We start from the raw sequence: 57671 nt of genomic DNA, 5'->3' as shown, positions 1-57671 counted from the left end.
CAGTCGCCCTGGCCGTCCAACCGTACTGGGACAACCGAGTCGACAGCGCGGATAAGACACTCGACCCGGTGAATTACCCCGGCGCCCGCGCCATCCAAGGCGCGCAGGTGCCGGATATGAAACCGCAGCCGGACCCGAACCTCATCGCCGGCATGTTCCCACCCATCGGGCTCGACGACTGCATGATCTTCCTCCCCGAAGCCCCCGACGCCATGCCCGGCCCGGACTGCACCTACGGCGACCTAGAGGCGGACACGACAATCGTGCTCGCCGGCGGCTCCCACATCGAGCCGTTCATTGTCCCCCTGGACAAGCTGGGCAAGGAGCACCACTTCAAGGTCGCCACCTTCGTGCGACAGGAGTGCCCGCTAGTGGTCGGCGGCCCACTAGACCCCGCCAACGACATCGTCTCCCCCGAGTGCGCCGAATGGGGCGAAAACGCGATGCAGGAAATCATCAACCTGCAGCCCGACATGCTCATCTCCACCTCCACCCGCCCCGCAGGCCACGCCGGCGACGGCCGCGTCTCCGCCGACTACGTGCCTAACGCCTACGCCAACCTATGGCAGCGCCTGGCAGAGCTGGGCATCCCCTTCGTGGGCTTGCGCGACAACCCGTGGATGTTCACCCCCACCGGCGAGCCGATGGACCCGAACCTGTGCATTGTGGCGGGCTACTCCGAGCACGCCTGCTCGATGGCGGCGGACATGGTCTACGCTCCCGAGGACCCGGCCGCGTACTTCCTCGACGACGCCTACGCGCAGTGGGAAATCGACACCGCCGGCTGGTACTGCGTCGACGGCCTGTGCCCGCCCCAGATCGGCAACGTGTACATCTACCGCGACCAGAACCACATCTCCAACGCCTACGCCGAGTCCCTGACGCCGGTGCTGTGGGAGCGCCTCGCGCCGATCTTCGAGGAGCTTTCGCTTCTCGACGCCCCTCCGGCCACCCCGTAGCCCCACCCGTTGGCGCCGGGCCGGGCGCCGGGCCACCCCGTAGGCGCTCCCCTTTGACCGCCCCATTCCGCGGATCCAGCTAGTAGGGGCTCGTTATTCGCCATTTTTCGGCTAATAGCTGGGTCCTACTAGCTGGATCCGTGCCGAAGACCTTACCGGAACGCCGGGCCCCGGCCCGCCCCACAGAACCAGAGCGAGAAACCCCTAGTACGGCCGAAAACTGGCCATACTAGGGGTCCTCCGCTCGGGGTCCGCGGGAGAGTGCCGCCGGTTGGCAGGCCCTCCGGAGCAGCGCACCGCGCCGCCGGCTAGAAGAACTTGCCCTTCTGCATGCGCTTCATCGCCTCGTTGAAGTCGAGGTTATTCAGATCCATGCCCTGCATGCCTGCCGGCAGCTGTTCCTGGAGCTTCTCCAGCTCCTTCGGGTCCGGCATGCCGCCCATGCCAGGCATCCCCGGCATCTTGGGCATGCCGCCTCCGCGCTTCGGCGGCTTGCGCTTGCCGTTTTTGCCCTTGCGTCCCTTCGGCTTCTTCTTCGTGGCGGAGCGGCCGCCACCCATGCCCGGCATCCCCGGCAGGCCGAACTGGCTGGCCATCTGCCCCATCATCTTCTTGGCTTCGAAAAAGCGGTCGACGAGTTGGTTGACGTCGGAGACTTTCACACCGGAGCCGTTGGCGATGCGCTTGCGTCGAGAGGCGTTGAGGATCTTCGGGTCCTGGCGCTCCTCGGGCGTCATGCCGCGGATGATGGCCTGGATGCGGTCGAGTTGCTTCTCGTCGACCATGTCGGCCATCTGGTTCATCTGCTTGCCGCCCGGCATCATCTTCAGCAGGTTGCCGATGGGCCCCATGCGGCGGATCATCAGCAACTGGTCCAGGAAGTCCTCAAGGGTCAGCTCGCCGGAGGTGAGCTTGTTGGCGGCAGCCTCAGCGTCCTGCTCGTTGTAGGTCGCCTCGGCCTGCTCGATCAGGGAGAGCAAATCGCCCATGCCGAGGATGCGGCTGGACATGCGCTCCGGGTGGAAGACGTCGAAGTCTTCGAGCTTCTCGCCTGTCGACGCGTACAGGATCGGCTTGCCGGTGACCTCACGGATGGACAGTGCCGCACCGCCGCGGGCGTCGCCGTCGAGCTTGGTCAGCACCACGCCGGTGAAGTCCACGCCCTGGGCGAACGCCTCGGCGGTCTTCACCGCGTCCTGGCCGATCATGGCGTCGATGACAAAGAGGACCTCGTCGGGGTTGACTGCGTCGCGGATATTGCGCGCCTGGGTCATCAGCGTCTCGTCGATGCCGAGGCGACCGGCGGTATCGATGATGACCACGTCGTTCTTCTGGTGCTTGGCGTGCTCGATGCCCTGCTGCGCCACGGCAACCGGGTCGCCGTGGGAGGTGCCCATCTCGTGCTCGTAGGAGTCCAGCGACGTGCCCGGGTCCGGGGCGAAGGTGGGCACGCCGGCGCGCTCGCCAACGATCTGCAGCTGCTGCACCGCGCCGGGGCGCTGCAGGTCGCAGGCCACCAGCATCGGGGTGTGGCCCTGCTTGGCCAGATGGTGTGCCAGCTTGCCGGCGAGCGTGGTCTTACCGGCACCTTGCAGGCCGGCGAGCATGATCACGGTCGGCGGGTTTTTCGCCATGTTCAGCCGGCGCGTTTCGCCGCCGAGGATGTTGGTCAGCTCCTCGTCGACGATCTTGATCACCTGCTGTGCAGGGTTCAGCGCCGCGGACACATCTGCGCCGAGCGCACGCTCCTTGACGCGCTTGATAAACGCGCGCACGACGGTGAGCGAGACGTCCGCCTCAAGCAGGGCGAGACGGATCTCGCGCGCGGTGGCGTTGATGTCTTCCTCGGTGAGCTTGCCCTTGCCGCGCAGGCCGCCGAGGGCTGATTGGAGGCGGTCGGACAGTGACTCGAACACGGTGTGCACGCTCCCTTGTGCTGCTAGCGGAAAATAATCCCCACAAGACTAGCGCGCGCCCCGGGCAATGGGCACATCACTGTGTCATCGCCGGGGCGCGTGCGCGTCGATAGGCAAATGCTTAGCCGAGCAACGCGTCGACGAAGCTTTCCACCTCAAACGGCGCAAGATCGTCTGCGCCCTCACCCAGGCCGACGAGCTTTACCGGCACACCGAGCTCCTCCTGCACCTGGAAAACGATGCCGCCCTTCGCGGTGCCGTCCAGCTTGGTCAGCACCACGCCGGTGATGTCCACGACCTCGCGGAACACGCGCGCCTGCATGATGCCGTTTTGGCCGACGGTGGCATCCAGCACGAGCAGGACCTCGTCGACGTTGCTCTTCTTCTCCACCACGCGCTTGACCTTGCCCAGCTGGTCCATCAGTCCGGTGGAGGTGTGCAGGCGGCCGGCGGTGTCCACGAGCACAACGTCCGCGCCCTCGGCGACACCGGTGGCCACGGCGTCGAAGGCGACGGACGCCGGGTCCGCGCCCTCCTTGCCGCGCACGGTGGAAGCGCCGACGCGCTTGCCCCAGGTCTCCAGCTGGTCCGCGGCGGCCGCGCGGAAGGTATCCGCCGCGCCGAGGACCACGGAGTGGCCCATGGACACCAGCACGCGCGCGAGCTTGCCGGTGGTGGTGGTCTTGCCGGTGCCGTTGACGCCGACGACCAGGATCACGGCGGGTTTGCCGTCGTTCGGCATGGCCTTGATCGAGCGGTCCATCTCGGGGCGCGCGGCCTCGATGAGCGTTTCGCGCAGCATCGCGCGGGCCTGGTCCTCGGTCTCCACGCCGCGCTCGGCGATCTTCTCGCGCAGCGAGTCGGTGACCTTCATGGTCAGCTCGGCGCCGAGGTCCGCCATGATCAGCGTGTCCTCGATTTCCTCCCAGGCGTCCTCGTCCAGGTCGCCCGCGGTGAGGATGCCCAACAGGCCCTGGCCGATCGCGTTCTGAGAGCGCGACAGGCGCCCGCGCAGCTTACCCATGCGCCCTGCGGCCGGTGCGATGTCGTCGATCGGCTCCTCTGTTGGCGCCTCAACCACGACGGCGTCGTCGGAGACCTCGGCGCCCTCCTGACGCGCTTCATCGGCGCTAGTCTGCGCTGCAGCAGCAGCCGCGGCAGCCTCCTCCGCCTCGGCTTCCGCGGATGCAGCCTCTGAAGTGGCCTCCGGCTCGACCGGGTCAGGTTCCGTGACAACGTCCTCCGCAACCGGGAGCTCTTCCTCCTGGACTCGCAGCTCCTCTTCGACGGCGGCCTTCTCGGGGGCCGGTTGCTTCTCGACGGGCTCCGCCGGGACATCCGCAACCGGTTGCTGCTCGGCGGGCCGCTCCGGCTCCACGGGTTCGTCAGCCGGCTCCACCGGTTCGTCAGCGGCAGGCTCTGCCTGCGCTGATTGGGAAGTCTCGGTGGGGACCTGTGGTTCGTCGTCACGCGAAATTGCGCGCTCGACCACGGTCTCCCCTTCCTCGTGCTTCGGTGGGACAAAGGCCGCGGCTGCCTCCGGCGCGGGCTTGTCGCGACGAACCGGCTCCGGCTGCTTCGGCTGCGCGTCCGCCTGCGCGAAGTTGAAGCCGCCCTTGGCCTGGTAGTTGCCTGACTTCTCCTGCTGGGTCAGCTCCTTGGGCTCTTCGACCTTGTCGAAGGAGATGGTCTTCGATTCCCTGCGCTTCTTTCCGGCGACAACAACGCCGATGAGGATCAGCGCGATGACGATTACTGCGAGGACAATCCAAAACGCAGTGCTGTTGACTAAAGCATTGAGATCCATGCGCTCTAGTGTGCCAGCACCGCCGACATCACGCGGGGGCGGGCATCAAGAAGGCCCTAGTGGCTCTTTTGGTAGAGCTCTCCGTCGCCGAGTCCGATCCGCAAATCCCCCTCATCCGTTTGAGTGACCGGCAACCGTGTTTCCGAGCCATCCGCGGTGAAAATGAGGTTATCCTCATCGACGGTGCACGCCTCGTCAGCCTCAACATTTTCGGGCTCGGCGACGTGGTGCAGCGTGCAGTCTCCCCCGTCGATGGTGAGAGTACTGGTCAGTTTCTCCTCACCAGCTGATTCAACCTTGGTGTAGGTGCCGTCCAAATCCGCTGAGGTGGAGCATCCGCCAACAAAGAGAGCCAGCGCGAAAACACCCACAACCGCCGAGCTACGCGATACAGACATATTCATCCTTTCTCCAACTTTTGGATGATACTACATGGCGGGCGCAGCCCCGGCAGGCTGCATACGCTGCGAAAGCACGCGGGTGACACCGTCGCCGCGCATGGTCACGCCGTAGAGCACGTTCGCCACGTCCATGGTGGGCTTCTGGTGGGTGATCACGATGAGCTGGGAGTCCTGCCGCAGTTCCTCGAGCAGGGCGATGAGGCGGCGGAGGTTGACGTCGTCAAGCGCTGCCTCCACCTCGTCCAGCACGTAGAACGGGCTGGGGCGCGCGCGGAAGATGGCCACCAGGAAGGCAAGCGCGGTCAGGGACTTTTCACCGCCGGAAAGCAAGGACAAACGCTTGACTCGCTTGCCCGGCGGGCGGGCCTCGATCTCGATGCCGGTGGCGAGCATGTCCTCCGGCTCGGTGAGCACAAGCCGCGCCTCGCCGCCCGGGAACAGTGTTTGGAACACGCGCGGGAACTCGGCCTCCACGTCCGCCCAGGCGTCGGTGAACAGCTGCAGGATCTGCGCGTCCACGTCCTCGATCACGTTCGTGAGGTCCTTGCGGGCCTGGATCACGTCGTCGAGCTGCGTGCTCAAAAACGTGTAGCGCTCCTCCAACGCCTTGAATTCCTCCAGCGCCAGCGGGTTGACCTTGCCCAGGGCGCGCAGGTCCTTCTCCGCCTGCTTGAGGCGCTTCTGCTCGGCGTCGCGGTCGAAGTCCTCGCCTGGGGTGTAGTCCGCCAGCAGGTCGGCGACGGCGATGCCCAGCGACGCGGTGATGTTGGCCTCCGCCTCATCGATGCGCACCTGCGCCTGCGAGCGCGCGATGTCGGACTGGTGCGCGTTGTCCGTCAACCGCGCGAGCTGCTGGCGGGTGGCGCCCACCTGCTGGCGCGCCTGCTGCACCTTGCCCTGCAAAGAATTGACCTGCGCGTTCAAATCATCGCGCTGGGCGGTAGCGCGGGCGAGCGCGTCCTCGATGCGGGCGGCGAGATCACGCGCGTGCTTCTCGACAGCACCGGCCAGCTCCCCTTCCGCCCTCCGGCGAGCCATCGCCGCTTCATGGCGGGCCTTCGCCTGCCGCTCCTGCTCCGCCTGCCGTCGCAACGCATCGCCCTTGCCCGCCTCGGCCTCGGCCCGTTGCTGCGCGGTGCGCGAGGCGAGCGTGGCCTCCATTTCCAGCGATTTGGCGTGGTTGAGCGCGTTTCTGGCCTGGTCACGCTGCTCCGTCGACGGCTCCTCCGGCGACTCCGCCACGTCCGTGTCCACGCGAGTGAGGCGGTCGCGCGTCTCCTCCAACTCGCTGCGGCGTTGGGCCAGGCGCGCGTCCGCCTCGTTCGCACGCGCTGCCGCGCGCTCGTGCTCGGACTTGTTCGCCTCGGCCTGCTTGACCAGGCGTGCCAGGTCGCGGCGCCAGGATTCCACTTCGGTGTCGTGCTCGCGCAGCGCCGCCTTGGCGGACGCGGCGCTCACGCGAGCCTCGTCGGCGGCGACGGTCGCGCCTTCCAGGGTGCCGGCGAGTTCCTCGAGCAGCTGTTGCGCTTCGGCCAACTCGGACTTCGCTGCCTCGATGCGGGCCGAGACCTCCACCGTGGAGGTCTGCCCCGTGCCGGCGGCGACCCACCCCTCGCCCACCAGCACGCCCGCAGGCGTGACGGCGCGCAGGCGCGGGTCCTGCTGCACCACGCCACGGGCGGCCGCGAGGTCGCCCGCCACCACCACGTCCGCGAGCAGGCGCGTGACCGGGCCAACCACCGTTGGGTCCAGCTCCACGTGGTCGAGCAACCAGTCCACCTCGCCGTCGGTGTCTAAGCGCCACGACGACCCGCCGCGCGCATCCACCACCACGGTGCGGGCGGCCGACTCCAGCGCGCCGACCGCGTCGTCGGAAACCTCGCCCGCCAGCGCCTCAGCGTGCTCGCCGAGCGCCGCAGCGAGCGCGCGGTCCAGCCCGGGCTCCACCGTGACTAAGCCAGCAAGCGCCGTAAACCCGGAGAGCACGTCTTCCGCCGAACGCTTCGGCGCCTGCTCTGCCAGCGTGTCAATGCGCGACTGCAGGGTTGCCACCGCCCGCTCGTGCTCGCGCTGCTTCGCCCGCAGCTGGTCCAGGCGCTTGTCCGCGGCGTCGGACTCGGTGTGGGCGCGGGCGAAGGCGTCGTCGAGAGGCGAGCGCTCCGCTGCAAAGCCCGCGATGCGCTCCTCGACGGACGCGACCTCCGCATCGGCCTCGCGGGCGCGCTGCTTCGTCTCCGCGAGCGTCTCCTCCAGGCGGCGCACCTCTTCCTCGGCAGCTTCGACGGCCGCTGCCTGGGATTCCTCCTGCGCGATCAGGCGCACGACACCCTCGCGGCGGTCCGCGATCGCGCGCACCTGCGCCATGTGTTCGCGCTCGGCGGCGTCGAAGGCCTCCTGGCGCTCGGCGACCTCCTCGCGGATGGTCTCGAGCTTCTCCGCGGCTTCTTCGGCGGCTTCGAGGGCTTCGGCGTAGCGCTCGTCCGCAAGCTGCGCCCGCGCCTCCAGGTCCTCCGGATCCTGCCCTGCAAACGGCGCGAACGAGTTGGAGCTGCGGGAGCGCTCCGAGGCGATGCGCTGGGTGGCGCTGACGCGCTCAGCCAGGGTGGACAGCGCAAACCACAGCTGCTGCGCCTCCTGCGCCTGCGGCTGCAGCTCCTGCTGGCGAGCCTCGACGGCCTCCTGCTCCTCCACCGCGGTCTCCAACGTCGCGGTGACGGTCTCCACCTGCTCCGCCAGCATCTCGGCGGCGCGCTCGGCGTCTGCGTACTTCGCGCGCAGCCGTACCACCTGATCGCCGGCGAGCTTAAGCTTCGCATCGCGCAACTCCGCCTGCACCGCCGCGCCCCGCTTGGCGGCCTCCGCCTGGCGGGCCAGGGGTTTGAGCTGCTTGCCTAGCTCGTCGGTGAGGTCGGTCAGGCGGTCCAGGTTCGCCTGCATGCCGGTGAGCTTGCGCTGCGCCTTCTCCTTGCGGCGGCGGTGCTTGAGCACACCCGCAGCCTCTTCGATGAACGCGCGGCGCTCCTCCGGGCGCGAATCCAGGATCTCGGAGAGCTTGCCCTGGCCGACGATGATGTGCATCTCCCGGCCGATACCGGAATCGGACAGCAGCTCCTGGATGTCCATCAGACGCGCCTTGGAGCCGTTGATCTCGTACTCGCTCGCGCCGTCGCGGAACATGCGGCGGGTAATGGCCACATCTGTGTAGTCGATGGGCAGGCGCTTGTCCGTGTTGTCGAAGGTGAGCGTGACCTCCGCGCGCCCCAGCGGCTTGCGGCCGCCCGCGCCAGCGAAGATGACATCTTCCATCTTCCCGCCGCGCAAGTTTTTCGCGCCCTGCTCGCCCATCACCCACGCGAGCGCATCCACCACGTTGGATTTGCCGGAGCCGTTGGGTCCCACCACGGCGCAGATGCCGGGCTCGAATTTCATCGTCGTCGCCGACGCGAAGGACTTGAATCCTTTGAGCGTCAGCGATTTCAGGTGCATTGGGGCAGTGTAACCCAGCGCTTCCTAATAAAGACTGCGCGGTGTCGGACACCCGCGCTACCTTTATTTCAGAACAAGGGAGGGTGGATGACTTACAAGCGCCAGATCCGTTGGTTCGCGCCGGGCGGCGATTCCGTCCCTGTGAGCAAGCGGGAGTTCGAGAGTCTGGATCTCCAAGGGCGTGCTGCCCTCGCCAAAAAGTTGGACAGGCTGCGAAGAGCTGAAATTGGGCTCCGAGACCTGAGGCACCTGCGAGACAACATCTATGAAGTAAGGGTTCGCGTTGGTTCGAATCAGTACCGTGCCACGCTCATCCAAGACCCCCCGTCCACTTCATCATTTTGTCGTGCTTCGTCAAAAAGAGTGCAAAGACCCCAAAACAAGAGCTGGACAAGGCAATCGAGCGAAGCAAGACATGGGAACAGGGGAAATCCAGTTGACATCCCCCACCACACCAGTAATATCGGACATAACCGATATTTGAGGGAGGGTGGCAATGAACTACACGGATGACAACTCCATGGAAGTCGATTTTGAGGGCCTTCTGGACGATCCCGAATTCGCGGATGCATTTGAAGATGCCTCCGTCCGTTCCGCTCTCGCAGAAACCCTGCGACAGATCAGAAAGACGTCTGGCCAAACCCAACGCCAAGTAGCAAGCACCATGGGCACTACTCAATCAGCGATTTCCGAGCTGGAACGCGGTGAAGCAGATCCGCAGCTGTCAACAGTTCAGCGCTACGCACGAGCAGTCGGCGCTAAAGTCCGTTTCGCTGTGGACGCTCCCGACCGTGTCACTTCCCTGGTCTCTCCGTACCGCCAGGTTTCCGCCACTACCTCGCCGCGAAATCCCGCCCATTCGGACATCCCGAGGCCCAACTTCACCTACAAGCAGATAAAGGTGGTGTAACAGGTGGCAGCCGAAAACCACGAAGAACTCCGCGTTCTAGCTGGACGCGTTGCAGGCCAGTCGAATCTTCGCGATATCCGCCTGACAAGCTCCCAGCTCGAGCTGATGTCAGTTCCTGAGCCTGGGGCACCACTCGAGGTCGCACTCGACGTCTCCCCCGAGGCACAGATTTCGTCGGGCACTGCCCCCGATCCCCACCTTATTCTCGTCAATTGCAGCTTCGACGTGTCCATCAGCCGCGAAGATTCCAGTGATTCCGTCCAGGTAGCGAATATTCGTTCTTCGTTCACCGCCGCATTCACTGCTGACTCCGACAACGATTTTTCGGACGAGGAACTCCAAGCATTCGCGAACTCCACTGGAGTCTTTGCTATTTACCCCTACGCGAGGGAATACGTCTCAGACTGCACCCGCCGTCTCGGCTTGCCCACTTTGGTGCTCGACCTGTTCAAACAGTGAGCTCATCGCTCCTCAAACCCCTCCGCGCCCTTCGGCTCCCCGAACTGCGCCTGAACGTGCTCCACATTGCCCGGGCGCTTCGCCGTCGAAGGCTGCTCTTCAAGAAGGGCTTTTAGCTTCTTGACGTCACCTTCGGCCCCCTCCGCAACCACCTCCACCCTGCCGTCAGCAAGGTTCTTCGCGTAGCCGGCCAATCCCAGCTCGAGGGCGCGGGAGCGAGTCCACCAGCGAAACCCCACCCCCTGGACGTTGCCGCGGACGTGGGCGGTCATGCGTGTGTCTGCCATGCCGCCCAAGCGTAGCCGTGATTAACGCCCGTCGTTGCCCTGGCGGATGGTGATGCGGTCCTCTTCGCTGCGACGGGTCACCGGGTCCGAACCGTCCCAGTACTCCAAGTTCTTCAGCTCCGGGAGCATGTCACGGTGGAACACCGGGTCGATGCCCTTGCGGCGCTGGTCGTTGAAGTTCTTCAGCAGCTTCAGCACCACGCCGCCGAGCGGGATGATGGCGATGATGTTGAAGATGGCTAACAGGCCAGCCATGGTGTCGCCGAGCGCCCACACGAGTGGGACGGAACCGAACGCGCCGAAGATGACAAACCCGATGACAACGATGCGGAAGATGTTGAGCGCAGATTTGGATTCGGTGAGGTACTCCAGGTTGGTCTGCGCGAGGTAGTAGTTGCCAATCACGGAGGAGAACGCCAGGAAGAACAGGATGGCCGTGATGGCGTGGGCGCTCCAGTCGCCCAGGGAATCAGCCAGCGCGGACTGGGTCAGGGAGACACCCTGCACATCGTCCATGCCGTAGGACACGGCCGGGCCGAGCAGCACGATAAAGGCGGTGATGGTGCACACGAGCAGCGTGTCAAAGTACACGCCGAGGGTTTGCACCAGGCCCTGCTTGACCGGGTGGGACACGGTTGCAGATGCGGCTGCGTTCGGGGCGGAGCCCATGCCGGCCTCGTTGGAGAACAGACCGCGGCGCATGCCTTGGGTAAACGCGAGCCAGACTCCGGCGCCGGCAACTTCCTTCAGGCCGAACGCATGGCTGACAATCAGCTCGAACATGGCGGGGATCTCGCGCCAGTTCACCACGAGTACCACCACGCCCATGATGATGTAGGCACCGGCCATAAACGGCACGATCACCTGCGTCCACGATGCGATGCGCGTCACGCCGCCGAAGATGACCAGTGCGGTGAGGATCGCCAGCACACCGGCGACTGCGGATTTGACCAGCACGGAGTCGTTGCCCACGGAGGTTTCAATCGCGGCGGTGATGGAGTTGGTCTGGATGGCGTTGTAGACAAAGCCGTAGGTCAGCGCCAAAAAGGCGGAGAACAGCACGGCCAGCGGCCTCCAGCCCAGACCGCGCGTCATGTAGTAAGCGGGCCCGCCGTGGTAGTTGCCTTCCGCGTCCTTGGTCTTCCACAGCTGCGCCAGCGTGGACTCCACAAACGCGGTGGCGCCGCCGAGGAGTGCAAGCAGCCACATCCAGAACACCGAACCCGGCCCGCCGATGGAGATCGCCAGCGCCACGCCGGCGATGTTGCCGGTGCCGACGCGCGAGGCGGCGGAGATGGTAAACGCCTTGAACGCGGATACGCCACCGTACTCTTCGTCCAGGTCGCGGCCTTCGCGGTCCTTGCCCTTGGGCGTCTCGGCGACGGCCTTGAGCATGTCGGGGACCATGCGGATTTGGACGAATAGGGTGCGGAATCCGAAGTAGACGCCGGCGGCGATGAGGAACACCGGGACGATGTTCCACAGCACGCCGTTGAGCGAATCTTCGACGAAGGTGGTGGCTGTTTCCATGGCGGGCAGTGTATCCGCAGGTTGCCCACATCACACAACTAGCGGCTCTTGATCTCCCCCTCCACCGCACTCCGCTCCCACAAACCCAGAGGAAGCATCCCCTATTACGGCCCAAATCCGGGCAAATTCACCCTTTCGTTCTCAGGGTTTGCGCAGCAGGGACGCGGCCTACCCCTCCACCGCCGGGGTGCACACCTCGCCGGGGTGAATCGCGCCGTGGGTGCCAAACTCGCGCTGCCAGTACAGCAGCGGGCAGTTGGTGTTCACGTCGGTTGCGGTGACGTCGACAAGCACGAGCACATGGTCTCCGGCCTCGATCATCTGCGAGACTCGCCCGGCCGCCCAGGTGTGGTTGCCGGCGAGCTGCGGCGCGCCGTCGGCCATCGCCCACTCCGCCCCCGCGAAGCGGTCCACCCCCTTGGTGGCGAAGCGCCGCGCAAGCACGTTCTGCTCTGTGGAGAGCACATTAATGCCTATCGACGCCCCTTCGGCCAACAACGCCAACAGCGACGACCTTTGATCCAGCGACACCAGCACCATCGGCGGATCCAGCGACAAGGACATAAAGGCGCTGACGGTGGTGCCGTGCGGGTCCGTCGCAGAACCGGTGGTCACGATCGCCACCGCGGCAGCCAGCTGGCTCATTGCGTCTTTGAATGCTGACTGATCAACCATGTCGCACCACCGTACTCTCGCGCTACAGCACCTGGCATGCGGGGCAGAAGTAGCTGGAGCGCCCGCCGACCACAACGCGTTCGATCGGGGTGCCGCAGCGGGCGCAGGGTTTGCCCGCCTGCCCGTAGGCGTTGAGCGAGCGGGAGAAGTACCCGGATGCGCCGTTGACGTTGACGTACAGCGCATCGAAGCTGGTGCCACCCTGCTCCAGAGAGCGGGCCATCACCTCGCGCGAGGCGTCGAGCACCGCCTCCGCGTCGCGCTGGCGCATGGTCTTCGCGCTGCGCCAGGGCTTCAGGCACGCGGCCCACATCGCCTCGTCGGCGTAGATGGATCCGATTCCGCTGACCACCTCTTGGTTGAGCAGCACATTTTTCAACGGTGATTTCCTCCGCCGCATCGCACGGGCAGTCTCCCGGACGTCGAAGTCGGGCTCGAACGGGTCGGGGGCGATGTGGAGGGCGGGTTCCGGAACGCCGCCCACAAGCTGCGTGTACTGCCAGAACCCGAAAGTGCGCTGGTCCACAAAATCCAGCTCCACCTCCCCCACGTCCGCGCGGATACGCAGGTGCGGCGAGGTCACGGTGTCATGGTTCGCCACAAGCATCTGCCCGCTCATGCGCAGATGCACGAGCAGCGCCGCGCCGTCGCTGAGCGTGAACCACATGTATTTGCCGCGCCGGCCCGTGCCGGTAATCGTGAGCCCAGGCAGCGTGGCCTCCAAGTCCACCGTGTTGCCGCGCGCGGCGCGGGGGTGCAGCACCTCAACCCGCTGAAACGTGCAACCGACTACGTGCTGGTCCAGCCCGCGGCGCACCACCTCAACTTCGGGCAGCTCAGGCATCGCCGCGAACGGCCTCCGCCGCGTGGTCGCGCAGGTACAGCACCGCCTGGTGGGCCGCCTCCTGCTCCGCCAGCTTCTTGTTCGGTCCGGTGCCGGTACCGCGGGAAGTTCCAGCGACGAGCGCATGAGCAGTAAAGGTCTGGTTGTGCTCGGGGCCTTCCGCCTCGGAGACGTACTCGGCCACCGGAAGCTTCAGCTCGGCAAGGCGCACCTGCAGGTCCGTCTTCCAGTCGTGGTGCTTCTTGTTCACGGTGGCGGTGCGCAGCTTCTCGTCGAAAAGCTTGAGAATCACATCGCGCGCCGGCTCGAAGCCGTGCTGCAGGTAGATCGCGCCGAAGATCGCCTCGGTGGTGTCCGCGAGGATCGACTCCTTCTCGCGGCCGCCGGTGAGTTCCTCACCCTTGCCGATGAGCACGTGCTTGCCCAGATCGATCTCGCGGGCGATGTCCGCGAGGCCGTAGCGCGAGACGATGGCCGCGCGCATCGGCGACAGGTCCGACTCCGGACGCGAGGGGTAGAGCTCGAACAGCTTGGTGGCCACGGACAGGCCCAGCACGGCATCGCCGACGAACTCTAAGCGCTCGTTGTTGGGAAGGTGCCCGTGCTCGTTGGCGAAGGAGCGGTGGGTCAGCGCGAGCTTCAGGCTCTCGCGCTCGATGTCCACACCGAGGTGCTCCAGCAGCGGGGCGTGGTCAACGCTGCTAAACGCCTGCTCCCACAGCTCGTTCGCGTTGCCCTTGTTCTTCTTCGAGCGGCTCACAGGAATTTCTCCAGGCCGGCCCAACGCGGGTCGACCAGGTTGTTCTCTTCGCCCTCAACCGCGTCCGGGGCCGGCACGTCGGTGTCGCCCTCGCACTCCGGCTCGCAGGTGGGGTTGAACGGCCAGTTCATACCGGCCTCGTCCACGAACGCCTGCTCCAGGTCCACGGTGCCGTCGACAACCTTGCGAATCTCGTCGCCGGAGCCCTGGTCCTCGGCTTCCTCGCTGTCGCCGGTGATGAAGTCGTCGGAGGCGGAAAACACCTCGGAGATACGCAGCGTCTCGGTCGGGGTGAGCTCCTTTAAGCAGCGCACGCACTGGCCCTCCAGCTGCGCGGTCGCGGTGGCATCCACCATCACGCCGGAGCCCAGCGGGACCAGGGTCGCCTCGATTTCAACCTCGCGCCCTTCGGGGATCGCGATCATTTCGGGGCCGATGCGCGACGGGGACGGGCCCGTCTGCGTCACAGTTTCTGGTGTGCCGTCGCCGCCAAGGACGTCGCTGACGTCAAATACAAAAGGGTTGGTAGACATAACGGCAACAGACTACCCGTTAGAACTCGTCGCGGCGGCCGCGCGCCGCAGCGCCAGCGGCACCCGCGCCGCGACGCAGCGCAGAGCGGTCGGAGGAGACGGTCTGCAGCACGTTGCGCAGGCCTTCCTCGAACTCGGCGAGCTTGGAATCGACGTAGTCGTCGCACTCGGAGCGCAGGCGGTTGGACTCTGCGGTCGCCTCGTCCACCAGGCGGTGTGCTTCCTCGTCGGCGCGGCGCATGACCTCGGACTCGGAGATGAGGCGCTCCTGCTCCGCCACACCCTTATCCACGGTGCGCTGGTACTCGGCGTTGCCGGACTCGACGATGTTGTCGGCCTCGCGCTGCGCGTTGTTCACCGTCATCTCGGCCACGTTCTGCGCCTGGGTGACCATCATGTTGGACTCTTCCTCCGCGTCAGTGACCAGGTTGGTCGCGCGGGCCTGGGCGTCGGAGAGCATGGACTCGGACTCGGAGTGGGCGTCGGAGACAATGCGGCGGGCATCCTCTTCCGCGTCGCCGACGAGCATGTCGGCGCGGTCCTGCGCCCCGCGCAGGATCTCGTCCTGCTTGTCCAGCACGTCCTGCGCGTCGTCCAAGTCGACGGGCAGGGCGTTGCGGAGGTCGTCGAGAAGCCCAAGCATCTCGTTGCGGGGAACCATGCAATTGGCGGTCATGGGCACGCCGTAGGCCTGCTCCAGGGTCTGAACTAGCTCATCCAGGGCTTCAAAAACGCGGTACATAGTGCCTAAGCGTACCCGCTGAAGCGTTAAATCACGCCCTGGGCGAGCATCGCGTCGGCAACCTTTTTAAAACCGGCGATATTTGCGCCGATGACGTAGTCGCCCGCGTGGTCGTATTCCTCGGCGGTGTTCTTGGTCACCTTGAAGATGTTGGACATGATCTGGTGCAGGCGGTCATCCGTGTAGTCGAAGGACCAGGAGTCGCGCGAGGCGTTCTGCTGCATCTCCAGCGCGGAGGTGGCCACGCCGCCGGCGTTAGCGGCCTTACCTGGGCCGAAGCACACGCCGCGGTCACGGAAGACCTCGATCGCCTCGGCGGTGGACGGCATGTTCGCACCCTCCGCGACGTAGCGCACGCCATTGTCCACGAGTACGCGGGCGTGGTCGCCGCCCAGCTCGTTCTGCGTCGCGCACGGCAGGGCTACGTCCGCCTTGAGGTCCCAGATCGAGCCGTCGGCGTGGAACGTCGCGCCGGTGGCCTCCTCCACGTACTCGGACACGCGCCCGCGGCGGTTTTCCTTGATTTCGCGGACAAGCTCGATGTCTACACCGTTCGGGGTCTCCACCCAGCCGGAGGAATCGGAGAAGCCGACCACGGTCGCGCCGAGCTCCTGCGCTTTCTGCATGGCGTAGATGGCCACGTTGCCGGAGCCGGAGACGATGACCTTCGCGCCGTCGATGGAGTCGCCGTTGGCCTTCATCATCTCGTTGGTGAAGTACACGCTGCCGTAGCCGGTGGCCTCCTTGCGCACCAGGGAGCCGCCCCAGGTCAGGCCCTTGCCGGTGAGCACGCCGGACTCGTGCTGGTCCACCAGGCGGCGGTACTGGCCAAACAGGTAGCCGATTTCGCGGCCGCCGACGCCGATGTCGCCGGCGGGCACGTCGCGGTACTCGCCGATGTGGCGCCACAGCTCCGTCATGAAGGACTGGCAAAAGCGCATGATCTCCCCGTCGGAGCGGCCCTTCGGGTCGAAGTCGGAGCCGCCCTTGCCGCCGCCGATGGGCAAGCCGGTCAGGGAGTTTTTGAAGATCTGCTCGAAGCCGAGGAACTTGATGATGCCCAGGTTCACGCTCGGGTGGAAGCGCAGCCCGCCCTTGTAGGGGCCGAGCGCGGAGTTGAACTGGACGCGGAAGCCGCGGTTGACGCGCACGTTGTTGTCGTCGTCCAGCCAGGGCACGCGGAAAATGATCTGGCGCTCCGGCTCACAAAGACGCTCGATCAGCCCGTAGTCCGCGTAATGCGGGTCTTTGCCCAGCACGATCTTCAGCGAATCCAGCACCTCGGCCACCGCCTGGTGGAACTCCGGCTCGCCCGCGTTGCGCTCCAAAAGCTTCTGGTAGTAGCCGGCAACTTCCTGATCAATCGCGCTCATTGGGCGTAGCCTCCGATATCTATAGCTATGCAGATTTAAGTACCGGACAAACTTTACAACACCATTCGTCCCCGCGTGAGCGGCAGCTAAACTCTCCCCCATGGTTTCTCCCCTCGACGCAGTTCCGTCGCCCAAAATCGTTGTCGCGCCGGACTCCTTCAAGTCCACCGCTACCGCCGCCGAGGCCGCAGAATGGCTCGCCGAAGGCGTGCGCTCCGTCATCCGCGACGCGCAGATCGTGCTCACCCCCATGGCGGACGGCGGCGAAGGTACCTCGTCGCTGTTCGAGGGCGAGCTCATTTGCTTGCCGACGACTACCGCGGCCGGCCGCCTCACCGAAGCGGAGTACACCTTCCACGCCCCGAGCAAGACCGCCTACATCGACGTCGCCGCCGCCTCCGGCCTGCCCGCGGTGGACGAGCCGGTGCTCCTGACCGGCGACACCTACGGCACCGGCGTGCTCATCGCGGACGCCGAGACGCGCGGCGCCGAGCGGATCGTGCTGGGCCTCGGCGGCACCGCAACGATCGACGGCGGCACCGGCATCCTCGTCGCCCTCGGCGTCAACCCCTTGGACCAGGCCGGCTACCAGCTGAAACCCGGTGGCGGCGCGTTGGAGCAGCTGGCGAACTTCGACACCGCGAAGGTGAACGTCCCCGCCGGCGCGGTGGAGTGGGTGCTTTTGACCGACACCACCGCGCCCGCCACCGGTCCCCAGGGTGCGGCGCACGTGTTCGGCCCGCAGAAGGGCGCGACGGAAGACGACATCGAGGTGCTCGACCGGGGTCTGGCGCATCTGTGCGAGGTCGCGGACGTGGACCCGGCCACCCCGGGCTTAGGCGCTGCGGGAGGCGTGGGCATCGGCATCACGTGGCTGTCCACCATGCTGCACGGGGATTCGTCCCACGTGCACATCCTGCCCGGCGCTCGCGTGGTGGCGGATTCCAACGGGCTCGCAGAGCAGGTCGAGGGCGCGGCGCTCGTGATCACCGGCGAGGGCCGCTTCGACGGACAAACCGGCACCGGCAAGGTCGCCTCCGTCGTCGGCGAACTGGCCCGCGGGGCCGGCGCGGCGTTCGCGGTGGCTGCAGGGCGTTTCGACGAGCAGCCGGACGAGGGCACCATCGCGGTGACGCTGTCGGAGACGAACAACGTGCGCGAGCAGCTCACCCAGGCCGGCGCTGAGATCGCCGTGGCCTACCTGAACACTTCCACGGTCCAGGGGTAGATCGAGGGCGATTCGAACCGGTCCTGGTCTTCCAGCAGCACCGGGTCGCGCGGCAGGTCCGCCTTCGGGGTGAGGATGCGCGACAGGCCCATGGCCAGGCGGTTGAGGCTGTCTGCCCCCTCGGGCGTGATGCGGTAGCGGAACACCTCGGCGTCCGCGGGGTCTTCGCCCCGGTCCCGCTCGTAGGTTTCGGCCAGTTGCGTGCGCACGGAGCCGTCGATAAGCACCTGCTCCATTTCCACCGTGCCCGAGGTGAGCATCTCCCGGTGCACGAGGATGTCGAGTGCGCGCTGGAAGACCTCTTTGACCTCGCCGGCGACGGTGGGTGGGACGAGGACGTCGAATTGGATCACAGACATGTGCTCAAGGCTAACCGGTATGGTTGCGTGCATGTCTAACCCCGCCATGAACCCAGCGCACTCGTACCACGTTGCGCTGCGGACCATGGCGGACGGGACTTTAAAGCAGGTCAATCCGTTCTCCGGCACGGAGGTGTGGACGGTTCCAGGCCGCGGCAACAGGCCCCTTACCGCCACAGGCGCCCCGCCGGAGCCGTTGATGCCCGGCGCGCTCACGGACACCTGCAATTTCTGCGAAGCGCGCAAACTGCGCACCCCGCCGGAGAAGTCGCGGCTGGTGGCCGACGGCGAGGGGTTTGCCATCCTGCGCGATGCCATGCCCGACGAGTTAGACAACACAGTCGCGGAGTTTCGGCGGGTGCCCAACCTGTTCGAGATTGTCAGCTACGACTACTGGCAGAAAAACTACGGCTACGAAATGCCGGTCGCGCGCCGCAGCCACATGGAGCGCTACCTGGCGGACCCCGCCGGGCGCGAACATGTGCTTGAGATTGTGCGGACGCGGCTGGCAGCAGCCGGCCAGGACCCGGATCGGCCCGAGGATGAGCTGCTCGAGCTGGCCCCGGCCTACTTCGGCGGCGGCCACGACGTGATCATCGGCCGGCGCCACTTTGAAGACGGGGCGGAGAACACAGCGCAGCTCGCCGGCTCCGGGTCGCTGACCCCGGAGGAGCACTACCGCTTCATCGCGTTCACCGTGGATTCGCTGCGCGACCTAGTGGAGCAGCACACCTACGCCCGCTACGTGGTGGTGTTCCAAAACTGGCTCTCACCCGCCGGCGCCTCGTTCGAGCACCTGCACAAGCAGCTGGTGGCCATCGACGAGCGCGGCGTCAACGCCGAGACCGAAACGGCGAAGCTGCGTCAGAATTTGAACCTGTACAACGACTGGGGCGTCAACCACGCGTTCTACCAAAACCTGGTGATCGCGGAGAACGACCACGCCATCCTCACCGCCGGCGTGGGCCACCGCTACCCCACCATGACGGTGTACTCGAAGTCCCGCGTCAGCGAGCCGTGGGAGCACACGGACGAGGAGGTTCGCGCGGTCTCCGACCTGCTGCACGCAGCCCACGCCGCCACCGGCGGGCAGGTAGCCACAAACGAGGAGTGGCACTACCGCCCCGTGGACCTGGACGTGCCCATGCCGTGGCGCATCAACGTGAAATGGCGCATTTCCACCCTCGCCGGCTTCGAGGGCGGCACGCAGATTTACGTGAACACGCTCTCGCCGTTTGACATGCGCGATCGCGCCACGGCTGCACTTCGCACTTTGCGTAGCGACGGCCACGTGTCTGCGTCGTTGCGTATCGCCGAGGAATGCACCCCCGCGCCAAACCTATTGCGATATAACCCAAATTTGGAGAGATGAATTTTGAGTAATATTTCCGAGATTTTGCACTCCTACTCCGTAGACGAGGTGTGGCAGCGCCGCCTCTACGAACTACTGCACGCCAACCCGGAGCTGTCCATGCAGGAGGAGGAGACCTACAGCCGTCTGATGATGGAGCTGTCGCGGTTCGACTGCGAGGTCATCGCCCCCATCGGCAAGTTCGGCATCTGCGCCGTCTTCGAAAATGGCGAAGGCCCGACCGTGATGCACCGCGCGGACTTCGACGGCTTGCCGGTGACCGAGCAGACCGGCGCACCGTATGCCTCTCACAAGGTGGCCAAAACCGCCGACGGGCAGACCGTGGGCACCATGCACGCCTGCGGCCACGACATCCACACCACCGCGCTGCTGAGCATGTGCGATTTTTTGGACAACACCCGCGAGCAGTGGTCCGGCACCTTTATCGCTTTGTTCCAGCCTGGCGAGGAGATCGGCGCCGGCGCCCAGGACATGGCCGACGGCGGCCTGACCGAGAAGGTGCCTACCCCGGACGTGGTCTTCGGCCAGCATGTCATGCCGGGCCGCGCCGGTTTAGTGATGTCCAAGCCGGGCCCGCAGTTCGCCGCCTGTGATTCCATCCGCATCAAAATTCCGGGCCGCGCCGCTCACGGCTCCATGCCGCACAACGCCATCGACCCCACCTACACCGCGGCGATGATCATTGCCCGCCTGCAGGCGATCGTGGGCCGCGAGGTGGACCCGGCGGACTTCGCCGTGGTCACCGTGGCCAGCATGCACGCCGGCACCACCAACAACATCATCCCGGGCGAGGCCGAGCTCGTGCTCAATTGCCGCTTCTACTCCGACCGGGTCAAGGCGAAGGTGTACTCCGCCATCAAGCGCGTGGTCCACGCCGAGGTGCTGGCCTCCGGCTCGCTGGACCAGGCCATGATCTCCTTTTTCGCCCACGGCGAGCTGCTGGACAACGACGAGGAAGTGTTTGACCGCGTGCGCGAGCAGTTCGACGGCGTCTTCGGCGACGCGTCTGTCACCGCCGACCCGAAGACCGTCTCCGAGGACTTCCCCGTCATCGGCCAGGCCTACGGCGCGCCGTACTTCTTCTGGCTCGTCGGCTGCACACCCCACGACGTGTGGGACAAGGCCGTGGAGGAAGACCGCGTCGGCGAGGACGTCCCGGTCAACCACATGTCCACCTTCCTGCCGGAGTACGAACCCACCATCGACGCCTCCACCCGCGCGGGCCTGACCGCCGCACTGACCTACTTGGCTAAGTAGCTCACCTGCACACGCCCCGGCGCGCCGGTACGCTCGGGTCACATGACTGCATCTCAGCCAGCATTCGAGCAGACCGTCGAGGGCCACGTCCGTAGCTTCTCCGGCCGCGCGCCGCAAGACTCCACGGTGAAGAAGTTCTGGACGGGGCTTTCCGCCGCCACTGTCGAGCAGATCGCCGACAACTGGGCGAAAACCCGCAACACCTACAAGGCCAGCCGCCGTGCGGCGTACTTCTCGGCGGAGTTCCTGGAGGGTCGGGCGTTGCTGAATAACCTGACCAACCTTGGGCTCGTCGATAAGGCGAAGGCTATCGCCGAGGAGAATGGCTTCGAGCTTTCGGACGTGCTGGAGGCTGAGCACGATGCCGCCCTGGGCAACGGCGGCCTGGGGCGCCTGGCCGCCTGCTTCCTTGATTCCGCAGCTGAGCAGGACTTCCCGCTGACCGGCTACGGCCTGCTGTATCGCTACGGCCTGTTCCGCCAGGAGTTCGAGGACGGCTTCCAGCGCGAGCACCCGGACGCGTGGAAGGAATCGTTCTACCCCTTCATCATCCGCCGCGGCTCCGAGCAGCGCATTGTGAAGTTCGACGACATGCACGTGCGCGCCATCCCGTACGACATGCCGATCACCGGCTACGGCACGGACAACGTGGGCACCCTGCGCCTGTGGGACGCATCCCCGATCGCCGAGTTCGACTACGACGCGTTCAACTCCCAGCGCTTCGCCGACGCGATCCTTGAGCGCGAGGCGGTCCACGACATCACGCGCGTGCTCTACCCCAACGACTCCACCTACGCCGGCAAGCTGCTTCGCGTTCGCCAGCAGTACTTTTTCTGCTCCGCATCGCTGCAGGAGCTTATCGACGACTACATCGCCGCCCACGGCGACGACCTGCGCGAGTTCCACAAGTACAACTCCATCCAGCTCAACGACACCCACCCGGTGCTGGGCATTCCGGAGCTGATGCGCCTGCTCATGGACGAGCACGGCCTGGGCTGGGACGAAGCCTGGGAGGTGACCACTCACACATTCGCCTACACCAACCACACGGTGCTGCAGGAGGCGCTGGAGACGTGGGAGGAATCCATCTTCAAGCAACTGTTCTGGCGCATCTGGGAGATCGTGGAGGAGATCGACCGCCGCTACCGCCTGGACATGGAGTCCCGCGGCGTGGACGCGGAGACGGCGCACCACTACTCCCCGGTGCACGACGGGCGCGTGCACATGGCGTGGATCGCCTGCTACGCCTCCTACTCCGTCAACGGCGTGGCGGCGCTGCACACCGAGATCATCAAACGCGACACGCTCGGCTTCTGGCACGGCCTGTACCCGGAGCGCTTCAACAACAAAACCAACGGTGTCACCCCGCGCCGCTGGCTGCGCATGTGTAACCCGCGCCTGTCCGCCCTGCTGGACCGCCTCGCCGGCTCCGACGAGTGGGTCACCGACCTGGACAAACTCAAGGAGCTTCGCCCGCTTATGGACGACCCAAAGGTGCTCAACGAACTCCGCGACATCAAGTCGGCGAACAAGCGCGACTTCGCGGAGTGGATCGCTGCCCGCCAGGGTGTGGAGATCGACCCGGACTCCATCTTTGATACGCAGATCAAGCGCTTGCACGAGTACAAGCGCCAGCTCATGAACGCGCTGTACATCCTGGATTTGTACTTCCGCATCACGGTCGACGGCGAGCGCGACGTGCCGAAGCGCACGTTCATCTTCGGCGCGAAGGCGGCCCCCGGCTACGTCACCGCCAAGGGCATCATCAAGCTCATCAACACCATCGCGGAGCTGGTGAACAACGACCCGGAGGCCTCGAAGTACATCCACGTGGTGTTCGTGGAGAACTACAACGTCTCGCCTGCCGAGCAGATCATCCCGGCCACGGACGTCTCCGAGCAGATCTCCACCGCCGGCAAGGAGGCCTCGGGCACGTCGAACATGAAGTTCATGATGAACGGCGCGCTCACACTCGGCACCATGGACGGCGCGAACGTGGAGATCGTGGACGCGGTCGGCGAGGAGAACGCCTACATCTTCGGCGCCCGCGAGGAGGAGCTGCCGGAACTGAAGGCGCACTACAACCCGCGCCAGGTGGCCGAGCAGACCCCGGGGCTCATGCGCGCCCTCGACGCGCTCGTCGACGGCACCCTGGACGACCGCGGCACCGGCGCCTTCCACGACATCCGCGCCTCGCTTCTGGAGGACAACGGTTACGGCGAGCAGGATGTCTACTACGTGCTTGGCGATTTCGCCGCCTACCGCGAGGCCCGCGACCGCATGGCCGCGGACTACTACGCTGACCCGGACGAGTGGGCCCGCAAGTGCTGGATCAACATCTGCGAGTCCGGCCGCTTCTCCTCCGACCGCACGATCCGCGACTACGCCGAGGACGTGTGGAAGATCGAGCCCACCCCGATCAACTAGCTAGTCGCGCACCATGCGCTTCAAGGTGACGTCGTCGCCCGCGTGGTGCGTTTCTTCCCCGTCGAAGGTGAACCCGTGCTTGTGGTAGAACGCCTGGGCGCGTTCGTTGAAGTCCGCGACCCATAGGAACGCGGGTTCTCCCGGAGGCACCACTGCGTCCATGAGTTTCGGTGCAACCCCGGTGCCCGCCGCCGTTTCCAGCAGGTAGAGGTTGCACAGTTCAGTGCGCTCGCCGGGCACGCCGTAGGCCATGCCCACCGCCTCGCCGTCCACCTCCGCGAGGTAGACGCGGCCGTCCGGCGAGTCGAAGTACTCGGCCCACTTTCGCTCGAGCGGTGCGAAGTTATTCAGCACCTCGTCGGCGATATGCCCGCGGAAGGCCCGTGCGCGGGAGCGGTTGTGCACGGCGGCGACAGTGGCGGCGTCTTCGGCGCGAGCTGGCCGGATTGTGGCGTCCATGCAGTTAAACGCTATACGATTTCGGCACAATGATTCTGCTCGTTGACAATTACGACTCATATACATTCAACCTCGCCCACCTGGTCGCGCAGGCCGCCGGCCGCGAGCCCCTCGTAGTCCCCGCGGGCGAGGCCGCTGATCTTCCTCAGCGGGTGCGCGCCGGCGAGTTCAGCCACGTGGTCATCTCCCCGGGCCCCGGAACCCCGGAGCGCGAGGAGGATTTCGGAGCGTCCCGGCGCGTCATCGAGGCAGCCGCGGATGCCGGCGTCCCGCTGCTCGGCGTGTGCCTGGGCCACCAGGGGTTGGCGATGCTCGCCGGGGCCAGGGTCACCCGCGCGCCCGAGCCGCGCCACGGGTTCGTCTCCACCGTCACCCACTCCGGCGAGGGCATCTTCACCGGCATCCCGCAGGGTTTTGAGGTGGTGCGCTACCACTCGCTTCACGTTGACGAGCTCCCCGGCATCACGGTGCACGCCCGCAGCGAGGACGGCGTAATCCAGGCGCTCAAAGTCGACGGGTTGAATCACTGGGGCGTGCAATTCCACCCCGAATCGGTGCTCACCCAGCACGGCGCGGCGATCATGCGCAACTTCCTCGGCGGCTGGCGCCTGATCCACCGCGAAATCCCCGGCGCGCTCGACTGCCAACGCGTCTTCAACGCGATCACGCGCGACGGTAACGACGCATTCTTCCTCGACTCCGCCGACACGCGCGGGCATTTCTCCATCCTCGGCGACACCGCGGGAACGCTTTCGCGCTCCATGAGCTATTCGCTTGACGACGGCAACGTGCTCGACACCCTCAGCACCGAACTGTCCACCCCAGTTCTCGATGCACCCGACCTGCCGTTTACCGGCGGATGGATCGGGTACTTGGGCTACGAGTGCGCCGAGCTGACCATGCGGATCACGCTGCGCCACCGCTCGCCCTACCCGGACGCGTATTTTGTGCGTCCGCAGTCGTTCATCGTCTACGACCACGACACCGAAACCGCGCACCTATGCGCCCTGGCGGGTGACGGCGCTACCGATCTGCTCGACCGGTTGGAGCAGGCGTTGCAGGGGGCGGAGGGGGCCGGAGGGACGTCGATAGGCGAAGGCTCCTGGAGCAACCCGGACTACCTCGCCAGCATTGAAAAGGCGCAGGAGTTGCTGCGCGCGGGTGAGAGTTACGAGGTGTGCTTGACCGACACTTTCACCGCCGAAGCGACGGGCGATATCTATCGCAAGCTGCGCGAACACAACCCCGCGCCGTACGCCGCGCACCTGATCTTCGACGGCGTGGAGGTCGCCAGCGCCTCGCCCGAGCGATTCCTCACCGTGCGCGGCCGTAACGTGGAGGCGAAACCGATCAAGGGCACCATCGCCGCCGACGAAGACCCCGCGCTGCTTGACGACGACAAAACCCGCGCCGAAAACCTCATGATCGTGGACCTGTTGCGCAACGACCTCTCCCGCGTCTGCGAACCTGGTACCGTGCGCGTGCCCGGGCTGATGCAGGTGGAGTCGTACGCGACGGTGCACCAGCTGGTTTCCACCATCACCGGCCGCCTGCGCGAGGGTCACACTGCCATCGACGCGGTGCGCGCGACGTTCCCGCCTGGCTCCATGACCGGCGCGCCGAAACTGCGCACCTGCGAGATCATCGATCGGCTGGAGACCTCCCCGCGCGGCGTTTACTCCGGCGCGCTGGGCTACTTCGGCTTCGACGGCCAGGCCGACCTGTCCGTGGTGATCCGCACCGCCGTGCGCGCGGGCGACACCGTCACCGTGGGCGCAGGCGGCGCGATCGTGCTCGCCTCCGACCCCGAGTCCGAACTCGCCGAGCGCAACCTCAAGGCCCAGTCCGTGCTGGGAGCGTTCGATGCGTAGATACGCCTGGCGCGGTGCATTCGTGGAGTGCGACGTCCCCGACGGCCCTCTCGATGTGGCCGACTCCTGGCGCCACTCGAACGGCCGCACCAACGGCCTCGACCTGCACCTTCAGCGGTTTTCGCGCGCTGCGGGCCCGCTGCCGGACGGGTTCGTCGATAGGCTCATGCCACTGCTGCGAGACGGCGAGCTGTTTCCCCGCATCGTGTTGTCGCAGGGGCTTTTGCTTCTCGACGTCCGCTCCGCCCCTCCCCCGCGCTCGTCTACTGCGTTGACGTACACGCAGGCTCCCGACCCGCGCACCCGACCCGAGGTTAAGGGCCCTGACTTCGCCGCTTTTCGCACATACCGTTCGCGGTACCAGGTGGAGGGGACGGACGACACGGTGATCGCGGATAAGCGAGGCGCCATGATGGAGACCACCACCGGCGCGCTGGTGATGTGGGACGGCGACACCTTGTGCATCCCCGACGGAGTGTGGCTGCCGAGCGTGACATTGCACCAGGCTGTTGCACGGGCTGAAGAAAAGGGGCTGCCCGTTCGACGTCGCCGCATCACGCCCGAGTTCGCCGCCGAACGCCCCCTGTGGTTCCTCAACTCCCTGCACGGCATCAGCCCGGTCAGCGAACTGCACGCCGGCGACACCGTGATCACTCCCCCGGCACACCCTTGTTTCGACGAGTGGCGCGACTGGTGGTGGGGCGGCTTCACGGTCGAGTGGCAGAATGCTGAGCGTGACTAACCGCAAGAAAAACAAAAAGTCAGTCGCCCGTTCGCGCGCCAACTTCGACCGCGCTTCCCTTCCAGACGATCCAGCGGTGCTGAAGCGAATGATCAAGCAAAAACGCGAGGAAGAAGCTGTAAAGGACGCCATGATCAGCGTGCTGATGGGTTACCGCGGGCCGGGCGGCCGGAACGACTAACTTGTGTAACCCCGGCCGCATGAGCAGCCAACTGCCAACCACCATCCCAGCTACTTCGCATCTGGCAAGAGCGGTAACCCGGAATCCAGCACGCGAATTGATCCGATCCGCGCTTCGTTCGACTATGCAGCTGCATAGCGGACGACGGTGTCGGGACTATGCCGTCGCATAGTTGATGACCGTGCCTGGACTATGCCGCTGCATAGCGAATCCACCCCCCGAAACTATGCCGCTGCATAGTGGAATCGGTCTGCAAGACTATGCCGCTGCATAGTGGACGACGGTGTCGAGGCTATGCAGCCGCATAGTGGAATCGGTGCGCAAGACTATGCCGCTGCATAGTCAACAGTTCCGAACCAATCTCCCCTGACGCGGATCAGCCATCGCGAAAACTATGCCGCTGCATAGCAATCCCGGCCGACGAGACTATGCCGCTGCATAGTGATTCGAGCCGCTTGCCCGCTCGCTTTTGTACGAATTTACATGCGACAATACTTATAAGATTCTAACCTGCACCTTTAAACCTGAACAACCGTCCCAATTGTCGACTTTTGCATGTTTCGTTTAGGGAACCTATCTAACAAAACTTAGACAACGGCGGTTCCGCGGCTATGCAGCTGCATAGTCCCCCACAGCGATCTACGCCGACCGCTCGGCGAGCACCTTCCCGGTCGCGGTGTCGCGCTCGGCCAGCTCCGCCGGGGTGCCGGTGGCGACGATCTGCCCGCCGTCGGCGCCGGCGCCGGGGCCCATCTCGATCACGCGGTCGGCTTGGGCAATGACAGACAGGTCGTGCTCGACCACGATCACGGTCTGGCCCGCGTCGACCAGGCTGTTGAGTTCTTGGACAAGCAGAGCAACGTCGGCGGGGTGGAGGCCGGTGGTGGGCTCGTCCAGCAAATACACGGTGTGGCCCCGGCGCGAGTTGCGGGAGCGCTGCAGCTCGGTGGCCAGCTTGATGCGCTGCGCCTCGCCGCCGGAAAGCTCCGGCGCACCCTGGCCGAGGCGCAGGTAGCCCAGCCCCACCGCTTGCAGGGTTTCCACAGCGCGCAGGATCTTGGGCTCGTCGGCGAACACGTCCGCGGCTTCGTCGACAGTCAGCTCCAGCACCTCCGCGATGGTCAGGCCCTCCCAGGTCACCTCGAGGGTCTCGTCGTTGTAGCGCGCGCCGCCGCAGTCCGGGCAGGTCGTGTACGAGCCGGGCAGGAACACCAGCTCCACCTCGATTTTTCCGGCACCGCCGCAGGTTGGGCACTGCCCCTGCTTCACGTTGTAGGAAAAGCGCGACACGGTCCACTTGCGCCGCTTCGCCTCGTCGGTGCTGGCGAACAGCTTCCGCACGCCGTCGAACAGCCCGGTGTAGGTCGCCAGCGTCGAGCGCGGGGTGCGCCCGATGGGCTTCTGGGTGATCTGCACGACCCGGCTCACTGCGTCGAAGCCTTCTTGCCTATCGACGGACCATCCGGCCTCCCCCACCCCGGCACCATCAGCGGCCTCGTCTTCCTCATCGACGACGGTGGACGCCGCCTCGCGCAGCACCCCGGCGAGCACGGTGCTCACCAGGGTCGACTTGCCCGAGCCGGACACGCCGGCCACGGCGGTGAACTGGCCCATCCCGAAGGACACGTCCAGCCCCTCAATCGAGCGGGCCGAAACCCCAGACAAAACCAGTTCGCCGATGGCGGGCCTTGGGTCGTCGTTAAGCAATGGTGCCCGGTTCGCCAACGCCTTCGCAGTGGGCGCGTCGCCGGTGTAGTCGCTGGTGGGGCCGGCATACACCACCTCACCGCCGCGCTCGCCGGCGAGCGGGCCGACGTCCACGAGCCAGTCGGTCTGGGCGACGAGCTCCATGTCGTGTTCGACCAGCAGAACGGAGTTGCCAGCGTCGATGAAGCGGCGGCAGATGTCCAGCACCGCTCCGCGCTCGGCGGGGTGCAGGCCGGCGGACGGCTCGTCCAGCACGTACGCCACGCCGAACAAGCCCGAGCGCAGCTGGGCGGACAGGCGGATGCGCTGCAGCTCACCGGCGGACAGCGTCGGCGCGGGGCGGTCCAGGCTTAGGTGCGCAAGCCCCAAGTCCAGCGCGGACTGCAGCGCTGGCAGGATCTGCTTGAGTAGCAGGTCCTCGGCCGAGCCCTCGGCAGGTTCCTGCGCGGCCAGCACCTCGTGGACCTGGTCGAGCGGCAGGGCGCCGAGCTCGTCGATAGGCATCCCCGCGTAGGTGACCTTGAGCGCTTCCGGGTTGAGGCGGCGGCCGTGGCAGGTCTCGCACACGCGCGACTCCATGTAGGACAGCACGCGTTTGCGCAGGGTGTCGGACTGGGTCTCCGCGAGCGTATTGGTCAAATACGACGCCACCGAGCGCCACGTGCCCTTGTAGTTGCGCTGGATCTGATCCTCGCCGCGAAGTGGCTTGACGGTGACCACCGGGCGCTCCTCGGTGAACAGGATCCACTCGCGGTCTTCCTTGGGCAGGTCCTGCCAGGGCGAATCCAGGTCGTAGCCCAGCGTGGCCAGGATGTCGTGGAAGTTCTTGCCCGCCCAGGCGCCCGGCCAGGCCTGAATTGCGCCGTCCTCGATGGACAGCGTCGGGTCCGGCACCATGGATTCCTCGGTGGGCTCGTGCACCACGCCGGTGCCCTGGCACGTCGGGCACATGCCTTCGGGTGTGTTCGGGGAAAACGAGTCGGAGTACAGCCCCTTCGGGTTGTCGCCCGCGCGCGAGTACAGCAGACGGATGCTGTTGGACAGCGCGGAGACGGTGCCCACGGTCGAGCGCGCGCCGCCGCCGGAGGTGGACTGCTCCAGCGCCACCGTGGGTGGCAGCCCCTCCACCGAGCCGACCTGCGGGTCCACCGCGGAGCCGATCAGGCGGCGGGCAAAGGGCGCGACCGATTCGAGGTAGCGGCGCTGGCCCTCGCCGTGGATGGTGCCGAACGCGAGCGAGGACTTGCCGGAGCCGGACACACCGGTCACCGCAACAAGTGTGCCGCGCGGGATGTCCACATCCACGTTGCGGAGATTGTGCAGGTGGGCGTCGCGAACTTCGATTCCAGGCATGCCCACCAGCGTAACCACTTAGGGGTTGCGCGTGTCCTCGCCGAGCTGGTGGACGTGGATGGTGTTGGTCGTCCCCGCAACACCCGGCGGGGTGCCTGCGACAACAACCATGGTGTCGCCCTCGTTGTACTGCTCCATGGCCAACAGCTGGCGGTCCACCACCTTGATCATGTCGTCGGTGCTGTGGACCTGCTCGCACAGGAACGTCTCCGCGCCCCACGTCATGGCCAGCTGCGAGCGCACTTGCTGCACCGGTGTGAACACCAGAAGCGGCAGGTCCGGGTGCAGGCGCGCCACGCGGCGTGCGGTGTCGCCCGAGGTGGTGAACGTGACAATCGCGCGCGCGTTGAGGCGGTCGGCGATGTCGTTCGCGGAGTAGGACACCACGCCGCGCTTCGTGCGCGGGATGTGGTTCAGTGGCGGCACGCTGCCCATGGTTTCGGCGGAGCGCACGATGCGGCTCATGGTGCGCACCACGTTGTGCGGATCCACGCCCACGGATGTCTCGCCGGAGAGCATGACGCCGTCTGCGCCGTCGAGCACCGCGTTGGCCACGTCGGAGGCCTCGGCACGCGTCGGGCGTGAGTTCTCAATCATGGAGTCGAGCATTTGCGTTGCGACGATCACCGGCTTGGCATTCTCACGCGCAATCTGGATCACGCGCTTCTGCACGGCCGGGACCTGCTCCAGCGGGATTTCCACGCCCAGGTCGCCGCGCGCGACCATCACTGCGTCGAACGCGAGGATGATGGATTCCAGCGCGTCCACAGCCTCGGGCTTTTCAAGCTTTGCGACGACAGGCACACGCCGGCCGACCTCATCCATGATCTCGTGGACCTGCTCCACATCGGCCGGAGAACGCACGAACGACAGGGCGATAATGTCCACGCCGAGCTCCAGCGCGAAGCGCAGATCAGCCTTGTCCTTCTCGCTCAGCGCCGGCACGGAGATGTCCATGCCCGGAAGCGAGACACCCTTGTTGTTCGACACCGGGCCGCCCTCGGTGACGCGGCAGACCACGTCGTTGCCGTCGACCTCGGTGCAGACCAAACCGACCTTGCCGTCGTCCACGAGCAGGCGGTCGCCCGGCTTCGCGTCCTGGGCGAGCTGCTTGTAGGTGGTGGACACGCGGTCGTGCGTGCCTTCGATGTCGTCGACGGTGATGCGGACGGTCTCGCCGGTTTCCCAGTAGGTCTTGCCGTCGCCTTCGAAGCGGCCGAGGCGGATCTTCGGGCCCTGCAGGTCGGCCAAGATGCCCACGGCGTGGCCGGTCTCGTCGGTGGCCTCACGGACCCAGCGGTAGTTCTGCTCGTGGTCCGGGTAGTCGCCGTGCGAGAAGTTCAGGCGCGCCACGTCCATGCCGTCGCGCACCAGCCCCAAAATCGCATCCTTGCTTGCCACAGCCGGGCCGAGGGTGCAGACGATCTTTGTCCTTCTATCCACGTGTACCAACCTCACCTTCGTAGGTGCCATTCGTGTTTTCCAGCGCCCCACGGTACTCCCGATCCTGGGAGTCTGCCGTGGACGAGCGGTTGTACTCCGGGTCCACCTCCTCCGGGGTCTCCCTGCCCTTTTGCAGCTTGAAGAAGATCACCACGGCGACGATGAACAAAATGGCGGAGACCCACGTGTTCACGCGCAGGCCGAGGATCAGGTTCGCCTCGTCGCGGCGCATGAACTCGATAAAGAACCGGCCCAGCGTGTAGCCGGCAACGTACAGCCAGAACACCCGGCCGTGGCCGAGGCGGAAGCGGCGGTCCGCCCAGATGAGCACGAAAAACACCGCGACGTTCCAGATCAGCTCGTAAAGGAACGTCGGGTGCACGCTCGCGATCACCTCGCCGGTGGAGCGGCCCGTCAGCGGCGCGTACTGGCCGGCTTCGTTGACGCGGTAGTAGATGTCCAGCGCCCACGGCACATCCGTCTCGGCGCCGTAGAGCTCCTGGTTAAAGTAGTTGCCCAGCCGGCCGATGCCTTGGGCGAGGATCACCGACGGCGCGATCGCGTCCGCAAGCGGGGCAATCGGCAGCCCCTTGCGCCGCATCATCACCCACACCGCCACCGCGCCAAGCGCCACCGCGCCGATAATGCCCAAGCCCCCGGCGGTGATATTGAACGCCTGCCAGGGGTTTTTGCCCTCGCCGAAGTACTTCTGGTGGTCCGTGATCACGTGGTACAAGCGCCCGCCGATGATGCCGGCGGGGATGACCACAATCGCCGCGTCCCACACCGTCTCCGGGTTACCGCCACGCGCTTTGTAGCGGCGCAGCGAGATCGCCATCGCGACAACGATGCCGGTGATGATGCACAGCGCGTAGGCGCGGATGGGGATGGGACCGAGGTACCACACGCCCTGCGGCGGCGACGGAATGTTGGCCAAGTTCAGCGTTTGCACGCCAAACAGTGTGCCATTTAGTTTCGCGACGGGCACGCGGGGTGCTGGCCTGCGGTAGCCAGCGAGCGCGTCGCCGAGAGCACATCGCCCGCGGCCATGACGGCCTCCGCCGCGAGCACGGCGTCCGCTCCGCAGGAGGCGGCGTCGATCAGATCGCGCGGAGTGGCCACGCCACCGAGGCTGATCTTGATCACCTCGCTGGGAAGGCCAGGGGCGATCTCGGCGAACGCGTTGCGATTCAAGTCGTTGGTGTCGAAGGTCCAGGAGTTCACCGCCACCACGGACACACCCGCGCGCAGCGCGCGGTCCGCCTCCTCCGGGGTGCGCACCTCCGCCACAGCGACCATACCGAGGGACTCGGCGCGGTCCAGCAGCGCCTCGAACCGGTGCTGGTCCAAGATGCCCACCTGCAGCGGGACGGCGTCGGCGCCGTAGCAGCGGGCCTCATGGATCTGGTACGGGTCCACGATCACGTCGCGGCACACCATCGGCAGCTCCACCGCTGCCCTGGCTTGGGCCATGTCGGCCAGGGAGCCGTCGAAACGCAGCCGCTCCGTCTGGCACGCGATGAGGTGGGCGCCGCCAGCCTCGATGTTCTGGGCCAGCGCCTCGACGCTCGAAAGCCCGGCACCGGTGGGGCCGAAGACCGGCGAGTTACGCTTGATCTCCACGATCACGCTGCAGCCATGACGCAAAAGCGCCGCCCGGGCATCCCGGGTCGGCGCCATATCGCGCGAACGCGCTTTGATCTCTTTGAAGGATACGGCGGCCTCACGCTTGGCAACGTCGCGAAGCACACCAGCGACAACGTCGTCGAGTGTGCTCGGTGCCGGCATGGCTACCTCCCAGTTGCAATGGGCCTGGCCTGTCACCGATAAGGCTAGCGGGTGGACTTCGAGGATCGGAAATCCGGTCCATTCTCCGGATCAGTCGGGTCGATGTCCGCGCTGATCGCGTCCCACAGCACGCGGCCGGACTGGGGGTCCTCCTCCAAGTCCTCGCGCACCTTCTCTCGGCGCACGGTTTCTTTTTCGTACTTGTTCTGCCGGGGCGAATCCTCGCCCGGCCGCGCGATCAACAGCACCCCGCCGAGCAGGCCGAGCACCGCGGCCGCGAGCGCCAACCCGGGGCCGGCCACCAGCGTGGTCGCGGAGGTGATTTCCGCCCACTGCGCAATCGCCGGGGCGGAATTGCCCTGCTGCGCCTCGTCCGCTCCAGCGGTGAGCAGCGCGTGCACACGCTCTGGGTCCGCCCCGCCAGTCAGCAGCCGCACCGCCGGCACTGCCAGGCCGATAGACGCCGCCGCGCAGATGGCGCCGATGACGCGGCGGCCGAGACGTCGCAAAGCAAGTGCTGCGACCATGCCGGCAAGCAGCAGCACCGCAATCGCACCGGTCTCCGTGGACCAGTCCGCGCCGTTGACGCTTGCTTCGCCGCCGCCGGAGATGTCGTCGACGAACTCCGCGCGCACCCAGTCCATCCGCGAGCTTATCCAAGTCAGCGCGCCCGCGACACCGAGCGTGATCGCCCCTTCGCGGGCAGCCTTCTTGTCTGGTTTTGCAGCCGTAGTCATGCGTTAATCCTCCTCGCCCGCATCAACTCGTACCCTCCGAATCGCCTCCATCACCGCGGCGTGGGCTTTGGCGGTGCCCACCACCGCCCCGACTTTGCCGGGCTCCCACGGTGTGCCGTCGCCAGCGGTGGCCACCGCACCTGCGCTGCGCGCCAGCAAGATACCGGCTGAGTTGTCCCACACGTGCGGGGAGAAGCTCACCGCAGCCTGGTAGATACCCTGCGCGGCGAACGCCAAGTCGATGCCCACTGAGCCGCTAATCCGCGGGCGCAGGTGCGCCCGGGTCAGCTCGCCCGCCAGATCCAAGCGCTGGTTCGACGGCATTCGCCTGCGGTCGCGGGAAAACAGGGAGCCGACGCCGACGTGCGGCGCCGACGACGCCTCACTCACCGGCGGCAACGCGGTCCCGTTGAGGTGGGCCGGCTCGCCGTCCACGGCTGTCATGCGCATATCCAGCAGCGGCGCGTCCACCACCGCCACCACCGGCTGCCGCTCCACCAGCAGGGAGACCAGGATCGCGCAGTTGGGGTTGCCGGTGGAATAGTTCGACGTCCCGTCGATGGGGTCCACCACCCAGCACGCGTGTGCGTCCAGCTCGCCGCCCTGCTCCTCGCCGTACACGCCGATGCCGGTGGCACCGGTGAGCTTGTCGCGCAGCAGCTCTTCGACCGCCAGGTCCGCGGCGGTGGCGAAGTCTCCCGAGCCCTTGTGCAGGGCGGGCGCGGCGCCGAGTTCGTTGACGAAGATCTCGCGGGCGGCGTCAACCGCCGCCTCCGCGGCCTCGAGGTTCCCCGTCACATCCGTCATCGTGCTTACCCCAGCTGCGCGATCCAGTTGCGAAGCACACCGGTACCAGCCTCGCCGGAGGCCTCGGGGTGGAAACGTGTCGCCCACAGTGGGCCGTTTTCCACCGCGGCGAGCACCTCGCCCGCCCAGCTCAGCTTGGGGTAGGCGATGAACTCGTCTTCCTTCAACGCGAAAGTGCGCGCGCCGGTTGCGGCGTTGAACACGAACTCGTGGGCGCCATCGAGCATCAGGGAGCGCTCCGCAGGCGCAACCTCCGCCCGCTCGACGGGAGCATCAAGCTTGTCGACACCTCCCGGCCACTCCCCGAACCCAGCCGCACCGTCCGCGCCGCGCTCGAACAGCGCGTCCATGGCAGCGCCGACAACGAGCACCGGGCGCGAACCGGCGAGGCGCTGCCCCACAACACGATCCACCTGGGCGTTGCGCAGTGCGCGCAGCGCCTCGGCGGCGTTGCCGGATGCGGCCACCACCAGCCCGTCCGCGGCGACCGCGCTCTCCGGATCTGAAGTAACCTCCGCGTGAACACCCGCAGCCCGCAGCGCCTCACACAGTGCCGCCACCGCCGGGTCCGCGCCCGTAAACGGGTCGAACACTGCCACGGCGGGAGTTTTCGGGCTGGAGGTTGTCTCGCTCATAGGTGCGTAGTGTAGACCCCGCGCTGCCTACTGGCGCTTGCGCGGGTAGGGCCGCGGCACCTGCACGGACTTCAGGCGTGCGGATAAGTTGTTCACTTCCACCACGCGGTGGCGGCCCAGCTGGCGGTCCAGCAGCGTAATCGCCAGGCCGATGGTGATCACCGCAGAGGCGATGCCGAACACCGGGGCAAACGCCATCTGCGCCACCAACATGCCGTAGAACGTGGAGCCCAAGCCGGTGCCGCCGTCGAAGCCGATGTTCCAGATCGCGGAGGCCTCCGAGGTCTTGTGGCGCGGCAGGCGGTAGAACAGCATTGTCAGCGCCTCGTTTTGCACACCGCCGAAACCTGCGCCGTAGAACAGCGCGGCGATGAGCATGGTCCACGCCGGCAGTTCCATGGACAAGATCATGGCCATCAGAGCCACGCCGATGGCGGCGAGGATCTGGCACGGGATGATCACGGTGCCCGGGTAGCCGCGGCGGTCCATGATGCGGCCGGCGACGTAGCGCGAGACCATCGCGGCGAAGTTCAGCACGGAAAGCATCACGCCCGCCAGCGCGGCGCCGGAGACCGGGTCGAGCTGGCGCATAGACACCGGCAGGAAGTTCGTAATCGCGCCGTAGGCGGTGGTGACAAACATCAGCGCCAGCGCCGGCACAAGGGCGAGGTGCCACATGGGCACGCGCACGCTCTGCTGCGTTTCCGTATCCGGGTCCGCCGGCGGGATGGGCGGGATGGCTAGGCAGGCCACCAGCGAGATCGCGCCGATGCAGGCGGCGATCACGTACACCGCGTCGTAGCCGATTCTGTCCACCAGCGCCAGACCGGACGGCAGCGCCACCATCTGCGCCAAGCCGACGACCATGCCAAAGATGCCTGTGGCGCTGCCCAGCAGGCGCAGCGGCACGAGCTCCGCGATGATGGCGGCTTCTGCCACGGACAACGCGCCGAAGCCAACCCCGCGGATGGCACTGACGGTCAACAGGGGCACGGCGTCCATGCCGAGCATGTAGCCGAACGCCGGGATGCCCAACAGCAGCGAGGAGACGCCTAACACCCAGCCGAAGCCGAACTTCTTTAGCGCTTTGGGCGTGAAAATTTGGGTGATCACGGTGGCGAGCATGAACACGCCTGTAGAAAGCCCGGCCAGTGAGGCGGGCTGGCCCGCGTCGATCACCGCGGTGGGCACTACCGGCAGCAGCAGCGCCCACGCCGCGAATGCCGCAGCCACGGCCACGAGCACCGGGATCAGGCCGCGTGCGCGCCACACGTTGGTCAGCGATTCAACCTCTCCGCGGGTCACCGGCTGTTTGGACCATGCCATCTCACATCACCTCCAGAAGCGTAAGCGCTGCGAGAAGCAGGGCCATAACAGCCAAAAGCGCAAGCACCGCAGTAAACGCACGCGGCGCTCCTCGCTGGTAGCTAGACCACACTCCGCCGACGAGAAGCCCCGCCACAAGGCTGAGCACCACCACCAAAATCGGATTCCCGACAGCGGACACCGCAAAGACCTCCTTCTCAACCAAGTCGATTCCGCCGACATTGTAGACGCTGCGGCGCAAGACACGGGCGCTGCCGTCATATAGGGCGTTATGCTCGCTGTATGGGAAAGCACGCTGCACCGGTGGGCCGCCAGCGCCCCGGCGAGGTCACTCTCGAGCGCGTCGCTGCCATCTTGGAGGGCCTCGGTTTCGAGCCGATGGCGCGCCCGGACCGCTTGGTCATCGGCGCGCACGCCTTCACCGTGGCACTGTGGGTGGATTACTCGCGTCCGATGGCGCTGGTCATTGACACCGCGGAGCGCATCCCCACCGACTTCGAGCATGCAGGCGCGCTCGCCCGCTTCATCAACACGTGGAACCACGACCGGGTCGGACCATGGGCGAGCTACCGCCTGATGGAGTCCGGGGATGTGTGCGCGCGCATGCGCCGCGGGGTGCACATCAAGCATGGGCTTAGCGACGATCAACTGGCCGCCGAATTGGTCGACACCCTCGAGCACGCCTCCGCGTTTTACCGGCGGCTGCGCGAGCGTTTCCTGGATGCCGGATTGGACCAGCCGCTGCCACCGCAGCTGATGCGCGCCCAGGACACCAACATTTTGCTGGGCCGGCATCCCCGGCTGCGCCACTTGCCGCGCGGCGGCCGGCAGGAGGTCTCCACCGCACCGGAGCTCTATAAGGAAGCGGAGGGCCCAGCAGGCGAGATCGCGCCGGTGGGCATCAGCGACCTCACCGACGCGTTGGAGCAGCTCGATTTCCGCTACGGGGTTGGCGAGGACGGCGTGATCGCCACCGGCGTCAACGGCGTGGCGTTCGCGCTGACTATCGACGGCGAACCGGGGCCGCGCTACGCCCGCGTGACTGGCATGTGGGACACCGGCCGCGACGCACTGGAGGCGTTTTTGCCACTGTGGCTGGTCTGCAACGACGTCAACGAGCGCACCTGCGCCACAGCCGCCTACCTGCACGAGTTCGACGGCGCCGCGCACATGCACGCCGAATCCACCATGCTGGTGGCTGAGGGCGCGGCACCTGAGCAGGTGGGTGAGTTTGTCATTTCGGCGATGGCGGCGTGCCTGGCGGCCATCGACCACGTCAGCCAGCAAACGGCCGGCCACTCCGTGGTGGACTGGCCTGGCAGGCGTTAGCGCTCTGCTTGGGTGTAGGCCAAAAGGTTGGCGGTCCAGTACACCAGCACCGCCGCGAACGGGCCTGCCGCCCAGGCGGCCCCAGGGCGCACGGGCGGCACCATGGTCAGCGTGTCGCCGTCCGAAAGTGCATCGGGCGACGGGAGGGGGTGCGCAAGCCCTGCGAACCAGCCGCCGAAAATGTAGAGCGCCACCGCGGCCACCGCACTGACGACCCCGGCCCAAAGCAGCCACGCAACAGACCCGCCGACTTTCCCGCGCTTCGCCGCGATCAGTGCGGCTGCCGCCACCACAACACCGGCCAGGGTGGTGAGCAGAGCGAACGACCCGAAGCCTGCGAACTCGGCGTTGACCGGGCTTTCCGCCTGGTCCACCCGCAGGCCGCCGCCTTCGACCACGCCAACGTAAGCAGGCCGCACCAGCGCCCACACCCCGCCGCCGAGGATGCCCAAAACACAACCGAGCGCCAGGAGCCCAGCTCCGGCGCTCAGTGCGGACTTGCGGATTAGTTGCACAGCTTCCAGCGGCCGTCTTCCTTCTGGAAGATCATCGTCGAGGTTTCCTCACCGTTCTCGCTCTTCGCGGTCAGGCTCGCGGACGCGCGGTCGCCGTCAATACGCACATCGTCCAAGCTGACCTCGGTCTCCGGCAGGACAATGCCTTGGCCCTGCTCCTCAGCGAGGCGGCTGGCCTCTTGGACCTGCTCCAAGCTCATACCCTGGCGCTCAAGCTCCTCAAGCATCGGCTCGGTCACGGCCTTGCAGGAGTTGTCCAAGATGGTCGGGGTCCAGTCGGCGAACGAGCCCGGGTTCAACACGGCGCGGGCGGTGGCCTCCATCTCTCGGCGGTCGTCCTCGCTGCCTTCTTTACCGTTGGCCAGCGGCTCGTTGGTGTTTTCCGGCATACCGTTCTCAAACGGGTTGACCAGTGTCGGTGGCTGCTCCCCGCCGCCCTGGGCCTGGTCGGACTTCTTCTTGTCGTCCTTATTGTCCCGCTTTTCGGAAGTCTTGGAAGTCTTTTCCGACTTCTCATCGGACTTTTCAGACTTTTCAGGCTCTTCTGCAGAGGCTTCCGTGGAAGAGTTCGCGGCGGACGCCTCGGGTGCTTCGGCAGCGGTGGACAGACCGCCGGAGGCGCCTTCGTCGTCGGACCCGCACGCGGCGAGCGGGAGCACGAGGGCGAGCGCCGCCGTCGTTACTGCCATGCTCTTCTTCGTTTGCAACTTCACGGTATACCTGTACCTCTCGTTGTCGGACCCGCCCGGTAATTCGGCACGGGTTGGCACCAGCGACTGTTTTTCTTCTCTGTTTTTCGGTATCAAAATTGCAGTCGCGGTGAGGGCCTGTCAGAAATAGTACCAACTACTCACTGTCGCTCCCGTTGGACATCTATACAAGCACTCTGGAGGGTTTCTGTGAGGTCGCGTAAAGCCTTTTCGGTCACCCCAAAGCGCCGCACGTCTATGTTGGAGGAATGCAGTTAACCCGTGAGCGCATCACCGAGGCGGCGTTGGCAATCCTCGCCGAGTACGGGCTCGCGGACGTGTCCATGCGTCGGGTAGCCACCTCGCTTTCTGTCGCTCCCGGGGCGTTGTACTGGCACATCGCCAACAAGCAGGAACTCATCGCCTCCATGGCGGAGGAGATTGTGCAGGAGCTTTTCGACGGCCCACTGCCCGACCCCGCACGCTTAAGCGGCGAGCTGCGCGAGGCGCTGTTAGCCATCCGCGACGGCGCGGAGGTTGTGGTCGCGGCGGTGAGCCAGCCCGGTTCGCAGGTGCAAAAGGAGTTGGAAACCAGGTTCGCGGCCTCGGTGAGGGCGTGGCTTGGCGAAGCGGCGTCGGAAAGCAATGTGCGCATCGCCGCCAGGGGTTTGCTGCGGCTGACCTTGGGCGACGCGGCGGTGCAGCAATCGGCCGCGCAACTAGCGCAGGCCACCGGCGCGGACGAGGAATCGGGCGGCGCAGACGAGCACGCCGCGGCGGTGTCCTTTCTGCTCGACGGCCTAAAGCGAAGTGTTTAAGGGGGCACTAAGCTGTGACCCCATGAGTGAGACCATCGTCTGGCCCGGTTCCTCCTACCCCCTGGGCTCCACATTCGACGGCGCAGGCACGAACTTTGCGCTGTTCTCCGGCGTCGCGGAGAAAGTGGAGCTGTGCCTTATCGACGACGACGGGGCGGAGACCCGCATCCCGCTGGAGGAAGTGGACAACCACGTCTGGCACGCCTACCTGCCCGGTGTGAGCCCCGGCCAGCGCTACGGCTACCGCGTGCACGGGCCGTGGGACCCGCACGACGGCAAGCGCTGCGACCCGAACAAGCTGCTGGTGGACCCGTACGCGCGCGCCTTCGACGGCGAATTCGACCAGCACTCCTCGCTGTTTTCCTACGACGTGCACGCGGACGAACCGGGCTCGGGCCGCAACGAAGAGGACTCGCTGGGCCACACGATGCTGTCCGTGGTGATCAACCCGTTCTTCGACTGGGGCGACGACCGCGCGCCGAAGACCCCCGAAGGCGAATCCGTCATCTACGAATGCCACGTCAAGGGCATGACGCAGACCCACCCCGGCATCCCGGAGGACCTGCGCGGCACGTACGCCGGCATGGCGCACCCGGTGATGGTGGACTATCTCAAGGACCTGGGTGTGACCGCGATTGAGCTTCTGCCGGTGCACCAGTTCCTGCAGGACGACCGCCTGCGCGACCTTGGCCTGCGCAACTACTGGGGCTACAACACGTTCGGCTTTTTCGCCCCGGAAAACAACTACGCCTCATCCACCGCCCCGGGCGACGCGGTGGCCGAGTTCAAACAGATGGTGCGCACGTACCACGAGGCGGGCATCGAGGTCATCCTGGACGTGGTGTACAACCACACCGCCGAGGGCAACCACATGGGCCCGACCATCGCGTTCCGCGGCATCGACAACGAGGCGTACTACCGTCTGGTGGACGACGACAAGTTCCACTACATGGACTACACCGGCACCGGAAACTCGTTTAATGTGCGCTACCCGCACTCGCTGCAGCTGATCATGGATTCACTGCGCTACTGGGTCACGGACATGCACGTGGACGGTTTCCGCTTCGACCTCGCCTCTACCCTGGCCCGCGAGTTCTCGGACGTGGACCGTTTGGCCACGTTCTTCGACCTGGTGCAGCAGGACCCTGTGGTTAGCCAGGTCAAGCTCATTGCGGAGCCGTGGGACGTGGGCGAAGGCGGCTACCAGGTGGGCAACTTCCCCGCACTGTGGAGCGAGTGGAACGGCAAGTACCGCGACACCATGCGTGACTTCTGGCGCGGCGAGGACTCCACCCTCGGCGAGTTCGCCTCGCGGCTGACCGGCTCATCCGACCTGTACCAGCACAACGGCCGGCGCCCCACCGCGTCCATCAACTTCATCACCGCCCACGACGGTTTCACCCTCAACGACCTGGTCAGCTACAACGACAAGCACAACGAGGCCAACGGCGAGGACAACCGCGACGGCGAGAGCCACAATCGCTCCTGGAACTGCGGTGCGGAAGGCGAGACGGACGACCCGGAGGTGCTCGAGCTGCGGGCGCGCCAGCGCCGCAACTTCCTGACTACCCTGCTGCTGTCTCAAGGCACCCCGATGCTCGCCCACGGCGACGAGATCGCGCGTACCCAGGGCGGCAACAACAACGTCTACTGCCAGGACAACGAGATCGCCTGGATGGACTGGTCCAAGCTGGAGGAAGCGGCCGACCTGCACGACTTCACGCGGCGGCTGATCGAACTGCGCCGTGACCACCCGGTGTTCCGCCGCCGCCGCTTTCTCGCCGGCGGCGCGTTGGGCGACGAGGAGCACGGCCGCGAGATCGCGTGGCTCACGCCTGAGTGCACGTTGATGACGCAGGAGGATTGGAATACGCCGTTCGGTCGTGCTCTGATGGTGTTCTTGGACGGCGACGCCATCGCCGAGCCGGACGCGCGCGGACAGCGCGTGGTGGATGATTCCTTCCTGCTGATGTTCAACGCCCACTACGAAGACATCGACTTCACGGTCCCGGGCGCTGAGTTCGGCGACGAGTGGGAGGTTGTCGTGGACACCACCGAGCCGCTCGGCGTGCGCGAGGACGCGGAGCCGGTCCAGCCCGGCGCGGCTGTGACCGTGGGCCAGCGTTCCACCGTGGTGCTGCGCCGCACCCAACCACCCGCAGGCGAAGGAAATACGGAGGCCAGCCAGCAATGATCACCGCGCACGGCGCAACGTTGACCGTGACCAACGAGGCTCTCACCCTCACCCCCACCGCGCTCGCGGCGTCGCTGCAAGGCGGCAGCGAGTCCCGCGAGGTGGCCATCGCCGACATCGCGGGCACCACCTCCGTCGCGGGTGACGCGTGGACCCGCTCGCGCGTGGACATCGACACCGGCGGCGACACCTTGGCCGTCTGGTTTGCCCCCGGCGACGAGGAGGGCCCCAAAGAGCTTTGTAAGCTTCTCGACGACGCAAAGCATGGCAACGCCCCCGCCACCGGGACCGTGGCCGGCGGCGCCGGCATTCCGGGCTTTTCTTTCGTCGGCTTCGATGTGGAGACCGCAAACCGCCGCTGGGGTTCGATCTGCCAGATCGGGCTGGTGAAGATCGTCGACGGCGAGGAGGTGGACCGTGCCTCCTGGCTGTGCAAGCCGCCGGCGACCTTGGCCCAGTTCGAAGAGGGCAACGTGGCCATCCACGGCATCACCGAGAAGGACGTCGCCGACGCGCCGGACGTGTGCGACTGCATCCCGAAGATGGCCGAGTTCGTCGGCGACCTGCCGCTGGTGGCGCACAACGCCCAGTTCGACGCGTCCGCGTTGCGCGACGCCTGCCGGGCCTCCGACGTGGAGGTGCCCCAGATGCTGTTCGCCTGCACGCTCGCCCAGGCGCGCGCCACCAAGCTGGACGTGGCCAACCACCGCCTGCCCACCCTGGCGGAGCACTTCGGCATCACGCTGGATAACCACCACGACGCGTGCGAGGACGCCGCGGCCTGCGCCGGCGTGATGGTGGGGCTGGCACGCCAGGCCGGCCACACCGGCAGCCTGATGAGCTTCGTGCACGACTCTGGCTTCACCCTCGGCTCCATCGACGCCGCACGCGTGACTCCGGTGCTGCGCGACCGCTCCGGGGCGGGCCGCGCGATGCAGGCGGAGAAGGCGGCCCAGGGCGGCGTGTCCGCTGCGGTCGCGGCCTCTGCGGCGCCGCAGGGGTCGAATCAGGCGGGCCCGGCGAAGCCGTCGCCAAGCAAAGGCCCCCAGCGGCCCTGGCAGTCCGTGGCCACCCCGGACACCGTGCCGGAGCCGAACGCGGCGGCGGACCCGAATGCGCCGCTCTACGGCGAAAACGTCACGCTGACCGGCGAGTTCGAGCCGCACGACAAGGGCGAGCTGTGGCAGAAGATTGCCGAGCAGGGCGCGCAGGTGGGCAAGAACGTGACCAAAAAGACCACCGTGCTGGTGGTCGGCGAATGGGCGACAGTGACGTCGAAGGAGAAGCGCGCCCGCGAGCTGAAGGACAAGGGCCAGGACATCCAGATCTGGCAGGCCGACCAGCTGCTTGAGGCGCTGGGACTGGACGAAACGCCGCCGTTTTAAAAAATTTTCTGCGCGGAGGGAACCGGGGCGGGTGCGGCTGCGTCTAAGTAGCCATGCAGCTTCTACAACCAGCACCCGTATCCGCCGAGGCGGTCACTTTGCGGCTTGCGCGTTTGGACAGCGCGGAGACCCGCGCGTGCATCGCCGCAGGATTCGGCGCCTCCACCGCCTTCATCAGCCTCTCGCCTGGCCTGGTATGCGTGTTCGACTCGCCCACCGCCACCGGGCTCACACACCAGGAAGTCGGCGCCGCGGGTGTGAGCACCCACCAGCTATGGAACGCCGCGGCGGAGCAACTGGTATCGCGGGCACAACGCGACGACGGCGCGGAGTTTTTGGTGCGCTGCCCCACCGCCGCGCTGGACTGCGAAAAGCTGCCGCGCGGTTTCGAGGTGGACGGCCACGGAAGCCCCGCCGCCTGGTGGCTTGCCCACCCGCAGCCGTTTACTTTGTTGCACCGCCACTTCGAGGCCGTGCTGCGTCCGGAGACCGGGCTGGTCTACGCCACCCGCGACGGGCGTGAACTCTTCGCCTTTGACGCGAACGCCGAGGATGTGGCGCAGTGCCTGCCCGGCGCGGACGTTATGACCTACTCCGTGGGCTTTCCTCTGCTGTTCGACGACCAATCCCGCTAGGGTGTGGGGCGTGAAGCGCACGATCACCTCCACGTACCGCCTGCAGCTGCGCGGCCCGCACGCGGACCCTCACGGCCGCGAGTTCGGCTTCGCCCAGGCCGCCGAGCTCGTGCCCTACCTGGCCGAGCTCGGGGTCTCGCACCTCTACCTCTCCCCGATCTTCGCCTCCGCGCCGGAGTCCAACCACAACTACGACGTAATCGACCCGACCGTGGTCAACCCGGAGCTCGGCGGCATTGACGGGCTGCGTCTGCTCGCCCGCGCCGCCCACGACGCCGGGCTGGGGCTGGTGGTGGACATCGTGCCCAACCACCTCGGCGTGGAAGTGCCGCGCCGCAACCGGTGGTGGTGGGACGTGCTGAAGCACGGGCAGAACTCGGACTTCGCGCACTTCTTCGACATCGACTGGGCCGCGGATAACGGCGCGGGCGGCAAGATCGCGCTGCCGGTCCTCGGCGCACCAGGCGACACGGACGCGCTGAAGCTGGAACACATCGACGGCGAAGACGTGCTCACCTACTACGACCACGTCTTTCCGCTCGCGCCCGGCAGCTACGCGGGGCTTTCCGACGACCCAGCTGCCGTGCACGCGAGGCAGCACTACCGGCTCAAATTCTGGCGCGACGGCATCATCACCTACCGCCGCTTCTTTACCATCAACGGGCTGGCCGGCGTGCGCCAGGAGGACGAGGACGTCTTCAACGCCACCCACGCCTGCCTTAAGGAACTTGTGGGCGAGGGACTTATCGACGGCGTCCGCGTCGACCACCCCGACGGTTTAACCGACCCGTTCGGCTACCTCACCCGGTTGCGCGAACTCATCGGCCAGGACACCTGGCTGATCGTGGAGAAGATCCTCGCCGTGGACGAGCCCCTGGACCCGCGCCTGAACGTCGACGGAACCACCGGCTACGATGCCTTGCGCGAATTCGACGGCGCGTTTGTCAACACCGACGCCGCCACCGCGCTGGGTGCGGTGGCGTTGCGCTTCAGCGGCACCACTTGGGACGCGCACGCTGTGGAAAAGGCCGAGTGGATGCTCAAAGCGCGCGTTGCGGAAGACGAGCTCGCTGCGGAGATCCGCAGGCTCGCCCGCGCGGTGCGCCACGACAGCCTCTCTTCCGCAGGCTCCCAGGTCAGCGACACGGCGCTCACCGAGGTGCTTGTGGAACTGGTTGCCGGCATGCCCGTCTACCGCGCTGACTACCGTTCGCTATCGAGAGTGACCGCGACGCTGATTGCGGAATTGGCCCAGAGCCCAATCGGGTTTGACGCGGCGGCGCTCGACCTTGTTGCGGCTGCCTTGGCCGCGCACGGCGAGGCGGCCCACCGCTTCGCCCAGGTCTGCGGAGCGGTGATGGCCAAAGGGGTGGAGGACACCCTGTTCTACCGCGCGTGCCGTCTGGTAGCACTGCAGGAAGTCGGCGGCGCACCCGGGCGATTCGGCGTCAGCCAGGCTGAATTCCACCTCCTGCAGGACGAGCGCAGCAGGTTATGGCCGCGCACCATGACAACGCTGACCACGCACGACACGAAACGCAGCGAAGACACCCGCGCCCGCATGATCGAGATCTCTGAGGTGCCGGGCGAATTCAGCCAGCTCGTCGACGACGTGTTCGCGCTCACCCCGCCGCTTGACACCGCCACTGGCCTGTTTCTGTTGCACAACGTGCTGGGCGCGTGGCCGCGTGACGGCCGCGCGGACGAAGCATTCACCCAGCGCCTGCAGTCGTACGCGGTCAAAGCTGTGCGTGAGGCGGACACGCTGACGAGCTGGTACGACAACGACCATGACTACGAGGCACAAGTGACCGAGTGGATTGCGCACCTCACGCATGGCCCCGCTACACGCCTCGTCGCGGACTTCGCCCGCGACCTCGACCGCGGCGGCGTGACCGTTTCCCTCGGCCGCAAACTCCTGCAGCTGGTCGGCCCCGGCATCCCGGACACCTACCAGGGCACCGAATTCCTCGACTTCTCGCTGGTGGACCCGGACAACCGCCGCTTCGTCGACTATCAGGCGCTTCGTGCTGGCGAGGGGGCACCGGAGGACGTCGATAAGCAGCGCATTGTGCGCGCCGCCCTCACCCTGCGCCGCGAGCGCCCACAGCTCTTCCTCGACGGCGGTTACCGCGCGATCTTCGCCGCAGGCCCCGCGCGCGAGCACGTAGTGGCCATGGCGCGCACTCTTGACGACGAACCGCAGGTCATCGCCGTAGCAACCCGCACCCCGCTCAGCTTGGAGCGCGCCGGGGGCTGGCGTGACACCACCCTCACCCTTCCCGAAGGCACCTGGACCGACCGGCTCACCGGGCGGGAATACTCCGGCACTGTCGAAATGTCTCAGTTGTGCGCCGAACTACCTGCGGTGCTGTTGTCCATGTAAGCTATCCCGCCGTTATGAGCGCAGCAAAGCATCCCGCAAAGCCCCGAAACAAGGCGATGGACGACACCATCGCCCGTCTCGGGTCGACCTACTTTGCCTGGATGCGCGAACACGAGGATGCCGCCACGACGTTTAGGCATGCGCTGCACGAACTCATGCGCGACGCCGGCATCAACTTCGACCGCGTGGACGCGCGCGTGAAGTCCTGGACCTCGCTGAAGGAAAAGGCGCGCAAGACGCGCGACGACGGCGAGATGGTCTACCCCGACCCATGGCACGACATCAAAGACATCATCGGCGCGCGCATCACGGTGCTGCACTCCACCGAAATCCCGGCCGTGCAGCGCCTGTTGGCGGACCAGTTCGAAGTGCTGCGAAGCGTGGACAAGGCCGAAGAAACGCGCGTGGCCGGCGGCTTCGGCTACGGCTCGCACCACATGATCGTGCGCGTCCAGGAGCAGTCCGAGGGGCTGGAAGACTACGTCGGCCAGGTCTTCGAGGTGCAGATCCGCACCGTGCTGCAGCACGCCTGGGCCGAGTTCGAGCACGACATCCGCTACAAGCGCGCCACCGAGAACCTGGACCCGCAGGTGGACCGCGCCTTCACACTGGCGGCCGGGTTGATTGAACTTGCGGACCAGCAGTTCGACCAGATCGCCGCGCTTGCAAACCCGGAGGACCCGGCCGACAAGGTCAACACGGAGGTGGACGCGGAGCTGTCGCCGGAGACCCTCCCGGGCATCCTCACGGTGCTACTGGGCAACCAGTTCCCGCTCTCGCGCGCTGGCGACTACCGCTTCTGCACCGAGCTTCTGCGCGCCCACGGCATGGAGCACGTCTCCGACGTCGCCGAGCTGACCAACCCCGCGGACATTGAGGCGATCTCCAACTCGCTGTCCTACCCCTTCGTGCCGGGCCAGGTGCGGATTGTGGACGACCTGTTGCTCAACCGCTACGGCACCGAGCACATCGAGCGCACCTGGGACGCCGGCAACCGCCCCCAGGTGCGGCGCAAGCGGCTGACCAACCGCTTGGAGCTGCTGCGCGGCGAGTAGGTTACTTGCGCCGGCCCATCAGCCGGTCGATCTCTCGGCGCTCCTTCTTCGTCGGCCGGCCCGTGCCGCGGTCGCGCACCGGCGGGGCTGCAAACAGATCGCGCGGCGGGGGCGGCGGCGAGTGGTCGATGTAGCAGGAGCGGGCAATCGGCGCGCCGACGCGTTTGCTCACGGTCGCGGCCACCTCGAGAATGTATTCGCGGTGGTCCTTCCACACCCGCACCGTCTCACCAGGCACGACCTGCTGGGCGGGTTTCACCGCCTTACCGTCAATTTTCACGTGCCCGGCGCGCACCGCATCTGCGGCCTGGCTGCGGGTTTTGAAGATGCGCACGGCCCACAGCCAGGCGTCGATGCGCACCGCCGCCATGGTTGGCTGAGTCAACCTAGTACTGGTCCTTGTGGTTGATGATTCGCTGGACCTTGTTCCAGTTGCTGAACCCGCCGGCCACAGCCAAGACAAGGCCGAGGAACAGGATTGTCCAGGAACCGAAGATCAGGCCGAATGCGATGCCTCCGGCCACGCCGCCGCCGGCCCACAGGACGGCGTTGCGGGAGTATTGGCGCACGGCGGCCTTGCGCTGTGCGATCGGGTCATTGGGGCGCGGCTGCATCGTCATGGGCTCTAAGTGTAGCGCCTTACGCGCCCCGTTCGACCCAGCGGTAGCCAGCCTCTTTCATCTCGGCGCCGCCGTGGGTGGCGGCGGCGAGCACCGCCTCCACTCGCAAGCGTTCCCCCGGTGTGAACGCCAGGGTGTAGGTGGCGGCGCGGCCGTATTCCACGTCCACGACGTCGACGCCCGCGGTGCGCAGCTCCGACTCGATGCGCCCGGCTTCGGCGTGGGGGAAGTCCACGGTGCCCAGCTCGCGGACCTCCCGCGTGACGCGGGTGACACGCTCGAGGGTGTCAGCCACGGACTCGGTGTAGGCGCTGACTAACCCTCCGGTGCCGAGTTTGATGCCGCCGAAATAGCGGATCGCCACCGCCACAACGTCTTGCATGCCGGAGCCTTTGAGCACCTCCAGCATGGGTTTACCGGCGGTGCCGGAGGGCTCTCCATCGTCGGAGGAACGCTCGATGGGCTGCGCGCCGTCTTGGTGCACGATAAATGCGGAGCAATGGTGGCGCGCATCCGGGTAGTCCTCACGGGCGGCGTTGATAACTTCGCGCGCCTCGTCCTCGGTGGTCGCGCGGGCGATCCAGCCGATGAAGCGGGAGCGCTTGACCTCGAACTCGTGGGTGACAAGTTCCGCCGCGGGGCGTACGTATGCCTGCTCCACTGGGCTAGCCCGCCACGATGTAGTCGTACTCCGGCGTACCCGGCTCCAGGCGGCGGCAGTCGATCGCCGAGGCCTCCATGCGTTCCAGAAGCGGGGGGAGATCCGCGGCGCGTGTGAGCTCGATGCCGACGAGTGCTGCGCCGGTTTCGCGGTTGTTCTTTTTCAGGTACTCGAACAGGACAATGTCGTCTTCTTCGCCGAGGATGTCGTTGAGGAAGTGGCGCAGCTGGCCCGGCTCCTGCGGGAAGTTGACCAGAAAGTAGTGGCGCAGGCCGCGGTGCACCAGTGAGCGCTCCATGACTTCGGCGTAGCGCAGCACGTCGTTGTTGCCGCCGGAGATGATGCACACCACGGTCGACCCGGGCGCCAGCTGCGCCAACCCGAGGCCCGTCACGGATAGCGCGCCGGCGGGCTCGGCGATGATGCCTTCGTTTTGGTACAGCCCGAGCATCTCGGTGCACACCGCACCCTCGTCGGCGGTGTAAAGCTCGGTGGCGTCGCGGTGGGCGTTGAAGACCTGCCACGGGATATCGCCGATGCGCTTCACCGCCGCACCGTCCACGAACGGGTCGATGGCTTCCAGGGTGACTGGTTCGCCCGCATCGCGCGCCGCGACTAACGACGCCGCACCTTTCGGCTCCACCCCAACCACCTTTGTCGCCGGTGACATGTCGGCCAGGTAGGACAGCACGCCGGAAATCAGCCCGCCGCCGCCGACCGGCACCAGGACCGTGTCTAATTCTTTGCCCTGGCTGGCCAGCTGCGCCACGATTTCGGCGGCGACGGTGCCCTGGCCGACCACGGTGTCGCGGGAGTCGAACGGCTCAATCACCGTCGCCCCGCGTGCCGCGGCGTCCTCGCGGGCGGCCTGCGCGGCCTCGTCGAAGGTGTTGCCCGTGACCACAAGCTCGATGGCGTCGCCGCCGTGGACGCGGATGCGGTCGCGCTTCTGCTTCGGGGTGGGCTTGGGCACGAAGATCTTGCCTTGGATGCCCATCGCCCTGCAGGCGTAGGCCACGCCCTGGGCGTGGTTGCCTGCGGACGCCGCCACGACACCGGCGGCGCGGGCTTCCTCGCCCAAGCGGGAGATGCCGTAGTAGGCGCCGCGGATCTTGTACGAGCGCACGTCCTGCAGGTCCTCGCGCTTGAGGTAGACCTCCACGCCGTACTGTTCCGACAAGCGCGGGCAGTACTGCAGCGGGGTCGGCGAAATCACCGATGAGATCCGGCCCTGCGCGAACCGGATGTCGGCTGCGTGGATTTCCTCGAAGGCGGAGTCGGACGTGTTCGGTGTGGCTGTGCGCATGGTTAGCGAGTCTACAACTGCCCCACTCGTTCACTCCCCCTTCACCTCACCGTAACTTCGCGCCCACCTTCAGGCTGTACACAAGGACGCGTACTTGTTTTTGCAGCTTCCCTGAAAGGTCCACCCATGTCTGGAAACCGCGTCTCCCGCACCGGCCTGGCCGCCGCGTGCGCTACTGCTCTCGCCCTCGGCATTGTCTCCCCAGCGAACGCCTCCGTCGTTGCGGAGCCTGTGAAGGACCTCGCCGAAGGCGCCACCGCCGACATCTCGGTGCTGGGCTCCTACGGCGCCGGCGCGTTTGAGAAGTCCGCCGCCGAAATCGTCGCTTTCCACGCTGATTCCGAGCGCATCCTCACCGTCAACGCGCTGTCCGGCAAGATCGACGTCCTCGACGCGGCCGACCCTGCCAAGCCCACAAAGGTCGGCGAGGTCTCCGGCGGTGAGAACACCACCATCAACTCAGTCGCAGTGCGTGCCGACGGCCTCGCGGTGGCCACCGTCGAACCCGAGAACAAAACCGACAACGGTGAACTGATCTTCTTCGACGCCGGCGCCGACGAGCCCGGCGCCGTGCTCGGCCGCGTCGGCGTCGGCGCACTGCCGGACATGGTCACCATCACCCCGGAGGGCGACTACGCGCTGGTGGCGAATGAGGGCGAGCCGGCCGAGGATTACTCGGTTGACCCGGAGGGCAGCGTAGCCGTCGTCAAGCTGCCTGCTTCTGTTGCAGCCGCGACCCAGGCCGATGTGCGCATCGCCGACTTCCGCGCCTTCGAGGGCACCCTGGCAGACAAGGGCGTGCACATCTTTGGCCAGGTGGGCGCCTCCACCACCGAGGCGCAGAACCTCGAACCGGAGTACATCGCAGTCGCAGGAGGCAAGGCCTACGTCACGCTGCAGGAAAACAACGCTGTTGCCGTGGTGGACATCGCCACCGCCACTGTCGAAGATGTCTGGCCGCTGGGCTACACCGACCGCCGCGAGGTACCCATGGACATCTCCGATAAGGACGGCAAGATCGACATCCGCACCGCACCGGTCAAGGGCATCCTGCAGCCTGACTCGATCGCCGCCTACGAGGTCGACGGCACCACCTACCTGGTCACCGCCAACGAGGGCGACGCGCGCGACTGGGAGGCCTACTCCGAAGAGGAGCGCATTAAGAAGCTGGGTAGCAAGAGGGTGGCCCCGATCTGCGAGGGGTACGCAGGCATGACCGCCTCAGAGATCGAGGAATTCCAGACCGACGAAAATGCGGGCCGTTTGAAGATCACCACCGCGTTCGGCCTGAACGAAGAGAAGAACTGCTACGAAGACCTCTACACCTACGGCGGCCGCAGCTTCTCCATCTTCACCGCCGACGGCAAGCGCGTGTTCGACTCCGGCGCCGACTTCGAAGAGATCACCGCGAAGCTTCTTCCCGAGTACTTCAACACCAACCACACGGAAAACGAGTTCGAGTCCCGCTCCGACGACAAGGGCCCGGAGCCGGAGGGCGTCACGGTCGGCGAAATCAACGGCCGCACCTACGCGTTCATCGGCTTTGAGCGCCTCGGCGGCGTGATGGTCTACGACATCACCGATCCGGCGAAACCGGCCTACACCGCTTACATCAACAACCGCGACTTCACCATCAATATGGAGGAGCTCGCAGAAGAGGGCGACGACGCCGTGAAGGCCGGGCTGGAGAAAGTCGGCGACCTGGGTGCCGAGGGCCTTACCTTTGTCCCGGCGAAGGATTCCCCGAACGGAGAGAACCTGTTGATCGTGGGCAACGAGGTCTCCGGCACCACGACCGTGTTCCAGGTGGACTCGCTCATCGAGGCACCGGCTGAGCCTGCCGAGCCCGCTCAGCCGGGCAACGACGGCGCCGGCAGCTCCCTTTCCAAGGGTGGTGTGATTGCAATCGCACTCGCGGCTGTGGCTCTGGTTATCGGCGCGCTGGGCGCGCTCGGCAACGTTGTGGCCTCGGTAATTGCCAAATAAACCCGCAGCGGTGGCCAACTATTGTCCATGAAATAAACACCACCGCTTCACTACATTTTTAACTCTAAACCTGCTAGGTTCATCGGGGTGTCATGTCGGGCACAGCGCCCACATCGACTGTTTTGGATCTTCTACGAGGAGAATAAGAGAACATATGAAGCGTATTTCCACCGCAGCCGTGGCTGCCGCCACCGCTCTGTCCCTGGCGACCGTCCCGGCGATGGCCCAGGAGGCCCCCGCAGCTACGACCACCGAGACCGCTACTGTGACCACCACTGCGACTGAGCCGACCCAGCCGACCGAGCCGACTGAGCCGACTGAGCCGACCCAGCCGACTGAGCCGACCGAGCCGACCCAGCCGACCCAGCCGACCCAGCCGACTGAGCCGACCCAGCCGACGACCACCACCCCGAAGCCGCAGCAGCAGCAGAGCTCCGGCTCCTCCCAGGGCACCCTGGTCGGCATCTTCTCCGGCACCCTCGGTGCTGTGCTGACCACCTCCCTGATCGTGTTCTCCGACCCGCGTGGCGCGAACAAGATCATCGACATGGTCAACGCTCAGTTCGGCCTGGGCCTGCCGCACCTGCACACCCCGAAGGTGCAGCTGCCCAACTTCCAGCTCCCGAACCTCCCCTTCTAACCCATCCACGCTCTCTCGCCTGAGGAAGGTCAATTAATGAAGTCCCGTTTCGTAGCCGTGTCCTTCGCGGCCACCGCTATCGCAGCCGGTTCCCTCGCGGGTGCCGCAGCCGCCGCCGAATCTGATACTTCGACGACGACCACGTCCAACACTGCCGAGCCGTCCACCACGGCCACGCAGGATTCCAAGACGACCACCCCCACGGCACCCACCAAGACCAACGAGCCGGCCCCCACCAAGGAGCGCCCGTCAGTGGTTGAGCCGACCGGCACCACCACGCCGACCGGCACCACCACGCCGACCGGCACCAACACGCCGACCGGCACCAACGTCCTGACCAACACCACGACGCCGACCTACACCGCGCCTGAATGGCTGCAGCCGTCCTCCTACGAGGAGCAGGCGCTCGACGTGATCGCCAAGATCTCGCTCTGGGTCACCGCGCTCGCAGCGGCAATCAGCTCGCTGATGGTGGTCGTGGGCGCAGTCCCGGGCCTGAGGGAGAACCTCAAGCAGCTGACTGGCAAGAAGTAAGAGCCCGTAGCGCAAACGCAAAGCCCGCCCGGTTCACACCGGACGGGCTTTCCATTTACCTAGGGCCGCGCGCTAGCCCAAGATCCCGGCGCCAAGGGTCGCCTTCAAATCACCCATCAAACTGGCGGAGCGGTTCACACGCAGGTGGTCGCCCAGGATCATCAGCTGGCTGTGCTCGCCGTTGACCAGATTCAGGTAGACGTCGGAGTCGCCGGCGTTGTTCACCAGCACGCCCTTGAGCTTCGCGATGTTCTCCGCGGTGCACTGGTCCGTGCGCATAGTCAACCGCAGCGGCAGGCCTGCACCGTTTCCGGGGCCAAGCTCGGGCACCTTCACGTCGTCGCCGAACAGGCTCATGCGGTCGTCGCGGATGGACACGTGCGCCTTGACCAGGATGATGTTGTCCTCCACGATCTGAGGCGCGACCAGTGCGTACACCTTGTTAAACAGCAGCACATCCACCTGTGCGCCGTGGTGGTCCTCAATGGTCACGATCGCCCACGGCGAGCCATCTTTCTTGGAGAAACGGCGGTCCACGGAGGAGATCAGCCCGCCGATGGTCACCTCTGCCCCGTTGCGCATTTCGCCGGAGAGGATGGTGGTCAGCTGCGTGTCCGTCTGCGCGTCGATTGCTTCCTCGAAGCCGTCGAGCGGGTGGCCGGAAACGTACAGGCCGAGCATCTCGCGCTCCAGTGCGAGCTTGTGCTTGCGGTCCCACTCGTCGTCAGGCACTTCGATGGTGAACGCAGAGTTGTCGGCGCCGTCCTCCCCGCCGAAACCGGCGAAGAGATCAAACTGCCCCTTGTCCGCCGCCTTCTTTGTGGCTAGGACCGAGTCGACCGCATCTTCTTGGATGAGCATCAGCCCCTTGCGCGGGTGCTCCAACGAGTCGAACGCGCCGGCCTTAATCAGCGATTCTGTGATTCGCTTGTTACAGGCCACAAGCTCGATCTTGTCCAGGTAATCGGAAAAGCTAGTGAAGGCTCCCTTTTCCTTCCTGGTTTTCTTGATAGACTCCACCACTTCCACACCGACGTTTCGCACGGCGGCGAGCCCGTAGCGGATGTCCTCACCGACAGCCATGAAGTTTTCTTCAGACTCGTTGATGTCCGGCTGCAACACGCTAATCCCCAGGTGGCGGCAATCCGACAGGTAGATCGCGGACTTGTCTTTCTTGTCGCCCACAGAGGTCAGCAGTGCGGCCATGTACTCGGCGGCGTAGTTCGCCTTCATGTAGGCGGTCCAGTAGGACACCAGCGCGTAGCCCGCAGCGTGGGACTTGTTAAACGCGTAGGACGCGAACGGCTCAATGGTGCCCCACAGCGCATCCACGGCCTCCTTAGAGTAGCCGTTGGAGAACATGCCTGCGGAGAACGTCTCGTACTCTTTCGCCAGCACCTCCGGCTTCTTCTTACCCATGGCCTTGCGGAAGCCGTCTGCTTGGCCGGCCGTGTAGTTCGCCACCTTCTGCGAGATGTTCATGATCTGCTCTTGGTAGACGATCAGGCCGTAGGTCTCGTCCAGGATCTCCTTGAGCGGCTCTTCCAGCTCCGGGTGGATCGGCGTGATCGGCTTGCGCCCGTTTTTACGGTCGGCGTAGTCCCAGTGGGCGTTCACACCCATCGGGCCCGGTCGGTACAGCGCGAGCGAGGCGACGATATCGTTGAAGCCGGTCGGCTTCATGCGCTTGAGTAGTTCCTGCATGCCGCCGGAGTCCAGCTGGAACACGCCCAGGGTGTCGCCGCGCGAGAGCAGCTCGTAGACCGCCTGGTTGTCGGTGTCGAGTGCTTCCAGGTCGATGGTTTCGCCGCGGTTTTTCTTCACGTTCTCCAGCGCGTCGCCGAGGACGGTGAGGTTGCGCAGCCCCAGGAAGTCCATCTTCAGCAGGCCGATGGCCTCGCACGCCGGGTAGTCCCAACCGGTGATGATCGCGCCGTCGGCCGGGCGCTTCCACATCGGGATGTGCTCCATCAGCGGCACCGACGCCATAATCACGGCACACGCGTGCACGCCTGCCTGCCTGACCACGCCTTCCAGACCGCGCGCCGTCTCATAGATCTTGGCCACGTCCGGGTCCGTCTCAATCAGCGAACGCACCTCCGCGGCCTCGGCGTAGCGCTCGTGCTCCGGGTCGGTGATGCCGGACAGCGGAATGTCCTTCGCCATGATCGCCGGCGGCAGCGCACCGTTGATGCGGTCCGCCATTTGGAAGCCGGGCTGGCCGAAGTTCACCTTCGCAGAGTCTTTAATCGCCTGCTTCGTCTTCACCGTACCGAAAGTGATCACCTGGGCGATCTTGTCCTCGCCCCAGCGCTCGGCGGCGTACGTGATCATCTCGCCGCGGCGGCGGTCGTCGAAGTCGATATCGATATCCGGTGCGGACGGGCGCTCCGGGTTCAGGAATCGCTCGAAGAGCAGGCCGTGTTCCATCGGGTCGATGTTGGTGATAGTCAACGCGTACGCGACCAGCGAACCAGCAGCCGAACCACGGCCCGGACCGACACGGATGCCGATCTCGCGGGCGTGCTTGATCAGCTCCGCCACGATGAGGAAGTACGACGGGTAGCCCTTCATGTCGATGACATCGATCTCGTAGCTTGCGCGGGTGAGGTACTCCTCCGGCACGTCTGCCCCGTCGAAGCGCTCCTTCAGACCACGCAGGACCTCCTCACGCAGCCACGAGGTCGGCGTGTGGCCCTCCGGCACATCCGCGATCGGCATGCGGTCGTGCGGGTGCTCCTCCCACAGCTCGCCGTAGTCGCCGACGCGCTCCGCGATCCACAAGGTGTTGTCGCAGCCGTCCGGCACCGTGGAATCCCACAGCTCACGCATCTGCTCGGCGGACTTGATGTAGTAGCCGGTGCCGTCGAACTTGAAGCGGTCCGGGTCAAGCAAGGTCTTGCCGGTCTGCACACACAGCATCGCCTCGTGCGCCGGCGCCTGGGACTCGAGCACGTAGTGGCAGTCGTTGGTCACCAGCGGCGGAAGATCCAACGCCTGGCCGATGCGAAGCAGGTCCTCACGGACGCGCCGCTCGATGTGCAGACCGTGGTCCATCAGCTCCAGGAAGTAATTGTCTTTGCCGTAGATGTCCTGCCACATCGCCGCCGCCTCGAGCGCCGCGTCGTACTGGCCCAGGCGCAGGCGCGTCTGCACATCACCGGACGGGCAGCCCGTGGTGGCGATGATGCCGTCAGCGTGCTCGGCGATCAGCTCCGCGTCCATGCGCGGCCACTTGCCCAGCTGCCCCTCGTAGGAGGCCAACGACGACAGCTTGAACAGGTTGCGCAGGCCCGTCGCGTTTTCGGCCAGCATCGTCTGGTGCAGGTACGCGCCAGACGCGGAGACGTCGTCACGCTTCTGGTCCGGGGTGCCCCACAGCACGCGCTTTTTGTTGAAGCGGGACTCCGGCGCCATGTACGCCTCAATCCCGATGATCGGTTTCACCCCGGCGTCCACCATGCGGCGGTAAAACGCGTTCGAGCCGAACATGTTGCCGTGGTCGGTCATGCCCACCGCGGGCATGCCCTGGCGCACTACTTCGTCGGCGAGCATATCCACCTTCGCCATGCCGTCCAACATGGAAAATTCAGTGTGGTTATGCAGGTGCACGAAGGAGGATTTTTTGGCCATGCGGCTCATCTTAGACGGCACACCGACAGGCGCGAATCCCCTCGAAAACCAGTGCGGTTATTCGTACCGGAGTGCGTCGATAGGCTGCATCTTTGCTGCCTTCGAGGCGGGGTACGCGCCGAAGAACACACCCGTCGCGAGGGAGAACAGCAGTGAGAAAATCACCGCGCTCAACGGCGGCCAGGTCATCTCCAACACCGCAGAGCTGGCGATCAATCCCACCACACCGCCGAGGATCACGCCGATGATGCCGCCGATGAGGCAGACCAGCATCGATTCGACGATGAACTGCACGCGGATGTCGTTCCGCGTCGCACCCAGGGCCTTGCGCACACCGATCTCGCGGGTGCGCTCGGTGACGGTGATGAGCATGATGTTCATCACGCCGATGCCGCCGACGAGCAGCGAGATGCCACCGATGGCGGACAGCACCGTGGACAGGGTGCGGAAGATCGTGGTCAGGCCCTCCAGGCTCGCGGAGATATCGAATACCTCTGCCTCGTAGTCCTCGTTGCCCGCGTACTTGCGGTCCAGGTAGGACTGCAGGTCTGCGCGGAAGACCTCCGGGTCTTCTTCGGGTGAGGAGCGGACGCTAAACGACGGGGTCCAGCTGGCGTCCAGTCCAACCCTGTCCGCGGCCGTGGCGGGAATGAAGATCTCCGCGGCAGCGGATTGGCCGAACGCGGGGTCTTTCTCCGCCCGCTCCAGCACACCGACGATGGTGAACACGCTGGTGGTGCCGTCCACATCCATGTCGAAGCGCGAGCCGAGAGCGGCGGCAGAGTCGCCGTCGAAAAGTGCCTCCACGAGTTCCGGTGACACCACCGCGACGGGGCGGCGACCATCGAGCATGTCCTGCGTGATGCCGCGGCCGTACTGCACCTTCAGGCTGCGCAGGTCCAGCGAACCGG

General features: G+C 66.1%; 52 protein-coding genes (2 of these 52 running past the window's edge). 21 read left to right on the top strand and 31 right to left on the bottom strand.

Annotated elements, in window-relative coordinates; translation table 11 throughout:
• Nucleotides 1-959, top strand: the end of a protein-coding gene (locus QP996_RS01070) for an acyltransferase family protein (protein ID WP_284870777.1). It extends 1195 nt beyond the left edge of the window; only the last 959 of its 2154 coding nucleotides appear in the window; its start codon lies beyond the left edge, outside the window; it ends in the stop codon at nt 957-959.
• A 308-nt stretch (nt 960-1267) separates the two neighbouring features.
• Here QP996_RS01070 and ffh read toward each other — a convergent pair whose 3' ends face one another.
• From ffh to smc, 4 genes are all read right to left on the bottom strand, one after another.
• A complete protein-coding gene (ffh, locus tag QP996_RS01065) occupies nt 1268-2875 on the bottom strand; it encodes a signal recognition particle protein (RefSeq protein ID WP_284870908.1) in 1608 nt (535 codons plus the stop codon).
• Between the two features lie 121 nt (nt 2876-2996).
• Nucleotides 2997-4682 (bottom strand): signal recognition particle-docking protein FtsY, encoded by a 1686-nt coding sequence (gene ftsY, locus QP996_RS01060; protein ID WP_284870776.1) that lies wholly within the window; start codon nt 4680-4682, stop codon nt 2997-2999.
• A gap of 56 nt (nt 4683-4738) precedes the next feature.
• On the bottom strand, nt 4739-5080 hold the full coding sequence (locus tag QP996_RS01055) for a hypothetical protein (protein WP_284870775.1): 342 nt from the start codon (nt 5078-5080) through the stop codon (nt 4739-4741).
• 30 nt (nt 5081-5110) lie between these two features.
• Nucleotides 5111-8569, bottom strand: coding sequence for a chromosome segregation protein SMC (gene smc / locus QP996_RS01050; RefSeq protein ID WP_284870774.1), 3459 nt, complete (start codon nt 8567-8569; stop codon nt 5111-5113).
• Between the two features lie 341 nt (nt 8570-8910).
• Between smc and QP996_RS11835 the strand changes: the two genes are divergently transcribed.
• From QP996_RS11835 to QP996_RS01040, 3 genes are read left to right on the top strand one after another with little or no spacing between them, the layout of a single operon-like run.
• Nucleotides 8911-9009 carry a hypothetical protein gene (locus QP996_RS11835; protein WP_350309499.1) on the top strand — a complete coding sequence of 33 codons (99 nt, stop codon included), beginning with the start codon at nt 8911-8913 and terminating at the stop codon, nt 9007-9009.
• A gap of 56 nt (nt 9010-9065) precedes the next feature.
• On the top strand, nt 9066-9479 hold the full coding sequence (locus QP996_RS01045) for a helix-turn-helix domain-containing protein (protein WP_284870773.1): 414 nt from the start codon (nt 9066-9068) through the stop codon (nt 9477-9479).
• Between the two features lie 3 nt (nt 9480-9482).
• Nucleotides 9483-9938, top strand: coding sequence for a protein-export chaperone SecB (locus QP996_RS01040; RefSeq protein WP_284870771.1), 456 nt, complete (start codon nt 9483-9485; stop codon nt 9936-9938).
• A 2-nt stretch (nt 9939-9940) separates the two neighbouring features.
• Here the strand turns inward: QP996_RS01040 and QP996_RS01035 are convergent, their stop codons facing one another.
• From QP996_RS01035 to gdhA, 8 genes are all read right to left on the bottom strand, one after another.
• Nucleotides 9941-10225 (bottom strand): acylphosphatase, encoded by a 285-nt coding sequence (locus tag QP996_RS01035; protein ID WP_284870770.1) that lies wholly within the window; start codon nt 10223-10225, stop codon nt 9941-9943.
• A 21-nt stretch (nt 10226-10246) separates the two neighbouring features.
• Nucleotides 10247-11755 (bottom strand): alanine/glycine:cation symporter family protein, encoded by a 1509-nt coding sequence (locus QP996_RS01030; RefSeq protein WP_284870769.1) that lies wholly within the window; start codon nt 11753-11755, stop codon nt 10247-10249.
• Nucleotides 11756-11923: 168 nt separating this feature from the next.
• Nucleotides 11924-12430 carry a flavin reductase family protein gene (locus QP996_RS01025; protein ID WP_284870768.1) on the bottom strand — a complete coding sequence of 169 codons (507 nt, stop codon included), beginning with the start codon at nt 12428-12430 and terminating at the stop codon, nt 11924-11926.
• 22 nt (nt 12431-12452) lie between these two features.
• Complete coding sequence (gene mutM, locus QP996_RS01020) at nt 12453-13274, bottom strand: bifunctional DNA-formamidopyrimidine glycosylase/DNA-(apurinic or apyrimidinic site) lyase (protein WP_284870767.1); 822 nt, start codon at nt 13272-13274, stop codon at nt 12453-12455.
• Nucleotides 13267-14034, bottom strand: coding sequence for a ribonuclease III (rnc, locus tag QP996_RS01015; protein ID WP_284870766.1), 768 nt, complete (start codon nt 14032-14034; stop codon nt 13267-13269). Before rnc ends, mutM begins: the two co-directional genes overlap by 8 nt.
• Nucleotides 14031-14567: a YceD family protein gene (locus QP996_RS01010; RefSeq protein ID WP_284870764.1), complete on the bottom strand. Its 537-nt coding sequence runs from the start codon at nt 14565-14567 to the stop codon at nt 14031-14033. Before QP996_RS01010 ends, rnc begins: the two co-directional genes overlap by 4 nt.
• Nucleotides 14568-14586: 19 nt before the next feature.
• Entirely contained in the window at nt 14587-15309 is a 723-nt protein-coding gene (locus tag QP996_RS01005; RefSeq protein WP_284870763.1) for a DivIVA domain-containing protein, read from the bottom strand.
• Nucleotides 15310-15335: 26 nt separating this feature from the next.
• Complete coding sequence (gene gdhA, locus QP996_RS01000) at nt 15336-16682, bottom strand: NADP-specific glutamate dehydrogenase (protein ID WP_284870762.1); 1347 nt, start codon at nt 16680-16682, stop codon at nt 15336-15338.
• A 100-nt stretch (nt 16683-16782) separates the two neighbouring features.
• On the opposite strand from gdhA, the gene QP996_RS00995 reads away from it, so the two are divergent.
• Nucleotides 16783-17910, top strand: a complete 1128-nt coding sequence (locus tag QP996_RS00995) for a glycerate kinase family protein (RefSeq protein WP_284870760.1) — start codon at nt 16783-16785, stop codon at nt 17908-17910.
• Here QP996_RS00995 and QP996_RS00990 read toward each other — a convergent pair.
• A complete protein-coding gene (locus tag QP996_RS00990; protein WP_284870758.1) occupies nt 17880-18269 on the bottom strand; it encodes a hypothetical protein in 390 nt (129 codons plus the stop codon). The genes QP996_RS00995 and QP996_RS00990 overlap by 31 nt on opposite strands.
• Nucleotides 18270-18300: 31 nt before the next feature.
• Between QP996_RS00990 and QP996_RS00985 the strand changes: the two genes are divergently transcribed.
• From QP996_RS00985 to QP996_RS00975, 3 genes are read left to right on the top strand one after another with little or no spacing between them, the layout of a single operon-like run.
• Nucleotides 18301-19641: a DUF4921 family protein gene (locus QP996_RS00985; protein WP_284870757.1), complete on the top strand. Its 1341-nt coding sequence runs from the start codon at nt 18301-18303 to the stop codon at nt 19639-19641.
• A gap of 3 nt (nt 19642-19644) precedes the next feature.
• On the top strand, nt 19645-20898 hold the full coding sequence (locus QP996_RS00980; RefSeq protein ID WP_284870755.1) for an amidohydrolase: 1254 nt from the start codon (nt 19645-19647) through the stop codon (nt 20896-20898).
• 42 nt (nt 20899-20940) lie between these two features.
• Complete coding sequence (locus QP996_RS00975) at nt 20941-23325, top strand: glycogen/starch/alpha-glucan phosphorylase (protein WP_284870754.1); 2385 nt, start codon at nt 20941-20943, stop codon at nt 23323-23325.
• Here QP996_RS00975 and QP996_RS00970 read toward each other — a convergent pair whose 3' ends face one another.
• Nucleotides 23326-23784, bottom strand: a complete 459-nt coding sequence (locus QP996_RS00970; protein WP_284870753.1) for a GNAT family N-acetyltransferase — start codon at nt 23782-23784, stop codon at nt 23326-23328.
• A 29-nt stretch (nt 23785-23813) separates the two neighbouring features.
• Here QP996_RS00970 and QP996_RS00965 point away from each other — a divergent pair, with 29 nt between their 5' ends.
• The 3 genes from QP996_RS00965 to QP996_RS00955 are packed head-to-tail and all read left to right on the top strand — an operon-like array spanning nt 23814 to nt 26578.
• Nucleotides 23814-25655, top strand: coding sequence for a chorismate-binding protein (locus QP996_RS00965; protein WP_284870752.1), 1842 nt, complete (start codon nt 23814-23816; stop codon nt 25653-25655).
• On the top strand, nt 25648-26397 hold the full coding sequence (locus QP996_RS00960; protein WP_284870751.1) for an aminotransferase class IV: 750 nt from the start codon (nt 25648-25650) through the stop codon (nt 26395-26397). The genes QP996_RS00965 and QP996_RS00960 overlap by 8 nt, the downstream gene beginning before the upstream one ends.
• Complete coding sequence (locus tag QP996_RS00955; RefSeq protein WP_284870749.1) at nt 26390-26578, top strand: hypothetical protein; 189 nt, start codon at nt 26390-26392, stop codon at nt 26576-26578. The genes QP996_RS00960 and QP996_RS00955 overlap by 8 nt, the downstream gene beginning before the upstream one ends.
• A gap of 639 nt (nt 26579-27217) precedes the next feature.
• Here the strand turns inward: QP996_RS00955 and QP996_RS00950 are convergent.
• The 9 genes from QP996_RS00950 to QP996_RS00910 are packed head-to-tail and all read right to left on the bottom strand — an operon-like array spanning nt 27218 to nt 36555.
• Nucleotides 27218-29638: an excinuclease ABC subunit UvrA gene (locus tag QP996_RS00950; RefSeq protein ID WP_284870748.1), complete on the bottom strand. Its 2421-nt coding sequence runs from the start codon at nt 29636-29638 to the stop codon at nt 27218-27220.
• A gap of 18 nt (nt 29639-29656) precedes the next feature.
• Nucleotides 29657-31081 (bottom strand): pyruvate kinase, encoded by a 1425-nt coding sequence (pyk, locus tag QP996_RS00945; RefSeq protein WP_284870747.1) that lies wholly within the window; start codon nt 31079-31081, stop codon nt 29657-29659.
• A complete protein-coding gene (gene lgt, locus QP996_RS00940; RefSeq protein ID WP_284870746.1) occupies nt 31074-32033 on the bottom strand; it encodes a prolipoprotein diacylglyceryl transferase in 960 nt (319 codons plus the stop codon). Before lgt ends, pyk begins: the two co-directional genes overlap by 8 nt.
• 17 nt (nt 32034-32050) lie before the next feature.
• Nucleotides 32051-32869, bottom strand: coding sequence for an indole-3-glycerol phosphate synthase TrpC (locus tag QP996_RS00935; protein ID WP_284870745.1), 819 nt, complete (start codon nt 32867-32869; stop codon nt 32051-32053).
• A gap of 44 nt (nt 32870-32913) precedes the next feature.
• On the bottom strand, nt 32914-33606 hold the full coding sequence (locus tag QP996_RS00930; RefSeq protein WP_284870744.1) for a TIGR02234 family membrane protein: 693 nt from the start codon (nt 33604-33606) through the stop codon (nt 32914-32916).
• A gap of 3 nt (nt 33607-33609) precedes the next feature.
• Nucleotides 33610-34413: an inositol monophosphatase family protein gene (locus QP996_RS00925; RefSeq protein WP_284870742.1), complete on the bottom strand. Its 804-nt coding sequence runs from the start codon at nt 34411-34413 to the stop codon at nt 33610-33612.
• 5 nt (nt 34414-34418) lie between these two features.
• Complete coding sequence (locus QP996_RS00920) at nt 34419-35048, bottom strand: type 1 glutamine amidotransferase family protein (RefSeq protein ID WP_284870741.1); 630 nt, start codon at nt 35046-35048, stop codon at nt 34419-34421.
• Between the two features lie 27 nt (nt 35049-35075).
• Nucleotides 35076-36374, bottom strand: a complete 1299-nt coding sequence (locus QP996_RS00915; protein WP_284870740.1) for an MFS transporter — start codon at nt 36372-36374, stop codon at nt 35076-35078.
• Nucleotide 36375: 1 nt separating this feature from the next.
• A complete protein-coding gene (locus QP996_RS00910) occupies nt 36376-36555 on the bottom strand; it encodes a CG2302 family histidine operon protein (protein WP_284870739.1) in 180 nt (59 codons plus the stop codon).
• 101 nt (nt 36556-36656) lie between these two features.
• Between QP996_RS00910 and QP996_RS00905 the strand changes: the two genes are divergently transcribed.
• Nucleotides 36657-37703: a YbjN domain-containing protein gene (locus tag QP996_RS00905; RefSeq protein ID WP_284870738.1), complete on the top strand. Its 1047-nt coding sequence runs from the start codon at nt 36657-36659 to the stop codon at nt 37701-37703.
• On the opposite strand, the gene QP996_RS00900 is transcribed toward QP996_RS00905, so the two are convergent.
• Both QP996_RS00900 and QP996_RS00895 read right to left on the bottom strand, forming a co-directional pair.
• On the bottom strand, nt 37700-38218 hold the full coding sequence (locus tag QP996_RS00900) for a hypothetical protein (RefSeq protein WP_284870737.1): 519 nt from the start codon (nt 38216-38218) through the stop codon (nt 37700-37702). The two genes, QP996_RS00905 and QP996_RS00900, sit on opposite strands and share 4 nt — an antisense overlap.
• Entirely contained in the window at nt 38209-38907 is a 699-nt protein-coding gene (locus QP996_RS00895; protein WP_284870736.1) for a nuclear transport factor 2 family protein, read from the bottom strand. Before QP996_RS00895 ends, QP996_RS00900 begins: the two co-directional genes overlap by 10 nt.
• A gap of 269 nt (nt 38908-39176) precedes the next feature.
• On the opposite strand from QP996_RS00895, the gene QP996_RS00890 reads away from it, so the two are divergent.
• Genes QP996_RS00890 through QP996_RS00865 form a run of 6 tightly spaced genes read left to right on the top strand, consistent with a single transcriptional unit; the run spans nt 39177 to nt 47380 of the window.
• Entirely contained in the window at nt 39177-39725 is a 549-nt protein-coding gene (locus QP996_RS00890) for a TetR family transcriptional regulator (RefSeq protein ID WP_284870735.1), read from the top strand.
• 22 nt (nt 39726-39747) lie between these two features.
• Nucleotides 39748-41919, top strand: coding sequence for a glycogen debranching protein GlgX (gene glgX / locus QP996_RS00885; RefSeq protein ID WP_284870734.1), 2172 nt, complete (start codon nt 39748-39750; stop codon nt 41917-41919).
• Nucleotides 41916-43304: an exonuclease domain-containing protein gene (locus QP996_RS00880; protein ID WP_284870733.1), complete on the top strand. Its 1389-nt coding sequence runs from the start codon at nt 41916-41918 to the stop codon at nt 43302-43304. Before glgX ends, QP996_RS00880 begins: the two co-directional genes overlap by 4 nt.
• A gap of 53 nt (nt 43305-43357) precedes the next feature.
• Nucleotides 43358-43939, top strand: a complete 582-nt coding sequence (locus tag QP996_RS00875) for a hypothetical protein (RefSeq protein WP_284870732.1) — start codon at nt 43358-43360, stop codon at nt 43937-43939.
• 10 nt (nt 43940-43949) lie between these two features.
• On the top strand, nt 43950-46325 hold the full coding sequence (gene treY / locus QP996_RS00870) for a malto-oligosyltrehalose synthase (RefSeq protein WP_284870730.1): 2376 nt from the start codon (nt 43950-43952) through the stop codon (nt 46323-46325).
• 14 nt (nt 46326-46339) lie between these two features.
• Nucleotides 46340-47380 carry a GTP pyrophosphokinase gene (locus QP996_RS00865; protein WP_284870729.1) on the top strand — a complete coding sequence of 347 codons (1041 nt, stop codon included), beginning with the start codon at nt 46340-46342 and terminating at the stop codon, nt 47378-47380.
• A gap of 1 nt (nt 47381) precedes the next feature.
• Here QP996_RS00865 and QP996_RS00860 read toward each other — a convergent pair whose 3' ends face one another.
• Genes QP996_RS00860 through ilvA form a run of 4 tightly spaced genes read right to left on the bottom strand, consistent with a single transcriptional unit; the run spans nt 47382 to nt 49967 of the window.
• Entirely contained in the window at nt 47382-47750 is a 369-nt protein-coding gene (locus QP996_RS00860; protein WP_284870907.1) for an RNA-binding S4 domain-containing protein, read from the bottom strand.
• Nucleotides 47751-47766: 16 nt separating this feature from the next.
• Complete coding sequence (locus QP996_RS00855) at nt 47767-48000, bottom strand: hypothetical protein (protein ID WP_284870728.1); 234 nt, start codon at nt 47998-48000, stop codon at nt 47767-47769.
• 19 nt (nt 48001-48019) lie between these two features.
• On the bottom strand, nt 48020-48661 hold the full coding sequence (locus QP996_RS00850) for an IMPACT family protein (RefSeq protein ID WP_284870727.1): 642 nt from the start codon (nt 48659-48661) through the stop codon (nt 48020-48022).
• A gap of 4 nt (nt 48662-48665) precedes the next feature.
• Nucleotides 48666-49967 (bottom strand): threonine ammonia-lyase IlvA, encoded by a 1302-nt coding sequence (gene ilvA / locus QP996_RS00845; protein ID WP_284870725.1) that lies wholly within the window; start codon nt 49965-49967, stop codon nt 48666-48668.
• 126 nt (nt 49968-50093) lie between these two features.
• On the opposite strand from ilvA, the gene QP996_RS00840 reads away from it, so the two are divergent.
• From QP996_RS00840 to QP996_RS00830, 3 genes are all read left to right on the top strand, one after another.
• Nucleotides 50094-51953, top strand: coding sequence for a choice-of-anchor I family protein (locus QP996_RS00840; protein WP_284870724.1), 1860 nt, complete (start codon nt 50094-50096; stop codon nt 51951-51953).
• A gap of 154 nt (nt 51954-52107) precedes the next feature.
• Nucleotides 52108-52593, top strand: a complete 486-nt coding sequence (locus QP996_RS00835; protein WP_284870722.1) for a hypothetical protein — start codon at nt 52108-52110, stop codon at nt 52591-52593.
• A gap of 36 nt (nt 52594-52629) precedes the next feature.
• Nucleotides 52630-53127 (top strand): hypothetical protein, encoded by a 498-nt coding sequence (locus QP996_RS00830; protein WP_284870720.1) that lies wholly within the window; start codon nt 52630-52632, stop codon nt 53125-53127.
• Between the two features lie 72 nt (nt 53128-53199).
• Here QP996_RS00830 and dnaE read toward each other — a convergent pair whose 3' ends face one another.
• Both dnaE and QP996_RS00820 read right to left on the bottom strand, forming a co-directional pair.
• On the bottom strand, nt 53200-56760 hold the full coding sequence (dnaE, locus tag QP996_RS00825; RefSeq protein ID WP_284870718.1) for a DNA polymerase III subunit alpha: 3561 nt from the start codon (nt 56758-56760) through the stop codon (nt 53200-53202).
• Nucleotides 56761-56817: 57 nt separating this feature from the next.
• Nucleotides 56818-57671, bottom strand: the 3' portion of a protein-coding gene (locus QP996_RS00820; protein WP_284870717.1) for an ABC transporter permease. 415 nt of this gene lie beyond the right edge of the window; the window shows 854 of its 1269 coding nt (coding positions 416-1269); its start codon lies off the right edge, out of view; the stop codon is at nt 56818-56820.

Origin of the sequence: Corynebacterium sp. MSK008 (genome assembly GCF_030232585.1) — a bacterium.
Taxonomy (GTDB): domain Bacteria; phylum Actinomycetota; class Actinomycetes; order Mycobacteriales; family Mycobacteriaceae; genus Corynebacterium.
This window is presented reverse-complemented; position numbering and strand designations above follow the sequence as displayed.

Bases quoted from the DNA above. Each gene is read 5' to 3' on its own strand.
- QP996_RS01005 (WP_284870763.1), bottom strand. From the start codon at position 15,309: ATGTACCGCGTTTTTGAAGCCCTGGATGAGCTAGTTCAGACCCTGGAG.
- QP996_RS01045 (WP_284870773.1), top strand. From the start codon at position 9,066: ATGAACTACACGGATGACAACTCCATGGAAGTCGATTTTGAGGGCCTT.
- QP996_RS00920 (WP_284870741.1), bottom strand. From the start codon at position 35,048: ATGAGCGAGACAACCTCCAGCCCGAAAACTCCCGCCGTGGCAGTGTTC.
- QP996_RS00835 (WP_284870722.1), top strand. From the start codon at position 52,108: ATGAAGCGTATTTCCACCGCAGCCGTGGCTGCCGCCACCGCTCTGTCC.
- QP996_RS00930 (WP_284870744.1), bottom strand. From the start codon at position 33,606: ATGACTACGGCTGCAAAACCAGACAAGAAGGCTGCCCGCGAAGGGGCG.
- QP996_RS00880 (WP_284870733.1), top strand. From the start codon at position 41,916: ATGATCACCGCGCACGGCGCAACGTTGACCGTGACCAACGAGGCTCTC.
- QP996_RS00905 (WP_284870738.1), top strand. From the start codon at position 36,657: ATGGGAAAGCACGCTGCACCGGTGGGCCGCCAGCGCCCCGGCGAGGTC.
- mutM (WP_284870767.1), bottom strand. From the start codon at position 13,274: ATGCCTGAGCTGCCCGAAGTTGAGGTGGTGCGCCGCGGGCTGGACCAG.
- QP996_RS00935 (WP_284870745.1), bottom strand. From the start codon at position 32,869: ATGCCGGCACCGAGCACACTCGACGACGTTGTCGCTGGTGTGCTTCGC.
- QP996_RS00985 (WP_284870757.1), top strand. From the start codon at position 18,301: ATGTCTAACCCCGCCATGAACCCAGCGCACTCGTACCACGTTGCGCTG.
- QP996_RS00990 (WP_284870758.1), bottom strand. From the start codon at position 18,269: ATGTCTGTGATCCAATTCGACGTCCTCGTCCCACCCACCGTCGCCGGC.
- gdhA (WP_284870762.1), bottom strand. From the start codon at position 16,682: ATGAGCGCGATTGATCAGGAAGTTGCCGGCTACTACCAGAAGCTTTTG.
- QP996_RS00855 (WP_284870728.1), bottom strand. From the start codon at position 48,000: ATGACGATGCAGCCGCGCCCCAATGACCCGATCGCACAGCGCAAGGCC.
- QP996_RS00895 (WP_284870736.1), bottom strand. From the start codon at position 38,907: ATGGCAGTAACGACGGCGGCGCTCGCCCTCGTGCTCCCGCTCGCCGCG.
- QP996_RS00925 (WP_284870742.1), bottom strand. From the start codon at position 34,413: ATGACGGATGTGACGGGGAACCTCGAGGCCGCGGAGGCGGCGGTTGAC.
- QP996_RS00840 (WP_284870724.1), top strand. From the start codon at position 50,094: ATGTCTGGAAACCGCGTCTCCCGCACCGGCCTGGCCGCCGCGTGCGCT.
- QP996_RS01030 (WP_284870769.1), bottom strand. From the start codon at position 11,755: ATGGAAACAGCCACCACCTTCGTCGAAGATTCGCTCAACGGCGTGCTG.
- QP996_RS01025 (WP_284870768.1), bottom strand. From the start codon at position 12,430: ATGGTTGATCAGTCAGCATTCAAAGACGCAATGAGCCAGCTGGCTGCC.
- QP996_RS00965 (WP_284870752.1), top strand. From the start codon at position 23,814: ATGATTCTGCTCGTTGACAATTACGACTCATATACATTCAACCTCGCC.
- QP996_RS00970 (WP_284870753.1), bottom strand. From the start codon at position 23,784: ATGGACGCCACAATCCGGCCAGCTCGCGCCGAAGACGCCGCCACTGTC.
- QP996_RS01055 (WP_284870775.1), bottom strand. From the start codon at position 5,080: ATGTCTGTATCGCGTAGCTCGGCGGTTGTGGGTGTTTTCGCGCTGGCT.
- QP996_RS00830 (WP_284870720.1), top strand. From the start codon at position 52,630: ATGAAGTCCCGTTTCGTAGCCGTGTCCTTCGCGGCCACCGCTATCGCA.
- QP996_RS00975 (WP_284870754.1), top strand. From the start codon at position 20,941: ATGACTGCATCTCAGCCAGCATTCGAGCAGACCGTCGAGGGCCACGTC.
- QP996_RS00860 (WP_284870907.1), bottom strand. From the start codon at position 47,750: ATGGCGGCGGTGCGCATCGACGCCTGGCTGTGGGCCGTGCGCATCTTC.
- QP996_RS00915 (WP_284870740.1), bottom strand. From the start codon at position 36,374: ATGGCATGGTCCAAACAGCCGGTGACCCGCGGAGAGGTTGAATCGCTG.
- QP996_RS00950 (WP_284870748.1), bottom strand. From the start codon at position 29,638: ATGCCTGGAATCGAAGTTCGCGACGCCCACCTGCACAATCTCCGCAAC.
- QP996_RS00865 (WP_284870729.1), top strand. From the start codon at position 46,340: ATGAGCGCAGCAAAGCATCCCGCAAAGCCCCGAAACAAGGCGATGGAC.
- QP996_RS00995 (WP_284870760.1), top strand. From the start codon at position 16,783: ATGGTTTCTCCCCTCGACGCAGTTCCGTCGCCCAAAATCGTTGTCGCG.
- glgX (WP_284870734.1), top strand. From the start codon at position 39,748: ATGAGTGAGACCATCGTCTGGCCCGGTTCCTCCTACCCCCTGGGCTCC.
- smc (WP_284870774.1), bottom strand. From the start codon at position 8,569: ATGCACCTGAAATCGCTGACGCTCAAAGGATTCAAGTCCTTCGCGTCG.
- ftsY (WP_284870776.1), bottom strand. From the start codon at position 4,682: ATGGATCTCAATGCTTTAGTCAACAGCACTGCGTTTTGGATTGTCCTC.
- QP996_RS00890 (WP_284870735.1), top strand. From the start codon at position 39,177: ATGCAGTTAACCCGTGAGCGCATCACCGAGGCGGCGTTGGCAATCCTC.
- QP996_RS00960 (WP_284870751.1), top strand. From the start codon at position 25,648: ATGCGTAGATACGCCTGGCGCGGTGCATTCGTGGAGTGCGACGTCCCC.
- QP996_RS00875 (WP_284870732.1), top strand. From the start codon at position 43,358: ATGCAGCTTCTACAACCAGCACCCGTATCCGCCGAGGCGGTCACTTTG.
- dnaE (WP_284870718.1), bottom strand. From the start codon at position 56,760: ATGGCCAAAAAATCCTCCTTCGTGCACCTGCATAACCACACTGAATTT.
- ilvA (WP_284870725.1), bottom strand. From the start codon at position 49,967: ATGCGCACAGCCACACCGAACACGTCCGACTCCGCCTTCGAGGAAATC.
- QP996_RS01035 (WP_284870770.1), bottom strand. From the start codon at position 10,225: ATGGCAGACACACGCATGACCGCCCACGTCCGCGGCAACGTCCAGGGG.
- QP996_RS01010 (WP_284870764.1), bottom strand. From the start codon at position 14,567: ATGTCTACCAACCCTTTTGTATTTGACGTCAGCGACGTCCTTGGCGGC.